Source organism: Ruminiclostridium josui JCM 17888 (assembly GCF_000526495.1).
GTDB classification, from domain to species: Bacteria; Bacillota; Clostridia; order Acetivibrionales; family DSM-1351; genus Ruminiclostridium; species Ruminiclostridium josui.
This window is the reverse complement of sequence record NZ_JAGE01000001.1, coordinates 2,636,030-2,693,700: the sequence shown is the minus strand read 5'-3', so window position 1 is coordinate 2,693,700 and position 57,671 is coordinate 2,636,030. Positions and strand designations below refer to the sequence as shown.

Annotated in this window: 57 protein-coding genes, 1 pseudogene and 1 other annotated feature (2 of these 59 running past the window's edge); of the genes and pseudogenes, 15 read left to right on the top strand and 43 right to left on the bottom strand. The window is 36.3% G+C overall.

Annotation, left to right across the window (positions count from 1 at the left end; genetic code table 11):
* The 6 genes from K412_RS0112385 to trmB all read right to left on the bottom strand — a co-directional run.
* Nucleotides 1-846 carry the 5' portion of an FtsX-like permease family protein gene (locus K412_RS0112385; protein ID WP_024833405.1) on the bottom strand. It extends 1,656 nt beyond the left edge of the window, so 846 of the gene's 2,502 nt are visible here — the first part of the coding sequence; it begins with the start codon at nucleotides 844-846; its stop codon lies off the left edge, out of view.
* Nucleotides 843-1,529: an ABC transporter ATP-binding protein gene (locus tag K412_RS0112380; RefSeq protein WP_024833404.1), complete on the bottom strand. Its 687-nt coding sequence runs from the start codon at nucleotides 1,527-1,529 to the stop codon at nucleotides 843-845. Before K412_RS0112380 ends, K412_RS0112385 begins: the two co-directional genes overlap by 4 nt.
* A gap of 492 nt (nucleotides 1,530-2,021) precedes the next feature.
* Nucleotides 2,022-3,152, bottom strand: a complete 1,131-nt coding sequence (locus K412_RS0112375) for a family 8 glycosyl hydrolase (protein WP_024833403.1) — start codon at nucleotides 3,150-3,152, stop codon at nucleotides 2,022-2,024.
* A gap of 63 nt (nucleotides 3,153-3,215) precedes the next feature.
* The gene (locus tag K412_RS0112370) at nucleotides 3,216-3,908 is read right to left on the bottom strand and encodes a helix-turn-helix domain-containing protein (RefSeq protein ID WP_024833402.1); all 693 of its coding nucleotides are present in this window, start codon (nucleotides 3,906-3,908) and stop codon (nucleotides 3,216-3,218) included.
* A gap of 49 nt (nucleotides 3,909-3,957) precedes the next feature.
* Nucleotides 3,958-4,683, bottom strand: coding sequence for a class I SAM-dependent methyltransferase (locus K412_RS0112365; protein WP_024833401.1), 726 nt, complete (start codon nucleotides 4,681-4,683; stop codon nucleotides 3,958-3,960).
* A 2-nt stretch (nucleotides 4,684-4,685) separates the two neighbouring features.
* Nucleotides 4,686-5,393 (bottom strand): tRNA (guanosine(46)-N7)-methyltransferase TrmB, encoded by a 708-nt coding sequence (gene trmB, locus K412_RS0112360; protein WP_024833400.1) that lies wholly within the window; start codon nucleotides 5,391-5,393, stop codon nucleotides 4,686-4,688.
* Nucleotides 5,394-5,687: 294 nt separating this feature from the next.
* Here trmB and K412_RS0112355 point away from each other — a divergent pair, with 294 nt between their 5' ends.
* Nucleotides 5,688-6,533: an undecaprenyl-diphosphate phosphatase gene (locus K412_RS0112355; RefSeq protein ID WP_024833399.1), complete on the top strand. Its 846-nt coding sequence runs from the start codon at nucleotides 5,688-5,690 to the stop codon at nucleotides 6,531-6,533.
* 352 nt (nucleotides 6,534-6,885) lie between these two features.
* Here the strand turns inward: K412_RS0112355 and K412_RS22520 are convergent, their stop codons facing one another.
* Nucleotides 6,886-7,023, bottom strand: coding sequence for a CPC_1213 family protein (locus K412_RS22520; protein ID WP_173585593.1), 138 nt, complete (start codon nucleotides 7,021-7,023; stop codon nucleotides 6,886-6,888).
* A gap of 210 nt (nucleotides 7,024-7,233) precedes the next feature.
* Between K412_RS22520 and K412_RS0112345 the strand changes: the two genes are divergently transcribed.
* Nucleotides 7,234-7,524 (top strand): ArsR/SmtB family transcription factor, encoded by a 291-nt coding sequence (locus K412_RS0112345; RefSeq protein ID WP_024833398.1) that lies wholly within the window; start codon nucleotides 7,234-7,236, stop codon nucleotides 7,522-7,524.
* Nucleotides 7,525-7,746: 222 nt separating this feature from the next.
* Here K412_RS0112345 and K412_RS20745 read toward each other — a convergent pair whose 3' ends face one another.
* From K412_RS20745 to K412_RS0112250, 19 genes and pseudogenes are all read right to left on the bottom strand, one after another.
* Nucleotides 7,747-8,853, bottom strand: a complete 1,107-nt coding sequence (locus K412_RS20745) for an ATP-binding cassette domain-containing protein (protein WP_024833397.1) — start codon at nucleotides 8,851-8,853, stop codon at nucleotides 7,747-7,749.
* Between the two features lie 152 nt (nucleotides 8,854-9,005).
* Nucleotides 9,006-9,245, bottom strand: a complete 240-nt coding sequence (locus tag K412_RS0112335; RefSeq protein ID WP_024833396.1) for a hypothetical protein — start codon at nucleotides 9,243-9,245, stop codon at nucleotides 9,006-9,008.
* A gap of 70 nt (nucleotides 9,246-9,315) precedes the next feature.
* Nucleotides 9,316-9,819: a methylated-DNA--[protein]-cysteine S-methyltransferase gene (locus K412_RS0112330; protein WP_024833395.1), complete on the bottom strand. Its 504-nt coding sequence runs from the start codon at nucleotides 9,817-9,819 to the stop codon at nucleotides 9,316-9,318.
* 1 nt (nucleotide 9,820) lies between these two features.
* Complete coding sequence (locus K412_RS0112325; RefSeq protein ID WP_024833394.1) at nucleotides 9,821-11,995, bottom strand: beta-glucosidase family protein; 2,175 nt, start codon at nucleotides 11,993-11,995, stop codon at nucleotides 9,821-9,823.
* Between the two features lie 52 nt (nucleotides 11,996-12,047).
* Nucleotides 12,048-13,067: an aldo/keto reductase gene (locus tag K412_RS0112320; protein ID WP_024833393.1), complete on the bottom strand. Its 1,020-nt coding sequence runs from the start codon at nucleotides 13,065-13,067 to the stop codon at nucleotides 12,048-12,050.
* A 44-nt stretch (nucleotides 13,068-13,111) separates the two neighbouring features.
* A complete protein-coding gene (locus K412_RS0112315) occupies nucleotides 13,112-14,665 on the bottom strand; it encodes a response regulator (RefSeq protein ID WP_242835690.1) in 1,554 nt (517 codons plus the stop codon).
* The gene (locus K412_RS0112310) at nucleotides 14,649-16,457 is read right to left on the bottom strand and encodes a sensor histidine kinase (RefSeq protein WP_024833391.1); all 1,809 of its coding nucleotides are present in this window, start codon (nucleotides 16,455-16,457) and stop codon (nucleotides 14,649-14,651) included. The genes K412_RS0112315 and K412_RS0112310 overlap by 17 nt, the downstream gene beginning before the upstream one ends.
* 11 nt (nucleotides 16,458-16,468) lie before the next feature.
* On the bottom strand, nucleotides 16,469-17,767 hold the full coding sequence (locus K412_RS0112305; protein WP_024833390.1) for an extracellular solute-binding protein: 1,299 nt from the start codon (nucleotides 17,765-17,767) through the stop codon (nucleotides 16,469-16,471).
* Between the two features lie 96 nt (nucleotides 17,768-17,863).
* Nucleotides 17,864-18,694, bottom strand: coding sequence for a carbohydrate ABC transporter permease (locus tag K412_RS0112300; RefSeq protein WP_024833389.1), 831 nt, complete (start codon nucleotides 18,692-18,694; stop codon nucleotides 17,864-17,866).
* A 5-nt stretch (nucleotides 18,695-18,699) separates the two neighbouring features.
* Nucleotides 18,700-19,602, bottom strand: a complete 903-nt coding sequence (locus tag K412_RS0112295) for a carbohydrate ABC transporter permease (protein WP_024833388.1) — start codon at nucleotides 19,600-19,602, stop codon at nucleotides 18,700-18,702.
* Nucleotides 19,603-19,762: 160 nt separating this feature from the next.
* A complete protein-coding gene (locus K412_RS0112290; protein ID WP_024833387.1) occupies nucleotides 19,763-21,118 on the bottom strand; it encodes an extracellular solute-binding protein in 1,356 nt (451 codons plus the stop codon).
* A 274-nt stretch (nucleotides 21,119-21,392) separates the two neighbouring features.
* A complete protein-coding gene (nspC, locus tag K412_RS0112285; RefSeq protein WP_024833386.1) occupies nucleotides 21,393-22,541 on the bottom strand; it encodes a carboxynorspermidine decarboxylase in 1,149 nt (382 codons plus the stop codon).
* A 111-nt stretch (nucleotides 22,542-22,652) separates the two neighbouring features.
* Nucleotides 22,653-23,852 (bottom strand): saccharopine dehydrogenase family protein, encoded by a 1,200-nt coding sequence (locus tag K412_RS0112280; protein ID WP_024833385.1) that lies wholly within the window; start codon nucleotides 23,850-23,852, stop codon nucleotides 22,653-22,655.
* Between the two features lie 151 nt (nucleotides 23,853-24,003).
* On the bottom strand, nucleotides 24,004-24,486 hold the full coding sequence (locus tag K412_RS0112275; protein ID WP_024833384.1) for a helix-turn-helix domain-containing protein: 483 nt from the start codon (nucleotides 24,484-24,486) through the stop codon (nucleotides 24,004-24,006).
* 25 nt (nucleotides 24,487-24,511) lie between these two features.
* Entirely contained in the window at nucleotides 24,512-24,796 is a 285-nt protein-coding gene (locus K412_RS20740; RefSeq protein WP_024833383.1) for a hypothetical protein, read from the bottom strand.
* Nucleotides 24,797-24,961: 165 nt separating this feature from the next.
* Nucleotides 24,962-25,540, bottom strand: a complete 579-nt coding sequence (locus K412_RS21375) for a S8 family serine peptidase (protein WP_081741765.1) — start codon at nucleotides 25,538-25,540, stop codon at nucleotides 24,962-24,964.
* 59 nt (nucleotides 25,541-25,599) lie between these two features.
* Nucleotides 25,600-25,740, bottom strand: a pseudogene (locus K412_RS23105) (hypothetical protein); the annotation flags it as partial.
* Between the two features lie 235 nt (nucleotides 25,741-25,975).
* The gene (locus K412_RS0112255; protein WP_024833380.1) at nucleotides 25,976-26,170 is read right to left on the bottom strand and encodes an aspartyl-phosphate phosphatase Spo0E family protein; all 195 of its coding nucleotides are present in this window, start codon (nucleotides 26,168-26,170) and stop codon (nucleotides 25,976-25,978) included.
* Between the two features lie 500 nt (nucleotides 26,171-26,670).
* Nucleotides 26,671-27,645 (bottom strand): Gfo/Idh/MocA family protein, encoded by a 975-nt coding sequence (locus tag K412_RS0112250; protein ID WP_024833379.1) that lies wholly within the window; start codon nucleotides 27,643-27,645, stop codon nucleotides 26,671-26,673.
* Between the two features lie 222 nt (nucleotides 27,646-27,867).
* Here K412_RS0112250 and K412_RS0112245 point away from each other — a divergent pair, with 222 nt between their 5' ends.
* A complete protein-coding gene (locus tag K412_RS0112245) occupies nucleotides 27,868-28,596 on the top strand; it encodes a YetF domain-containing protein (protein ID WP_024833378.1) in 729 nt (242 codons plus the stop codon).
* A gap of 13 nt (nucleotides 28,597-28,609) precedes the next feature.
* The gene (locus K412_RS0112240; protein WP_024833377.1) at nucleotides 28,610-28,975 is read left to right on the top strand and encodes a DUF4363 family protein; all 366 of its coding nucleotides are present in this window, start codon (nucleotides 28,610-28,612) and stop codon (nucleotides 28,973-28,975) included.
* Nucleotides 28,976-29,106: 131 nt separating this feature from the next.
* On the opposite strand, the gene speA is transcribed toward K412_RS0112240, so the two are convergent.
* The 10 genes from speA to K412_RS0112190 form a co-directional block, all read right to left on the bottom strand.
* Nucleotides 29,107-31,026 carry a biosynthetic arginine decarboxylase gene (gene speA, locus K412_RS0112235; RefSeq protein ID WP_024833376.1) on the bottom strand — a complete coding sequence of 640 codons (1,920 nt, stop codon included), beginning with the start codon at nucleotides 31,024-31,026 and terminating at the stop codon, nucleotides 29,107-29,109.
* Nucleotides 31,027-31,316: 290 nt separating this feature from the next.
* A complete protein-coding gene (locus tag K412_RS0112230) occupies nucleotides 31,317-32,546 on the bottom strand; it encodes an MFS transporter (RefSeq protein ID WP_024833375.1) in 1,230 nt (409 codons plus the stop codon).
* 201 nt (nucleotides 32,547-32,747) lie between these two features.
* Nucleotides 32,748-33,977, bottom strand: coding sequence for an MFS transporter (locus tag K412_RS0112225; RefSeq protein WP_024833374.1), 1,230 nt, complete (start codon nucleotides 33,975-33,977; stop codon nucleotides 32,748-32,750).
* Between the two features lie 89 nt (nucleotides 33,978-34,066).
* Nucleotides 34,067-35,119, bottom strand: a complete 1,053-nt coding sequence (locus K412_RS0112220) for an FAD:protein FMN transferase (RefSeq protein WP_024833373.1) — start codon at nucleotides 35,117-35,119, stop codon at nucleotides 34,067-34,069.
* Nucleotides 35,120-35,540: 421 nt separating this feature from the next.
* A complete protein-coding gene (locus K412_RS0112215) occupies nucleotides 35,541-36,620 on the bottom strand; it encodes a hypothetical protein (RefSeq protein WP_024833372.1) in 1,080 nt (359 codons plus the stop codon).
* 35 nt (nucleotides 36,621-36,655) lie between these two features.
* Nucleotides 36,656-37,177: a Gx transporter family protein gene (locus tag K412_RS0112210; protein WP_024833371.1), complete on the bottom strand. Its 522-nt coding sequence runs from the start codon at nucleotides 37,175-37,177 to the stop codon at nucleotides 36,656-36,658.
* 15 nt (nucleotides 37,178-37,192) lie between these two features.
* Nucleotides 37,193-37,588 carry a NusG domain II-containing protein gene (locus tag K412_RS0112205; protein ID WP_024833370.1) on the bottom strand — a complete coding sequence of 132 codons (396 nt, stop codon included), beginning with the start codon at nucleotides 37,586-37,588 and terminating at the stop codon, nucleotides 37,193-37,195.
* A gap of 19 nt (nucleotides 37,589-37,607) precedes the next feature.
* Entirely contained in the window at nucleotides 37,608-38,516 is a 909-nt protein-coding gene (locus K412_RS0112200; RefSeq protein WP_340139727.1) for a UbiA family prenyltransferase, read from the bottom strand.
* A gap of 44 nt (nucleotides 38,517-38,560) precedes the next feature.
* Nucleotides 38,561-40,570 carry an NAD(P)/FAD-dependent oxidoreductase gene (locus K412_RS0112195; RefSeq protein WP_024833368.1) on the bottom strand — a complete coding sequence of 670 codons (2,010 nt, stop codon included), beginning with the start codon at nucleotides 40,568-40,570 and terminating at the stop codon, nucleotides 38,561-38,563.
* A gap of 280 nt (nucleotides 40,571-40,850) precedes the next feature.
* On the bottom strand, nucleotides 40,851-42,131 hold the full coding sequence (locus tag K412_RS0112190; protein ID WP_024833367.1) for a LysM peptidoglycan-binding domain-containing protein: 1,281 nt from the start codon (nucleotides 42,129-42,131) through the stop codon (nucleotides 40,851-40,853).
* Between the two features lie 245 nt (nucleotides 42,132-42,376).
* On the opposite strand from K412_RS0112190, the gene K412_RS0112185 reads away from it, so the two are divergent.
* Together K412_RS0112185 and K412_RS0112175 are read left to right on the top strand one after the other, a co-directional pair.
* Complete coding sequence (locus tag K412_RS0112185; protein WP_024833366.1) at nucleotides 42,377-43,069, top strand: manganese catalase family protein; 693 nt, start codon at nucleotides 42,377-42,379, stop codon at nucleotides 43,067-43,069.
* A 339-nt stretch (nucleotides 43,070-43,408) separates the two neighbouring features.
* Nucleotides 43,409-43,463: a sequence feature (sodium ion sensor (DUF1646 type); this cis-regulatory element may regulate processes involved in with the transportation of sodium ions), on the top strand.
* Between the two features lie 241 nt (nucleotides 43,464-43,704).
* On the top strand, nucleotides 43,705-44,760 hold the full coding sequence (locus K412_RS0112175) for a DUF1646 family protein (RefSeq protein WP_024833365.1): 1,056 nt from the start codon (nucleotides 43,705-43,707) through the stop codon (nucleotides 44,758-44,760).
* Nucleotides 44,761-44,850: 90 nt separating this feature from the next.
* On the opposite strand, the gene K412_RS0112170 is transcribed toward K412_RS0112175, so the two are convergent.
* Nucleotides 44,851-45,045 carry a DUF1858 domain-containing protein gene (locus K412_RS0112170; protein WP_014314487.1) on the bottom strand — a complete coding sequence of 65 codons (195 nt, stop codon included), beginning with the start codon at nucleotides 45,043-45,045 and terminating at the stop codon, nucleotides 44,851-44,853.
* A 39-nt stretch (nucleotides 45,046-45,084) separates the two neighbouring features.
* Nucleotides 45,085-46,074, bottom strand: a complete 990-nt coding sequence (locus K412_RS0112165) for an NADH:flavin oxidoreductase (protein ID WP_024833364.1) — start codon at nucleotides 46,072-46,074, stop codon at nucleotides 45,085-45,087.
* Nucleotides 46,075-46,246: 172 nt separating this feature from the next.
* Between K412_RS0112165 and K412_RS0112160 the strand changes: the two genes are divergently transcribed.
* Entirely contained in the window at nucleotides 46,247-46,546 is a 300-nt protein-coding gene (locus tag K412_RS0112160) for an ArsR/SmtB family transcription factor (protein ID WP_024833363.1), read from the top strand.
* A gap of 102 nt (nucleotides 46,547-46,648) precedes the next feature.
* Here K412_RS0112160 and K412_RS0112155 read toward each other — a convergent pair whose 3' ends face one another.
* Together K412_RS0112155 and K412_RS0112150 are read right to left on the bottom strand one after the other, a co-directional pair.
* Nucleotides 46,649-47,755, bottom strand: coding sequence for a phage tail protein (locus tag K412_RS0112155; RefSeq protein ID WP_024833362.1), 1,107 nt, complete (start codon nucleotides 47,753-47,755; stop codon nucleotides 46,649-46,651).
* Between the two features lie 24 nt (nucleotides 47,756-47,779).
* The gene (locus K412_RS0112150; RefSeq protein ID WP_024833361.1) at nucleotides 47,780-48,382 is read right to left on the bottom strand and encodes a phage tail protein; all 603 of its coding nucleotides are present in this window, start codon (nucleotides 48,380-48,382) and stop codon (nucleotides 47,780-47,782) included.
* A gap of 513 nt (nucleotides 48,383-48,895) precedes the next feature.
* Here K412_RS0112150 and K412_RS0112145 point away from each other — a divergent pair.
* The 7 genes from K412_RS0112145 (at nucleotide 48,896) to K412_RS0112115 (ending at nucleotide 54,225) form a co-directional block, all read left to right on the top strand.
* Nucleotides 48,896-49,234, top strand: a complete 339-nt coding sequence (locus K412_RS0112145) for a hypothetical protein (protein WP_024833360.1) — start codon at nucleotides 48,896-48,898, stop codon at nucleotides 49,232-49,234.
* A 285-nt stretch (nucleotides 49,235-49,519) separates the two neighbouring features.
* A complete protein-coding gene (locus K412_RS0112140; protein ID WP_024833359.1) occupies nucleotides 49,520-50,344 on the top strand; it encodes a hypothetical protein in 825 nt (274 codons plus the stop codon).
* A 268-nt stretch (nucleotides 50,345-50,612) separates the two neighbouring features.
* On the top strand, nucleotides 50,613-50,807 hold the full coding sequence (thiS, locus tag K412_RS0112135; protein WP_024833358.1) for a sulfur carrier protein ThiS: 195 nt from the start codon (nucleotides 50,613-50,615) through the stop codon (nucleotides 50,805-50,807).
* Between the two features lie 2 nt (nucleotides 50,808-50,809).
* Nucleotides 50,810-51,613 (top strand): sulfur carrier protein ThiS adenylyltransferase ThiF, encoded by an 804-nt coding sequence (gene thiF / locus K412_RS0112130; RefSeq protein WP_024833357.1) that lies wholly within the window; start codon nucleotides 50,810-50,812, stop codon nucleotides 51,611-51,613.
* Between the two features lie 30 nt (nucleotides 51,614-51,643).
* Entirely contained in the window at nucleotides 51,644-52,411 is a 768-nt protein-coding gene (locus K412_RS0112125) for a thiazole synthase (protein ID WP_024833356.1), read from the top strand.
* 2 nt (nucleotides 52,412-52,413) lie between these two features.
* Nucleotides 52,414-53,562, top strand: coding sequence for a 2-iminoacetate synthase ThiH (gene thiH, locus K412_RS0112120; RefSeq protein WP_024833355.1), 1,149 nt, complete (start codon nucleotides 52,414-52,416; stop codon nucleotides 53,560-53,562).
* Nucleotides 53,563-53,577: 15 nt separating this feature from the next.
* Nucleotides 53,578-54,225, top strand: a complete 648-nt coding sequence (locus K412_RS0112115; protein ID WP_024833354.1) for a thiamine phosphate synthase — start codon at nucleotides 53,578-53,580, stop codon at nucleotides 54,223-54,225.
* On the opposite strand, the gene K412_RS0112110 is transcribed toward K412_RS0112115, so the two are convergent.
* The 3 genes from K412_RS0112110 to K412_RS0112100 form a co-directional block, all read right to left on the bottom strand.
* Nucleotides 54,154-55,125: a hypothetical protein gene (locus tag K412_RS0112110; protein WP_024833353.1), complete on the bottom strand. Its 972-nt coding sequence runs from the start codon at nucleotides 55,123-55,125 to the stop codon at nucleotides 54,154-54,156. The two genes, K412_RS0112115 and K412_RS0112110, sit on opposite strands and share 72 nt — an antisense overlap.
* Complete coding sequence (locus tag K412_RS0112105) at nucleotides 55,112-55,468, bottom strand: PadR family transcriptional regulator (protein WP_024833352.1); 357 nt, start codon at nucleotides 55,466-55,468, stop codon at nucleotides 55,112-55,114. Before K412_RS0112105 ends, K412_RS0112110 begins: the two co-directional genes overlap by 14 nt.
* A gap of 143 nt (nucleotides 55,469-55,611) precedes the next feature.
* Nucleotides 55,612-56,400 (bottom strand): EFR1 family ferrodoxin, encoded by a 789-nt coding sequence (locus K412_RS0112100; RefSeq protein ID WP_024833351.1) that lies wholly within the window; start codon nucleotides 56,398-56,400, stop codon nucleotides 55,612-55,614.
* Nucleotides 56,401-56,562: 162 nt separating this feature from the next.
* Between K412_RS0112100 and K412_RS0112095 the strand changes: the two genes are divergently transcribed.
* Nucleotides 56,563-57,671, top strand: the 5' portion of a protein-coding gene (locus K412_RS0112095) for a nucleotide sugar dehydrogenase (RefSeq protein ID WP_024833350.1). Its footprint extends 211 nt past the window's final position; 1,109 of the gene's 1,320 nt are visible here — the first part of the coding sequence; it begins with the start codon at nucleotides 56,563-56,565; its stop codon lies beyond the right edge, outside the window.

The following is a 57,671-nucleotide window of genomic DNA, read 5'->3' as shown; positions in this document are numbered from 1 at the left end:
GAAATGCTTGATTCTCTCCATTACTGATATATTAAATGCATTATATATAACTACCACTGTGCAGACAACAACAAATCCTGCAATTATAGCAAATATCTCTTCCATGCCATCGTTTCTGGCTTTGTCCGGTCCTTCTCCCATAAGATATAAAAGTCGTGTGTTTATATCAAGTTTTACATTATTTGCTTTTGCTATTTTTTGTGCATTATCTACTATATTCTTTTCGCTTTTCATATTTGCATAAAAGATATAATCCTTTGAATCGGAGGAAGTCTTGATATCCAGATAGCTTAATGCAGTATTGGTTACATAGTTACTGTCGTATACCCCAACAATAGTATACTCTTTGGCACTTGATGATTTACCGCTTCCTGTCAAAGTACCATTTAATACATTGCTTATCTTTTTGTCCTTTAAAACAGCATTCATTTTTTTGTCTATTAATATTTCAGAACTATTTTTAGGGAGTCGCCCTTCTATTAGCTTAACATTGAATATATCTTTAAATGCTGCAGCGTCATAGCTTTTTATGTCAATTGTCCTCAAAGATTCTGTCAATTTATCATTTTCAAACTTATATGTGCCTTCCTGTCTTATTGCTCCACCATTTTTAAACTCGGCATTGGAATATAAAGTATTGACATTTTCCTTTCCCAAATCGTAGAAGTAAACTTGATAATCACCGTTTGCCTTTGCATTTTTTATTTCACTGGCAATGGCACTGTAGTAAATAGTTCCTATAGCCGTAAACATTGCTATGGCTATAATAATCCCTATAAGAGTAAGTATGGTTCTTCCCCTATGTTTTTTTAAATACCGTGAGGTAAGTACTGAATAGTTTTTCATTGTCTCACCACCTCATCGGAAGAAATTTTACCGTCCACAATACTTATAACCCTGTCCGCCATACTTGCTATATTCATATCATGTGAAATGAGTATAAGAGTCTGATTATATTTTTTTGCGGAGTATTTTAACAATTCCAGAACTTCTCTGGAGTTTTTTGTATCAAGGTTTCCTGTAGGCTCATCAGCTAAAATTATTGATGGTTTGTTTGCAAGTGCCCTACCTATTGAAACTCGCTGCTGCTGCCCTCCTGAAAGTTCTGATGGTAGGTGCTTTCTTCTATCTTTTAAATCAAGTATTTTTAGTAGTTCGTCAATGTATTGCTTATCTTCCTTCCTGTTGTCCAGAAGCAGAGGCATGAGAATATTCTCTTCTGCTGTTAATACTGGGATAAGGTTATATGCTTGAAATACAAAGCCCACTTTTCTTCTTCTTAATATGGATAAATCCTTTTCCCTAAGGCCATAAATATCCTCGTCGTCAATATATACTTTACCCGATGTGGGTTTATCAACTCCTCCGATTAAATGCAGCAATGTACTTTTACCGGAGCCGCTTGGCCCTATAATTGCAACAAACTCACCTTTTCCAACTGAAAAACTAATATTGTCAACTGCAGTTACCTCATTTTGTCCTTTACCATATTTCTTTGTTAAATTTTCAATTCTTAAAACTTCTTTCATTTTATTACCTCCATAAATCCTTAGTATATTTGAACTAATAGTTAATATTTTAAAAGTAATCTGCTGCGATGATTATCTTTCATACACAAGATTATACGGAGTAAAAATTACAATTGCATAAATTTTAAAATTACAAATCTGTAAGGTAAAAATAAAAAAGTGCAGTGGGTTATCGCAAAATCAAAATTGTATTTTGTTAAACCTGTACATAGAGTATAAATTATATCAATGGAAGCTTGGTTAAAGATATTTTCACTAGTTTATCGGCGAAGCAAGGATATTTTACCGGAAAACCTTCACGACGAAGGTTTTAGCGACACAATGAATCATGGATGATGAATGTGAGCGACGGTAAAATATCCTATGACGAGCCGTTAGAAACTATTGCAAATATCTTGGAAGCAATCATTGATATAATTTATACGGCGTACAGGTGTTAAAACAAAAACATTTCTGTTTTGCAAGTACCCCATCTGCACTTTTTTTAATAAACTACATGTATATTCTGTATTCACCCGCCAACATCAGCAAACTGAAAAAATAAAGACAGTTATCGTAATACCTGCGTTCTCCTTTTCTTAATGGGAGTTCCCAGAAATCCTTGACCCACTGCTTTCGGTATTTTCCTTTTGCTGCCAATGAACCAGCTGCATTGGTTGCAATTATTGCAACCGGGTGCATAGCAGGCTCATCAAAGGGTTCTCCTTTAATAGTATAGGCCTTGTATTCGCCCAGTTCGGTATTTTCACTGAAAAATGCCTGTAATTTATCTACTATCTCTCCCAGAGACTCATCCTTGTTAAACCAAGCTGCATCCAATCCTATATTCATAGCTACTCTGTATGCATCTGAATAGAATTCATAATCCCTGAACAACAACTTGGGAGTACCGTCAAAATTTGCATATTCAGGTGCCATTCCAGTATCTTTGTTACATGACAAATGAAGATACTTTCTGCTTTCCTCTGCAGCTTTTTTCCAAAAAGGCCTGTCCTCTTCATATGCCTTTAGTGCAAACAGTTCATAAAAATGAGGTAAATGGTATGACGGGTCTGAATAAGCTGCTTCGGGAACAAATTTTATATAGTAGTTTGATTTGTCCCACATGGCTTTTCCGCCTTTAACAATTTCCGGTTGATGCAAGCAGTGTCTTAAAATTTCTTTTGCCTGAGTACTGTAGTTAAAAGGCGGAATCCCGTCTCCCCATCTGCTGCTGGCAAAGAAAAGCGCCATTGCAAAATACTCTTCACCGTCGGGTGCGGGGCCATCATAATTCTTTGTACCGTCAGGTGCCACTGACCATGCAAAATAGCCCTGATATTTACCTTTGGTATGCTGCATATATGTTTTTGAAAAAAGCCACAGCCTGTCAAATATGTCCTTTCGGTCCATCTGAACAGCCATCATCATACCGTAGCTCATTCCCTCGGTTCGTGCATCGTTATTACCTGTATCCAATATATATCCCATGTCGTTACCCATTTCAAAATAAATCTTCTCCTCCGGGTCAAAAAACATGGTATTGAAAGTTTCATCTATCTTTTTTTTGATTAATTCACTGGAAATACCTATTTCAGAAAATAAATCCGGATATGCTTGTGTATAGTATGCTCCATTTGCCATCATTATGTAATCTCCTGTTTTTTTATATTATAAATTTCTGTATTCTACTTACTAAAACTTTTCTTAAAGAATTACTTCCAGCTTTACCAGTCTAGCAATTACCTTGATTTCCTTGGTACTTACAGTTTCTGTTATAAGGGTTCCTCTATTGTATACCAGAAGAAGCTTGTCCCCCTGAAGTTTTTTTACCTGCCTTACAACTCTTTCACCATTGTATTCAATAAGAAAAAAGCCGTCCTTGTCTATCTGATTTTCAAGAACTCCAAAGGCCCTGTCCCCTTTAAATATTCTGAAACCGGCCATATCAGTGTCTTCTATAATCAAATAGAAAACCTTTTCTTTTGCGTAACCCTCCACCTTGTTTTTTTCGATAGGAAGCAGTTTTTTGTCAATAATCCTGTCCATCTTGTAGCCATAAACCGGTACAGTTTTTAAAATATTTCCGAAAGCATCATCCCATACCTGCTGTACAGGCCCGTCAGAAGCAACCGGTGCCACTTTTTTAACGGAACGTACATTTTCATCCTTTCTAATATCCGGTGCAAACTTATCATCTGAAGCAAAAAGCCCTATAGGCCCAAGTTCAAAGTCAAGTGCCTTCGATATTCTCCCAATCATGTCATCACTAACTATTTTTTTGCCGGATTCAATATCCAGTATATATCTTTCTGAAACTCCCAGTGCTTTTGCAAGCTGCTTTGGAGTCATTCCTTTTTTTAGCCTCACCTTATTTATGTCTTGGCCTATTCTACTCATAAATTACAATCCCTTCCCCATCTAATTACATTACTGTTCTAAAGACATGCTATCTTGCCCAAAGTACTAACATAAATGAGTTGTATTTGTCAAACTCATTTCCGTTAAAATCTGAAAAAAGTTTTACTCTTTTGAACCCTGACTCCGAAACCGCTTCTACTAGTTCGTCCTCCCTAAGGGGATAAAGAGGTATTTCATTTTTATATACTTCTCCGTCAACACTAAGACAAGTATTAAAATATATCCTGTTGCAGTTCTTGTCGTATCTGTAATTTCTCTCAAAAGTAAGTCCCATTTCTTTGTTTTCAATAGTAGGCAGACTCTTTATATCCCTCAGTATTATTCTGTCAAAGTTTATTATCTGCAGCACAAGGTTGCCATCTTTACCCGTCAGCTGTTTTGTAGTCTTTATAAAATCCCTTATCTGCTCCAAGTTTTCAAGATGTACTATGGAGTTTCCAATACAAAAAACCAAATCAAAGCTATCAGAAATCTTATTCCCCAGTTCAAGCATATTTCCCTGCATAAACCTTACTGATTGATTATTTTCTTTTGCTTTAATTTCAAGGCGATTTATCATTTCTTTGTCTAAATCCACAGCTGTTACATTGTAGCCCTGTCTTTCCAGTTCAAGAGAATATCCCCCTGTACCACAGGCTATATCTAGTATGGATTTTGGTGGTTCACCCGCAATTTCCCTAAGGAAATCAATCTGCTCTTTTCCCGTTGGAAAAATGTAATCGTAATATTTAGAAATCTTTTGATAAAATGACATAGTTAATTATCCTCTTTTGCTTTTGTACCATTGCAAGCAGCTTCTGGTAGTTCTATTCTATATTCTGCAATCAAAAATTTAATTGGAATTCCTTCTTCGGAGAACATAATCTCATGCTCAGTTAGAATATTTTCCTCAAAGCCGCTTTCATGTAAATTAAATGTTTTATATTTTATTATAAACCCATTTTCTTCAAAATATTTTACTGAATCTTTAAAAAGACCATCATCATCAGTCTTAAACCATATTTCCGCACCTGACGCCATAAATTTCTTATATTTTATAAGCTGTTTACCGTGTGTCAGTCTTTTTTTCTTGTACGGAGTCTTAGGCCACGGATTGCAGAAGTTAATATATATCTTGTCAATAGAATCTTCAGGTGACAACATATTGTCAATCAACTCAATATTCTGAGACATAAGCCTGATATTCTTTATTTCAATGCCTCTTTCATTATATTCCTTCTCAATCTTTCGTTTTGCAAGTCCTAGAACTTCACTTTTTATATCTACAGCTATATAGTTTATGTTTTGATTATCAGCAGCAAGTTTAGATATAAAGCCTCCCTTGCCGCACCCCAGTTCCAGATGTATCGGATTGTTATTACCAAAAAACTCTCTCCATTTTCCTTTATAACTGGGCGGATCCTTAACATAAAAATCACATGCTGCCAGTTCAGGTCTTGCCCATGGTTTTCTTCTAAGCCTCACAGTATACACTCCCGTTAAATAAAATAAATATATAAAAATATTTTACAGTCCGCACACCACCCTGTCCATAATAATTTATACCCATTATGCCATAAATAAGCTAAATTTTGATATTTCCTATTTCGTTCTCTTTGAAAACATTTCAGACAATGGGGTGTCTAAAATCGTAAAATTAGTGTTATTGCCCGGTATCAAAGTTTTCTTGACTAACTTTGAGTATTTAAGTAACCTATATACAAAAGGTTGTAAGCTGGAAATACATAACTAAAATTAATCTAAAAAAGGTGGTAGGAAATGGATACTTTATTATTTGTGCTTAAATCAATAGTTCTGGGAATTGTTGAAGGCGTTACTGAGTTTCTCCCTATTTCTTCAACAGGGCATTTGATTATTTTTGAAAATATAATGGGATTTAAAAGTGCCAGTCCGAACTATGTTGAAATGTATACATACGTAATTCAGTTAGGTGCCATATTGGCAGTTGTTCTGCTATATTGGAGAAAGATAAAAGATACTCTTATTAATTTCTTTCCTCAAAAGGTTGGGTATGAAAAATCCGGTTTCAAATTCTGGTTTATGATTTTTATAGCCTGTCTCCCTGGGGCAGCTGTAAAACTTCTACTGGATAAGCCTGTTGAAAAATATCTTATGACCCCTGTAACAGTTGCTATTGTACTTATACTTGGCGGTTTGTGGATGATATATGCTGAAAAGAAATTCAGAAAAAACAATCTCGGTAAGCAAAAGCTGAGTGTAACTCCAAAGCAAGCCTTAATAATCGGTGCTTTCCAGTGTCTTGCAATAATTCCGGGTATGTCCCGTTCAGCCTCTACAATTATAGGTGGATGGGTTGCAGGTCTTTCTACTGTCATAGGAGCAGAGTTTTCATTCTTCCTTGCCATTCCGGTAATGTTTGGCTATAGCCTTTTGGAAATAATTAAAATCGGAGGCCTTACTTCACTTCCGGCTGCCGAACTAATCTCCCTTGCAGTTGGGTTTGTAGTAGCATTTATAGTCGCAGTAGCTGTAATAAGTCAGTTTATTTCATATCTGAAAAGAAAGCCTCTCAAATCCTTTGCAATATACAGAATGATTTTCGCAGTTGTAGTATTAATAGCAGGATTTATGGGATTCTTTTAAATATTGACAGATTAAAAGAAGCTGTTACAAAACTACTTCTTACCTTTTAACCTGTACGTGAGTATAAATTGTATCAATGGAAGCTTGGTTAAAGATATTTGCAGATGTTTGTCGGCGAAAGATAGATATTTTACCGGAAAACCTACAGGATGTAGGTTTTAGCGACACAATGAATCATGGACGATGAATGTGCGCGACGGTAAAATATCTTATATTGAGCCGCTAGAAACTCATGCAAATATCTTGGAAGCAATCATTGATATAATTTTATACGGAAGTACTAGTGTTAAAGCAGTAAGTATTTCTGTTTTGCAACAGCATCTTTTTAAAATCTCATACTATCTAATAATCATTACTCCGATGCAGGAGTATCCTTACCGAATTTTGCTCTGGCACTTTCCGCTTGAGGATCATGTTTTATATTTTTTGAGTGGAAAGCACCGTCTTCATTCTGCTTATTGCTTTTCTTATTTTTTTTATTGCTGCTCATAAAATGCGCTCCTTATACCTATTTTTAAAATTATATATAGTTATTTTACCTGTAATATACTTTTATATTCTTATAATTTATTGACAGAAGATAAACTTATATCGTATTATCTCAATGTAATGATATATGAGCATAGCTGCAGTTAAGAGGCTATAAATGGTATATAAGTAAATTCGTGCTAAGAGAATGTTTAAAAAGGAGATTACGATTTTGATAGATTTAAAAATTTATGAAAAGAAAGCTGATAAAATAAAGGCACTGGCTCATCCTCAACGACTGTGCATTGTAAAAGGATTATTAGAAGGGGGTTGTAACGTAACCAAGATACAGGAATGTCTTGGCCTCCCCCAGTCTACGGTATCACAGCATCTTGCGAAGCTCAAGTCGGCAGGTATAATCGATGGAGAGCGAAAAGGGCTTGAAATCTGCTATCATGTAATTGATAAGGAGATTATAGACATTGTAAAAATTCTTCTTAAAGATGAAATTCAAAACAGCTAGCAGCTGAATAAAATACATTTATTAATGTTTTTTGGAAAGGTCGCATAACTTAATTTTTATCTTTTCTAGCCCTACGTAAGTATAAATTGCATCAACGAAAGCAATCATTGATACAATTTATACGGAAGTACAGGTATTAAATCAAAACTTTCTGTTTTGCAACAACCACCGCAACTTCAATAAACTCTGCTCTCTCACTGTACTTGATTTCCAATCCCAAGACTATATTTCTTGTTTTTTGCGTCTGAAATTTATAAAAAACAGTAATAATGAAATCAGTAATACTCCTAAAGTAAATGCTATTGAAGTGTATGAACTGATTTCGCTTCCATTCCAGTCCAGAATCACCCCAAAATCACGGGTGTAACTATCACGTACCGATATAGGAGCATTTTTAAAACACAAATCAAGTGACTCTTGCATAAGTACACGTCTGAAGAGTGAAGCGACATGTCCAAAAGGCAAACATTTTATTACACTTTGAATAGTTTCGGGCAATGCTCCCATAGGTACATAAAGCCCATTTAAAAATCCTATTGTTGTTCCTACTATAAGACTAGCGGATGAATAAGCACTGATTGTTGAAAAGAATGACACCATAAAACCCATTAATGCAGCACTCATCATAGCAGACAGGCAAATCAGTCCAAGACATTTTAAAATCATTCCAATACTGAAGAAATATCCTGTACTAAAATAAATGTACCCTCCATAAACCACAAAAGATATAACACTTATGATAGTTCCCACTATAAAAGACGTTATTACACATGAAATAGGATATATCATCGCTGAAATGGGAGAACTTTTAAAATCCATGATAATTCTGTTATACCGATCATTTACCATTGCTCCTAATGCCCCTAATGTACTTGTCAATGTAGTAATTGACAACAATCCTCCTAAAATCCAGCTATTTATAAGATATGACAGCTTGTCCCCATTAAGCACTCCATTTGTTTGCTGATTTACGGAGTCTACCTGCAACTTCTTTAATGCAGAGCCTCTCAGTCCGTAAAATGAACCCCTTATAGACAGATTCTCTCTTACTGTAAGTAGATTATCTAAAACGCTATTTTGGAATACAATCCCAATATCCTCTCGGATTTTTTTATCATCTTTTCCCAGTTCCCACCCATTAATAACAACACTGCCGGAATTCTTTGTTATTAGTGTAGATAATATATCTATTGTAGTGGATTTACCTGCTCCATTCGTACCTAAAAAAGCAAACAAACTTCCTTTTTCAACCTCAAAAGATATATTCTTTACTGCTTCAACAGCTCCGTAGTTTTTTACCAGATTACTTACTTTGATTATTTTTTCCATGTTTAGTACCTTGACCTTCATATAATTTATAGGGATTTATATCAAAATTAATATTATATATTACGTATGAGTTCTCATTTTGTCTAAGCACAAGTAAAACAAAAAGGGTAAATCCACTCTTATAATGGATTTACCCTTTTCGTTAATATACTTTAATATACTTTTTTTGTATCATCATTTTTATGTGATTTTAATTCATGTTCTGTAAGCTCATCAACATAGGACCTTAAAAGAAATTCTTCTGATATGCAGCTTTGCTTGTAATACCAGTCTTTAACGGTTTTCTCAATTTCTTCATCTGTACCGTCAATTTTATAGGGATATACAGCAAGAAGCTTTCTGGTCTCCTTATCCCTAATCCCAACTTTTTCAGCACCTTCGAATCTTCCCATAATAAGTATCCCCTCTTTTAATATTTAATATTAATTATTAAATAGGTTTACCTAGTTTATGTGATTAAATTCAAATTTTTAATTTTTCTATTTCAAGAAGCTTTTGCTTTATTTCTAAGCCGCCTCTATATCCTGTCAAAGCTCCCTTTGCTCCAACTACACGATGACATGGTATAAATATTGGGATTGGGTTTTTATTGTTAGCCATTCCTACTGCTCGGCATGCCTTTGGGTTTCCTACGGCTTCTGCTATCTGTTTATAGCTTCTTGTCTCCCCATATGGTATTTTATTTAGACAATTCCAAACAGTTTTCATAAAATCTGTTCCTATAGGAGCCAGCGGCAATTCAAAGGCTATCCTTTTACCTTTCAGATATTCACCTAGCTGCTTACCCGCTTCTATCAAAAGTGCTGTTTCTTTAACATAATACCCTGATTGCTGCAGAATCTTCTCTCTCTCTGAAACAGTATCCACATTAAAATCTGTTTCAAAAAATACGTTGGTTATTCTGCTCCCTTCCTCTGCAATGCCTATTGGCCCTATTTGTGTTTCAAAAAAATATATCTTTTTCATTTTATTTCAAATCAAAATCAACTTTAAGTAAATCCTTGCAAGCAGAAGATGCACCTATTAATGCAACATACCCTATATCCTCAACCACCCACTGCTTTGATTCAGGACAATAGTATGCAAGGTCCTCTTTATTTATATCAATTACCGCAGTCTTTTTCTCTCCAGGCTCCAGATGTATTTTGGTAAAACCTTTGAGGTCTTTTATGTGACGTTCAACCTTTGAGTCTTTGTAACCTATATATAATTGCACAACTTCATCTCCGGACATTTTTCCAGTATTAAATACATCAACTGAAACAGAAATTGTGTCACCGTTCTTTGATACTTTTGGATTGTCGTAGCTATAAGTTGTATAACTAAGTCCAAATCCAAAGGGATATGAAACAGGGTACTTATTCTTATCTGCAAGAAAATAACCATGATAATAGTCATATACAATAGAAGTTACGTCAATATCGTAGTAAGGCAATTGTTGCGGAGTTGCAGGTACTGTAACAGGCAGCTTGGCAGAAGGATTTACTTTTCCGAAAAGTATATTTGCCAGTGCAGTTCCGCCTTCCATACCGGGATACCATTGGATAAGAATGGCCTTAGCGAAATTCTTCCATGGTTCAACTATAATAGTACTTCCACCCTGCAATACAACAATTACATTTTTGTTTACCTTTGATACAGTCTCAATAATATCCTCATCTTCGGCATGCAAACCCAGGTATCTCCTGTCGCCTCCCACATCACCGCCGTTTGTAATAAATTCTCCCTCATCAAGAGAGGTTAATCCTGCTACAATTACAACGGCATCTGCATCCTTTGATAATTCTTGAGCCTGATGTGGTATTCTTCCATCTACATACTTTATTTCTATTCCGCTTCCTGCCTCATTTATAATACCCTGAAGCGGTGTTATGACATAAGGAGGAAATACTGCACTGCTTCCCTTTAAATCCCCTGTATTAGGCTCAACTGCCAGCCTTCCGACAACCGTAATTTTCTTAATTTTATCTTTATCAAGGGGAAGTATACCTTCGTTTTTAAGAAGTACAGTTGATTTTTCAGAAACCTCTCGAGCCAACTGGGCATGTTCCTTGCTGCCCATTTTCTCAGGAGAATATTGTGACTTGTCTCCAACAAAGGAGAATCTGATTTTCTGTCTTAATATTCTCTTTACTGCTGCATCTATTTTACTTTCATCTACTTTGCCATCTTTGACAGCTTCAACGAGCCTTTTTCCAAAGAACTGAGTTGCATACATCTCCATGCATTGTCCGCCGTTTGCTGCGTCTACAGTATCTCTAACGCCCCATATAAAGTCGGACATTACAAATCCTTTGAAACCCCATTCTCCATTTAAAATCTGATTCAGTAAGTAATCATGGTGACCACACCACTCGCCTCTAACGCGGTTATATGAACTCATAATTGCTGCCGCGCCCGCATCTACACATTTTTTGAAATGTGGAAGATATATTTCACGTAAAGTTCTTTCATCCATTTCAACGTTGACTTTAAAACGTGCATTTTCCATACTGTTGGCAGCATAGTGCTTTATACATGCCATCATATGCTTTTGAACGCCCTTTGTTAATGCCGCACCCATTTTGCCTAAAAGAACAGTATCTTCACCATATGTTTCCTGAGCACGTCCCCATGCAGGATGCCGAAGGAGGTTTATACATACTCCTGCAAAAAAGTTTGCTCCTCCAGAACGACCTTCTATACCTATTACATTTCCCACACGCTCCTCAAGTTCTGTATCCCAGGTTGAACCACGAGCTATTGATACTGGAAAAGCCGTAGCGTTGTAGCCCATAACAATACCTGTAGGTCCGTCTGTAAATTTAACGGCTGGTATGTTCAATTCCAAGTCTTCACCAGCGTAGTAAGGAATAAAATTATATCTTGGAGGATTTAAAGGAGCATATCGTGCATCATTGTCACATGACATCTGGTAAACTTTTTGCTCCAAAGTCATTTCAGATAAAACATCTTCTGCCAACTTATCAATTTCTTCCTCTGTCATTTCAGGAAGATTTTCAAAACGACCCCATTCTGTATCCAGATGTTTTATTGGGTTTTCCTCTAACTCCTTTTTGATAATACTTTCAAATTCCTTTTTTTCTTCCCTTGAGAGTCGAAAGTATTCATCACAGTGAAAAATTCGAGTGTTAACAGCCATAGTTACATCTCCTTTTTTATAATAATGTTTACTGCGAATGTAATGTTTATTCTTATTTATGTGTAGCATAAAACTCATTATAATCCTGAAGCTGTGCTTTAAGAAGATTTGGAGTATCAATACCATATGGACAGTGATTCTTGCAACTGCCACATTCAATACACTTATTTATAAGTTCCATTTTTTCTTTAAACTCATCACTCAAATACTGCTCATACGGTGCTCTTCGTAAAAGCAGGGATATACGTGCCTGAGTAGGAATCTCAATTTCTGCAGGACAAGGCATACAGTAACCGCAGCCCCTGCAGAAATTTCCTGCTAGTTCTGTGCGGTCTCTCTTTATAACCTCCCATAATTCATCATTCAGAACAGGAGGGTTATTTTCTAATTCAAGAAATTCATCAAGTTCAGTTTCTCTTTGTATGCCCCAAATTGGAACAACATTATCAAACTGTCTTAAAAAAGCAAAAGTGGACGCTGCATTTGTAATTAACCCACCTGACATGGCTTTCATGGCTATTAAACCAACATCCTTTTTTCTGCACAACCCAATAATTTCAAGGTCCATATCTGAGGAAAGAGAATTTAAGGGAAACTGCATTGTATCATACAGACCAGATTCCACTGCCTCTACAGCAGTTTTTATTCTGTGATTTGTAATTCCTGCAAACCTCACTATTCCCTTCTTCTTAGCTTCCATCAAGCCTGCGTATGAACTTTCAGGATCATCCGGGTCAGGCAAGACATCGGGATTATGAAGCTGAAGTATATCAACATAATCTGTTTTCAAATTTCTTAAGCTGGTTTCCAAATGCTCAAGTAATGTCTTCTTGTCAGTTGCAACGCTTTTGGTTGCAATTATTATGTCCTTTCTTATATCAGAAAAAGCATATCCCAGCTTTTCCTCACTATCTGTATACATACGAGCAGTATCATAAAAATTAATACCGCTGTTATAAGCCTTTAAAAGAATTTTTTTTGCGTCATCAAATGAAATTCTCTGTATAGGAAGTGCACCAAAACTACTCCTAGTTACCATTAAATCTGTACGTCCCAATCTTGTTTTCTGCATAGTCAATCTCCATTTATGTGTTATGTATTGTAATGTATAAGGTACTAAATCTCAGGGTTGTTCTGCCTGTCCCTAAACTCTGTAGGGGACATTCCTGTATTCTTTTTAAATGCCAGAGAAAAATAATTTGTGTCATGATAGCCTACCTGTTGCGCTACTTCATAGGTTTTAAGTCTGGAAACAGTCAGTAAGTGTTTTGCTTTTTCAATACGCTTACGAGTAATATATTCGTTGCAGCCCTCTCCCATTTCCTTTTTGAAAAGTCTTGAAAAATAATTTCTTGCTACATGAAACTGTTCTGCCAAGGTAAAAACTGTCAAATCTTCCGTTAGTCTTTGGTTAATAAATACAGTTGCCGCCTCTATTATCTCATGCATTTGCTTCTTATTAGTATACATTAGTTTTACAATAAACATTTCAGTAAATACACAGCAATTTTCCAAATCGTTGGTTTGAAGAGTTGTAATCAATGTTTCCAACCTGCCGTCTGCCGGATTTCCAGTTGTTTTAAGATATTCCCAGTAAAAGGCCGAAGCCAAATCGTAAAACTTCTGTTCTGCTACGGACTTTGTTACTCCCGAAGTTTTGACTTCATTTATGTATTTTTTTAGATATTCCTTTGCTGCTTCAGTATCATGAAAGCTAGCAAGTATCTTTTCTTTCAAAAATAAAAGTTTATCTTTTTTGGTTACATAATCATTTTCAAGCTTATTCTTACCTGTATCCACAGATACTTCTTTACAGCCGCACTTTTCACGTGCATTTCTATAAGAATATTTTATACGGGACATATTGGGAACAACAGGGCCTATTCCAATCCTCATTTCTACATCAAATTCCACATTTATAATTTCCTGCAGTTTTGATATCTGCTCTTCGGCATTTTCAGATTTTTTATCTACATAAAATATAACAACTATATCCCCAGCAGAATTCTGAAAAGTCCAGCCTGAATTTTGTGCATCCACCATATCAATAAAAAAACTTTTTACTGACATCATAAGCAAATTTCTATGTTGATTCCATATACTGTTCTCAGCTATTTCAGGCGTCAGTACAGCAACCTGATATTCACAGTTGTCTGCAAATTTTATACCTTCCGGTACTTCAATGGCATCGGCGTGGTCCACAGCTTTTTCAGTAAGCTTTATAAGTGATTTTTCAAACTCTCTCTGGTTTTCAATCATCCTTTTACGGCTCATAATGCTATTTTCAACTGCAGATTGTATTTCGGACTGAATATGGTCTATTTGCAGCTTAATACATTTAGTAAGGCTACTTTCGTCTACCGGCTTTAGTATAAAATCCTTAACTCCAAGGGAGCAGCTTTTCTGAGCATATTTAAAATCATCATAGCCTGTTAGGACAATTACTTTCAAGTCAGGCAATTTTTCAAGCATAATTTTTGTCATTTCCAGCCCATCCATTTCAGGCATACAAATATCCGTAAGCATTATATCCGGCTTGGTATCCTGTACAATTTTCAGTGCTTCCTTTGCACATGATGCTGTCAAAACTTCGCTTACTCCTAAATTTGACCATGGTATCATATTGTAAAGACCATTGCGGATTATACTTTCGTCATCTACAATCAACACTTTGTACAAATTCCTCACCTACCGTTCTTTGTATTTCACTGCGGAGTCTGACGTTAACGGTTACTCCGCCATACTCATTACTTTCGTAATACAACCCATAAGGGCTACCAAGAAATAATTTTATTCTCTGATGCACGTTCCTGACACCATAACCCACGCTTGGATCATTATCCTCTAAGGTCTGATTCAACTTACTTATTTGCTCTGCTGTCATTCCGATACCATTATCAATGGTTTTAACAATAATATCGTCCCCGTCTCTTTCAGCTGTTATTTTTATAAATCCCTTTGCTTCCCTTCCTCTTAATCCATGATATATAGCATTCTCAACCAATGGCTGCAAAGTCATTTTTGGAATCTTCACATTATAAAATTCCTCAGAAATATCAATATAGCTTTCCATTTTATCCTTATATCGTATTTCCTGTATGGTCATATAATTTTCAACATGCTCTGCTTCATTTTTCAAAGGAATAATAGCCTCTCCCTTACTAAGGCTAATCCTATAGAAACCCGCTAACGCCTTCACCATAGTAGAGATTTCATGATGTCCGCATAATAGTGCCTGCCAATGAATTGACTCTAACGTATTGTAAAGAAAATGAGGATTAATCTGGGACTGTAGAGCCTTAAACTCTATTTCCTTGAGTTGTCTCTGTTCCTCATATATCTTTTTCATTAATTCATCTATATGCTCAACCATTATATTAAATCCCTGTGAAACCTGTTGAAAATCAGGCCCATAAGTAGGCAAACTTATTCTCGTTTCCATATCTCCAGTTGACACCCTAGACATTCTATATATAAGCTCATCAAAGGGTTTAAACAAATGTTTGCTAAATCCGTAAGAGATAAAAATACCAACTATAAGTGTTATTATGACTATTATTAAAATTGCCAAAAGCATAACATTATTATCTCTAAGGAGATAATTGATAGGCAATGTACCTACAACATACCAGTCCCAATCTTTTACGTATTTGTAAACAACTAACTTCCCGTTTATCTCCTGAGAACCATCCTGCTTATGTACTATGTTTTTAAGCCCAGCATCAGCATATATCCTGCTTTTATTTATGTGTGATATTACCTTGCCGTTAGAATCCATAATAAAAGTTTCCAAAGGAAGATTCGTATTTGTATGTGAATAGAATCTAGCAACGACATCCTCTGAAACGGATATTCCCAAAATACCTATAGGCTTTCTTATTCTATATACATCAAATATAGGTCGATAAATTGATAGGGTATATTCCTTATTTATAACAGGGTCTTTCCTAAAACTTGTTCTTATAGGACTGCCGGTTATATTGTTTTTAGAAATATAACCCACTCCCGTTGAAAAGTCCGAATTGTTTCCGGCTTTTGTGGGCCCCAGATACAGTTCCTTTCCGTTGAGAAGTTTGTAAACATATACATATAATATATTTCTTTTTGATCCAAGTATGTTGGACATTAATTTATATACATCGTCAACTTTAGCAGTAAACTCAAAATTGTCTGCATCGGGATTTGAAAGGTATTCTTGAAGACTTTTATCATTTATGATATTATCCGGAGTACTCTCAATATTTTTGAGATAGTCCTCCAGATTCAGTGTGTTCTGTTCCAGTTGTTGCATTGTCATGTTCTTCGCCTGCTCTTTTATAGATCGGCTTGTAATTGTGTATGAGCAAGCTACTACAATCAATACAGTGATGCAAATCGTTATTACAAGAAAATACGTAATCTTTGATCGGAATGTCAAATTTCTTATTGTTTTTTTCAGCGACTGTAATAACCAATTTTTCATATCCTCACCTGTTACTGATTATAGTATTGTTTCGTAATACTCTCCAATTGTTCAGCTGCTCTTTTTGGGTCTTCCCCTCCAAATATACGTCGTGAGAGAAATAAGTGAGCTTCCGACAGCTTTGGAGGAAGGTACTGATCATACCAGAATTGAACATTTGGAGACTGATTTATATAACCCAATATTTCATTAATCAAAGGATCTTTTATGTCCAGCTCCTTGACAGGCGGTATTTTCCCTGCATCTATACGTTTTTTTACAGCAGTATCATCAATTAAGTACTTTATAAGCTCAAAGGCTTTATCAGGATACTCGCACGAACTGGCAACGGAGTAAAAATTGTCCCCCAGTGTTCCGATAGTATTACGGGAATCACCTTTTCCTCCTGAAATTGAAGGGAATGGAAAGACTCCTACCTTATTCACAAATTCAGGCTTTTCATATCTTACATTGCTTATAAACCAACTACCAGCCAATGTCATACATGCTGAATTATTATACAAAAGATTTCTAGAATCTCCAGCATCTTCGTCCATCCAGTTGAAGCCTTGCGGAAAAGCTCCCATATTTACAAGCTGTTGCACCATTTTCCCGGCCTTCACAAATACATCGTTATCGAAGGAACCGTTATTTTTTCTGTTTGCTGCGTTATCAAAAACTGAAGGCCCTCCAAGTCGATCTACAAAATACATGTAGAACATTGACCCTGTCCAGGCAGTCCTGTTTGCAAGGGCAAATGGAATATAGTGATGCTGTTTTAGTTTAATTATTATATCTTTGAGTTCGTCAAAAGTATTTGGTTCGGATAACTTCAAGGCATTAAAAATGTCTTTGTTATAGAATATAAGAGCGATTGACATATTTTCAACAGGAACGCCCCATATTCCTTTCTCATCAGTAACCATTTTTAACGCCTTGTCATTAAACCGTTGACTGTAATTATCAGTCTTCATATATTTTTCGAGATTAACTACTCCACCAATACTTATGTACTGCTTTAAAATGCCTCCGGACCAGGTGGGAAAAACATCCGGCATTTGATTAGTTGCTACACAAACAGATAGCCTGTTCTTGTACAAGTCGTTTGGAATAAGTTCGTGTACTACTTCAAAGCTACTGTTATCCTTTTCAAATCTGTAAACAGAATCTGCAATTACCTGATTTACAGATGAATCTCCCTGTATGGTATACAAAGTCAATTGCTTTTTTAAAGGCTTTGGATTAACCATCACGTTATCTCCACCATAAAAACATCCGGAAATAATTAGTACGGTCATCAGTATAATAATGGCTTTTAATATTTTTTTCATATTATACCTCATAAGTTAATATATAGCCTTATTATATACCATTTGGAGTTTTCTGTCTGTAGAAAACTACTGAGATTTTAACTTGTATTATTAACTTTATCCTTTAACTGCTCCAGCCATCATTCCTTTTATGAGTTTTTCCTGACCAATAGCAAAAGCAAGAATCATTGGCAATGCACACAATGTCAAAACAGCCATAATCATAGGTATGTTAGCATTATACTGGCCCTGGAATTCCCATATTGAAAGAGGAAGTGTACGGCTTCCTTTTGATTGTGTAAGTACAAGTGCAAAGCTGAACTCGTTCCACATGTTTACACTGTTATATATAGCAAGAGTTGCAAGTCCTGGTTTTGAAAGTGGAGCTATAATACTGAAGAATGTGCGATACTTACCGCATCCGTCAATTTCAGCGGATTCTTCAAGTTCTTTTGGAATCTCTGCCATAAATCCTGTAAGGATAAACACCGATATAGGTAGATTAAAAGCGGTATATGGGCCTATGAGTGCAAATATAGTATCGTATAGGTTCAATTTTTGTGTAAGTTGGAATACAGGTATCAAGGTTACATGTATTGGTACGGCCATTGCAGCAACTATTATTCCGAAAAGAGGCTTGTTTAGTTTAAATTTGAATCTTGAAAAAGGATATGAAGCAAACAGTGATGTAAATAGTATTAATATTAATGATACTCCAACTACAAACAAGCTATTTAATAAGTATTTGTAAAAATCACTCTCAATAACCTTTTTGAAATTCTCTAAGTACAGACCTTTCGGCATTGCGAAAACCCCTGCAGTGAATATCTCAAACTGCTCTTTAAAGGCTGATGCCACCATAAAGTAGAAAGGAGCACCCGCAATTACAAGCCATATCAATGCCAGTAAGGCAACGAATATTTTTCCGACTTTAAATTTCTTTTTCATGCGCATCAGGCCTCCTCTTTCCCGTTTATGACTCTTAGCGTTACCAAGGAAATAACGGTAATTATTATAAACATTCCGGATGCAACTGCAGCACCGTATCCCATTTTACCTATGGTAAATGCGTTCTTATACATGTACGTTGCCATAAGCTCTGTAGCACCGTCAGGACCGCCTTGTGTCATAACGTAAATCAAATCAAAATATTTGAGAGAACCTACGAGTGACAATATCGCTGCACTTTTAATAGTTCCCTTCATGGATGGTAAAGCAACCTTCCAAAAATATTGGCCATAGGATGCGCCATCAATAATTGATGCTTCATATATTTCAACCGGCAACGAACTTAATGCTGCCAGAAAGTAAACCATGTAAAAAGGTACAAATTGCCAGCATACAACTGCTATAACACCAAAAATAGCTCTGCGCGGGTCTCCCAGCACATCAATCATTCCCTCTCCGCCTAACATAGTGTCAACTGCACTAATTAGTCCAAACTGAGGGTCATATGTATACTTGAATAAGAATCCAATTGCTACTGATGACATTAGCATTGGAAGAAAATATATCATTTTTAAGAAATTAAGTTTCTTTCCTCCTGTGTCAAGAAGAAAAGCAATAGCCATTGCTATTGGGAGCTGGATTGCAATGGACAAAACCACTATAATCATATTATTCAAAAAAGCTTTGAAAAAGATTTTATCTCCCATTAATGTCTTCCAGTTTTCCAAGCCCAAAAAAGTTTTTCCGGAAGTTATGCCGTTCCATTCATGCAGGCTCAGCCAAAATGAATCTATTATAGGATATATAATAAAAATAAGAATAAAAAAGAATACGGGCAGAAGAAATACTGTTGTTGCTATAAACGTACTCTTTTTTCTGTATTCTGATAATGAGCGGGTAGCTTGCATTATATCTTCCCCTTCCTGAATTGCATTAATTTTAGAGAAATAAGGATTATATATCTTTTTTTCTTACGTTAAGTCTATGCCGTATAAATTGATTGGGTACCTGTAAGTTAAAGTACCCAATCATTTTATACTCTTAATTTACTTTACGTCATTCTAATACTTAATTTTTCTCTGCTAACTCCTTAGCCTTTGCTTCCATTTCTTTGTCAACTTGTTCAGGAGTCTTTGATAATCCAAACAGAGCCTGTGTAGTACTCTTGTGGAGATCACTCAATTCAGGTGAGAGGTATTGGTCATACCACAACTGAACAGAAGGAGCTTTTTGAACTGCATCCAAAACATTCTGGAGAAGAGGATCGCTAACCTTTACACCCTTTACAGGAGGAACTCTTCCTGCTTCGATACGTTTTTGAATTGCTGTATCATCTATCATATACTGTATAGCCTTGAATGCACCTTCAGGGTCTTTACATGTCTTTGCAATGTGATAGAAATTATCTCCAACTGTACCAACAACTGCATCTGGTTCACCCTTACCGCCTTCAACAGCTGGGAATGGGAATGAGCCTACTTTTGACATAAAGTCTTTATTTTCACCTGCAGCTGTTGAAAGGAACCATGAACCCATAAGTGTCATAGCTGCTTTTTCAGTGTACAGAAGTGTACGAGATTGTCCGGAATCTTCATCAAGACCGTTGAAGCCTTTATTGAAGTAATCTTTCTTAACCCATTCTTGCAGTATAGTTCCTGCTTGCTTAAATGATTCATCTTCAAATGAGCCAGTACGTGCTGCTGCATTCTTGAATGCATCTGCTCCACCGATACGGTTAGCAAGGTACATATAGTACATTGAACCTGTCCATTGAGTCTTGTTTGCCAATGAGAATGGGATTATACCGTTCTTCTTCAAAGTATCACATACAGCTTCGAGTTCTTTTATAGTTTTTGGAACTTGAAGGTTGTATTTTGCAAATAAGTCTTTGTTGTAGAAGAACATTGCAACTGAAGTGTTTTCTACAGGAACACCCCATATTTTATCTTTGTATGTAGCCTGGTTAATACCTGCATCCATGAAACGGTCCTTATAATTGTCTTTTTCCATGAATGGTGTTAAATCCACAATCTTGTCTGCATCAACATATTCATTCATTGGGCCTCCTGTCCAGCTAAAGAATATATCAGGTGCAGTATTTGAACTTAATGCAATTTTCAGTTTTGTTTTGTATGCATCATTCTGCATAGCCTCAACATCTACTGAATACTTTGGATTATCCTTAGTGAACCTGTCAATATCCGCCTTAATGTTGGATGTCATAGGCTCAGTTGTCTGAATATGCCACAGAGTCAATTTTACAGGATCGCCTGATGCTACAGAACTTGTTGTAGCCGCTGATGAACTTGCTGCTGACGTAGAGGATGATGATTCGGATTGGTTCCCTGAACCACAAGCCGCAATCGATACTGTCATAGCTAGTGCTAAAGCGGCAGAAAGGGTTTTTCCAATAACTTTTTTCATATTTTTGCCTCCTTTATTATTATATTCTAATTTTAACACGATAAAAAAAGCATTTTAATTTAGAAAACTTACTTCTTCATATAAAATTGTGACATTTATATAATTTTGTTACAGTAAGTTAGAAGTATTGCATAATCGAAGGGAAAACATACGAAAAATAATCTATGTCGATATCAAAAAATACGGGAAGTGTTCCCTGGTTTATTACTACCTGGAACACGTTCCCGTATGAACTGATTAACAAGATATGAAATTATATCAAACATCATATATTCTAAGACAATCTTCCTTCAAAATCCTCATAGCCGAACTGCTTTATTATTCTTATTCCTTCCTTCTCACTATAGAGTGCAATGGCCGGAAGGTTTACTCCGTTGAAGGTATTATTCTTAACCATTGTATAATGTGCCATATCACAGAAAATAAGTCTGTCACCAGGCTTCAGATTTTCCTTAAAGGAGTAGTCTCCTATAATATCCCCTGCCAGACAGGTATGTCCTCCAAGTCTGTAGGTTACAGGGTTTTCATCAGGCTTTCCTGCACCAATTATATTTGGTCTGTATGGCATTTCCAATACATCAGGCATATGGCAGGCTGCTGATGTATCCAATATTGCAATATTCATTCCGTTTTCTACTGTATCAAGTACTTTTGCTACAAGATAGCCAGTATTTAATGCAACTGCTTCGCCGGGTTCCAGATATACGTCAACTCCGTACTTATCCTGAAAGTATTTAATTGAACGCACAAGTGTTTCTATGTCATAATCAGGTCTGGTTATATGGTGGCCTCCCCCAAAATTCAACCATTTCATATCCTTTATATAGCGTCCGAATTTTTCATCAACTACTTTAATTGTTCTCTCTAGTGTATCTGAATTTTGCTCACACATTGTATGGAAATGGAGTCCTTCAATACCTTCCAGTTCTTCAGGTTTGAAGTTGGAAAGAGTCACTCCCAATCTTGAGAATTTATAGCAGGGGTCATATATTGGATGCTCCAATTCAGAATACTCTGGATTTATACGAATTCCGCAGCCAATTTTTTTAGTTGATGCTTTAACCTTGTCCTTATATTTAATCCATTGGTGAAATGAATTGAATACTATATGGTCACAGTATTTCATTATTTCATCAAACTCTTCTTCTATATATGCAGGAGCGTAGATATGAACTTCTTTTCCCATTTTCTCATAGCCCAGTCTTGCCTCAAACAAAGAACTTGAGGTAACCCCTGCCAAATATTTTCCAATCAGAGGATATACTGAATGCATTGAAAAACCCTTTTGTGCCAGAAGTATTTTGCAGCCTGTACGTTTTTGAACTGAATCCAAAATTTCAAGATTTTTTACAAGAAGACGCTCATCAACTATATAACATGGCGTCGGTAAGCTTTTTATATCAATATCTAAGTTATTAATCAATTTATTTTAGCCTCCATGAGCCCAATTTATTTAAAAAAGTTAATCAGCCGCCACCAGCCCTAACTATATCCGTAGTTTTGACATTTGGCAGCGGCCCCTTAAAGTACCTTATTAATCTATAAGTTCTGGTGCAAAGCTCTCTTTCCAAGGAAGTCCGCACCTGTTCAGTTCTTCCATAAAGGGATCAGGATCAAATTCCTCTATATTGAAAACACCCGGTCCTTTCCAAATTCCCTTGAGTAGCATCATTGCACCTATCATTGCAGGAACTCCTGTTGTATAGGAAATTGCCTGTGAACCTACTTCCGCATAACATTCTTCATGCACACATACGTTATAAACATAATAGGTTCTTGGCTTTCCGTCTTTAATACCTTGTATAATACATCCGATATTTGTTTTTCCTTTAGTTCTTGGTCCAAGTGAAGCCGGGTCTGGAAGTACAGCTTTCAGGAACTGCAGAGGAATAATCTTTTGGCCTTCAAAATCAATTGGTTCTATGGATGTCATACCTACATTTTCAAGTACCCTTAAATGTGTAAGGTATTTCTCGGAAAAAGTCATCCAGAACCTAATTCTTTTTACACCCTTTATATTGATTGCCAAAGACTCAATCTCCTCGTGGTGTAATAAATAGATATCCTTTGGTCCAATTTCCGGAAGATTGTAAACCCTTTTTAATTCAAGGGGTTCTGTTTCAACCCAATGACCATTTTCCCAATAACTTCCCTTTGCAGTTATTTCACGTATGTTTATTTCAGGATTAAAATTTGTAGCAAAGGGATATCCGTGGTCTCCAGCATTTGCATCCACTATATCTATATAATGTATCTCATCAAAATAATGTTTCTGAGCATATGCACAGAAAACGCTTGTTACACCTGGGTCAAATCCACTTCCCAAAAGTGCGGTTATTCCTGCCTTTTCAAATTTGTCCCTGTAAGCCCATTGCCATTTATATTCAAACTTTGGTATCTCAGGCGGCTCATAGTTTGCAGTATCAAGGTAATCCACACCTGTTGCAAGACACGCATCCATTATAGTCAAATCCTGATATGGAAGTGCTACATTTATAACAATGTCCGGCCTGAATTTATTGATAAGGTCGATTAGCATATCAGTATTATCAGCATCTACCTGTGCTGTTTGAATTTTAGTTTTGCTACCTGCCAATTTATTTTTTATAGCCTCACATTTTTCCAAAGTTCTGCTGGCTATACATATTTCTTCAAATACATCGGGATTCTGACAGCATTTATGGATAACAACGTTTGCTACACCGCCCGCACCAATTATCAAAGCCTTTCCCATATCATCAATACCTCCTGATTACATATATCTTAATTACTTCACGGTGATTATACAGAAAATAATACCAAAAATCAATATAATTTATACGCATATGAATATATTATGTGATTATCATTAATTTTCTATCCTTTATATGACAATTTCAAATAATCTAAACATCTATCTGATCTAGCGTAATGATATTTTCCTTAAATGCTTTAATAACAGCCTCAATGGTACAACTGGCATTGAGCTTGCGGAATATATTCTTTTTATGAAACTTTATGGTATCAATACAGCGGTTCATTTCTAATGCAATAGCCTTGTCAGGTTTTCCTCCTGCCATAAGTAACAGAATCGACATTTCTTTCTGACTTAACCTTATTTTCTGATTTTTGCATATTGTATTTTCTTTTTTGATTTGTTTGTAGACACTGCATATATGAGAGCAAAGAAGCTCCGTCAATGCAAACAGCTCTTTTGAAATGGGTTTGTTTTCATTGGCAAGAACAAGATAGGCAGTGGTATTCTCATGAAGAAACATGGGCTTGCAGAAAAGGTAAGTCTTATTAAGAAATGAACAGTAGTGGTGCTTAGGAATTGAGTATACTGGTTTGTTCAGGTTTATTGACATAGCTACGGAATTTGTGCCCATGCTTTCCTCTAAAAATGATATTCCTTCAGTAAGAAACGGAAAACTTGCTTTCCCACAATGGTTTATTTTTTTTTAGTATAGTTCCATGAGAATCTGTCAGTATAAAAATGGACTCTACCGGAAGCATGCCTTTAAATATGTTTGTACAATCTTCAAATACTGAAATCAGCAATGAGTTTCTGACCAGAAGTTTTTCCTTGTCTTTTTGATTCAGAGACAAAACAGGAAATAAAATATTATTGGGAAGTCCTATTTTCATGCACTTTTTCCATGAACTAAGAACTTCATTTATGTATTGGAGATGTTTCACCCAACCCCCTCCTTTTAACCCGGATGTGACTATTATTAAACGTACAGGCATTTTTATGTATTCAATATGCATCCCCTCCCAATCAGATGAAGTTCTAAAGTATAAAAAGCAAACTTCTCGCATTTGGGTGACTACCCTATACATAGGATAAGCAGCTGCGTGCATTTAAAAATGCACACAACTTCTATTGCTCTCATGTAGCATGTTTTGAACTTCCTGAGGATTTGTAGTTTCAATGTCAGGCAATCCAGCAGCTTCGACTTTTTCCTCCTGAATTGACATTGAAGCAGTTAATAACTGGTTCTCATTGTTTTCCATATTTTTTATGTTTTCCATACTTTTAATAATTCCTTTCATTTTATTATATTTGAAATCATTTTTAGGAATCTTGTTTTGACTTTCAATTACTTGATTCAACAGCTCCAAGGCACTTGCAATATTCAACTTTCCGGCTAACATTTTTTTGCAATCACCACTCTGGACATCCTCACACCGGCTAGCTGTTTTGAGAAGAATTTCTTTTATCATATATGGGTCCAGGGCAACGCCTTTTTTTTCAGCTATGCTTAGCATGAGTCCGATTACTCCGGTAACAATGGGTGTGGAAAAGCTTGTGCCAGTTTTATTGCCTGTTCCGCCCCCAGGCAACGCACCAGGTATATCTTCTCCAGGTGCAAGGATACCCTGTCGTCCATACGCTGCTCCCCAATTACTTGATGGAAGCGGATTACCATTTTTATCCATTGCGCAACAGCCAGAACTGACTGCATGGAGGCGGGTATATGAATGCAATCACATCCATCATTTCCGGCGGCTGCAACCAATAGTACTCCTTTATCCCGGCAAAGTCTAACTGCCTGTTCCAAGTATTCTTCTGCGTCCTCAGTCTGGGTAAGCTGACCTCCACTTATATTAATTATGATATGAAAATATAGTTGTACCATTTCATACCCATAATCTGGTAGTATTGCAATTATTACTCATAAACTACTCGAAAAGAGAGGAAGTGGAATAAAAGGCAAAGCTAATACCCCATTTATAACGACAGATTATTTTAAACACAAATAGAAATAACTGGTATAAAAAATACAATAGTTTTTTTATAAACAAAACGGAACTTGCTAATAGAAAAATCTATTCATACAAGTTCCGTTTATTTACATGCTATTTGTTATTATATCAGGCAACTTCATTACTCTCTGTTTTGGGTTCCGACTTCTCCAGCCTCATATATGCTACTATTAATTCATCAAGTTTTTTACTCAAATCTAAAACTTCCAGACTCATGCCTCCATTTTCAAGGCAATCTTCCATCTCTAGATTCAGTTTTTCTCTCAATGTCTCCATCTCGTTATATAATTGTCGTATATCCAATTAATATATCTCCCCCTTAATATAACAGAGAACAATCCGTTTTGATGTGATTGTTTTACTGTGCTGCCGGAGTCATTGTTGGCTCTGTCGGTATAGTTGTCAGTTCCACAGATGTAATTGTCGGCTCTGCCGATACAATTGGAGTAGGATTTTCAATCTCAACTACTTGTGAATCACTATTCCATTTGCAAATAATTCCATATTCTCAACAATAAATTTAATTGGTACAACAGTTCTTCTGTCTACTTAACATGTAGGTGCATCACTCATTGTCTTTACCCCATTTACATACATCTTATTATGGGCTAATTGAAGAACTATTTAAGTACTATCTTTTGTAATAACAACCTTTCTTTCATTATTGGCTCTTACATATTCTCCCGGAGTACTACTGTCATTAGAGAGGACATCCGGCATCGCTGATGTCATAAAGAATTGTAAAAGCCATTTATTCAAATAACATTTTTTAGTTTTATTGATAATATATTCCTCATCGTATTTTATAAGTTTTCTTCAATTCCCCACTGCTTTATCAGCTTATCAAATACATCGGCACAATTTGCAGTATCTTCAAGAGGAATTATATCACTTTCAAGCTTGCCTTTATTAAATAAATTATTAAAATGCCTTATTTGATAAACAAAACCTTCCTGGCAATCATCTTCAAAAGATTCAATCAGATTATTGTTATTGTCATAAAGCTCACATTTCTTTGAACTGAAAAACTCATATACTACAATTCTTCCATTCGTCCCGTAAATTCCTGCATCTCTGTTCACGTGAGCCCGCGTTCCACAGCTTAACATGGCCAGTGCACCCGATTTAAAGCTCATATTTATTACTGCAAAATCATCTACACCTGTTTCTGCTAATGTTGCAAATCCACTGACCTTTTCCGGCTTTTCTCCAAGAATTCCTGTGGTAAATTCTATAACATATACCCCGGTATCATATAAGCTGCCGCCTGCCAGTTTGGGATTAAACAGTCTGTGTTTAGGATCGTAAGGTGCGTTGAAACAGAATTTTGCATCTATCAACTTAACATCGCCAATTCTACCTGAAGCTACCCATTCTTTTGCTTTTTGAAAGGAAGGCAGACAGCGAGTCCACATGGCTTCCATTAAAAGCACTCTATTTTTTCTTGCAAGAGCAATCAGCTCTTCCGTATCTTTTTTATTTGTAGTAAGAGGTTTTTCACATAAAACTGCCTTACCGTTTTCAAGACACATTTTAACTAAATCATAATGAAAATTGTGCGTAAGTGCGACGTATACGACATTTACTTCCTTATCATGTATTAGTTCAGTGTAACTGTCATATATTTTTGATGCATTGAATTTTTTCGAAAAAGCTTCTGCTCTTTCTCTGCTGCCGGAAGCTACAGCCAACAGTTCAGTATCCGAAACGGCATTTAATGCTCCGGCAAATACCTGAGCTATACCACCTAACCCTATAATACCATATTTAACATTCATTTGGAACCTCCACATGTAAATTCAGTGGTATAATGTAATATTATACCACCATATTTAATTGTAAAACAATAGTTATTAAAATACTTTTCTAAATCATCTTTCTATAATCAGTTACATTCCATTATGAATCCAACTCCGCCACACTTATTATTCTCCTTTAACTGCATAAAAAATATTTACAACAGAATAATAACTTATTATCGGTTATCGGGAGGAATTGAATTGAATGAAGGACTGGTAGTGTGTGTCAGATCTATTATTAGCTTTTTTTCTCTTCTGATATTTACCAGAATATTAGGCAAGGAGCAGTTAAGCCAACTAACATTTTTTGATTATATATTGGGAATAACAATTGGCTCCATTGCGGCAACATTATCAACAGACCTTTCCAGCCGTTCATGGCCTCATTGGATAGGATTACTGGTATGGGCAGCTTTGGGGTTCTTGTTAGAATATATAACTTTGAAATGGAGATATATAGCCAAATATTTAGAAGATGAGCCTACTATAGTAATTATGAATGGCAAAATAATGGAGAAAACTTTGAAAAAAATGAGGTTCAGGGTTTCAGATATTACTGAGTTACTTAGAAACAAGGATATATTTGATTTGAATGAGGTTGATTTTGCAATAATTGAGCCAAATGGTCGGTTATCTGTTCTTAAAAAGCCCGAATTTCAGAACCTTACACCAAAAGACATGAATATTCAGAAAAAACAAACAGGCATAAGCAGTGAACTGATTTATGACGGAATATTAATAGAAGAAAATCTAAAGCAACTGGGTAAGGATAAAACCTGGCTTCTAAATGAGCTAAAAAAGCAGGGAATTTCAAATATTTCGGATGTTTTTATTGCAACCCTTGACCCATCTGGTTCTCTTTATATTGATTTGTACCATGACCACATGACTAAAATCACTGACATTGGTGATTATAAAGGACCATATTAACGGAGTGAATCAAATGAGAAAATTTCTGGTTATAACCATTCCTATAATTACACTGATTTTATTTATTTTTGTAATGGAAAGCGATATTTTTTTAAAAAGATCCCTTGGAAAGAATGACAGTATATCTGAATCAATAAATGCCGTTATTAATGACATCCAAATGGATGATTGGGATAAAGCCGTCCAAGATACTAATCATTTATCTGAAGTATGGAAGAAAATTGTCAGAATGGTTCAGTTCAGCTCAGAACGTGATGAAATTAATGCATTCAGTATTAATCTGGCACGACTACGCGGTTCAATACTTGCAAAAGACAAAGCGGGAGCCTTTACAGAACTCTATGAAGCATATGAACACTGGGAGGATCTTGGGAAGTAGGGGTTTTTGTGTTAAAAAATGGTCTGCTATAATTTTTTCTGGTACAAATAAAAAGGTTCAGGCATTTTAAGACTTTTAATCCCATTTGCCTCAAACCTTTTTACAGTTCAATCTTACGTTATACCACTTTTTTATCTTTCGTAATAGGTGTATCCTCTCAGCCCATTGTCATATGCACGCATTATTTCAGGTCTTTCACTTGCACTTATTAATCCTTCATGAATTGCCTGCTCAGCTTTTTCACGGAAGCTTACCAGCATGTCTTTTGGATCAAATTCTACATATGAAAGAACATCCGAAACACTATCACCATGAATCTCTTTAACAAGGTCATAGGTACCGTCACCGTTTATCTTTACGCTAACAATATTTGTATCTCCAAATAAATTGTGAAGGTCCCCAAGTGTCTCCTGATATGCACCCACCAAAAAAACTCCAAGGTAATAATCTTGGTCACTTTTAAACTCGTGCAACGGCAGTGTACTCCTTACATCGTGTAAATCGATAAAATGATCTATTTTTCCGTCACAGTCGCAAGTTATATCTGCTATTACTGCATTTCTTTTTGGCAATTCAAGCAATCTGTGCAAAGGCATTATGGGGAAAAGCTGATCTATAGCCCAGCTGTCAGGTATTGACTGAAATAGCGAAAAATTACAATAATAAATATCAGCAATTGCACTTTCTATATCCTCCAAGTCAGGGGGAGCATTTTTCAACTTTTGCTTTTCCTTTGCTATCTGGTTTATGGTATTCCAAAATATTCTTTCGGAAAATGCACGCTCACGGAGGCTAATACGTCCATGCTTGAACATGTCACGAATTTCATCTCTGTAGTATAGGGCATCGTTATAGCACTCCTGAATATTTTTAAGGGTTATATTCTTATTTACATCAAATAGGTTTTTTATCTGCTCTGACGTATTTTCGTCAAGCTTGTCCGGTATATCATGTTCTTCAAATTTTTCAGTATCCAGTACATTGAATATAAGCACTGAATGATATGCAACTGTTGTACGCCCTGATTCTGTAACAATTACAGGGTGAGGTACGTCACTTGAATCAAGAGTAGTCATAACAGCCTCTACAATATCCATGCAGTATTCCTCAACGGAGTAGTTTCGGCTGTTAGTGTAATTTGTATTTGAACCGTCATAGTCTACTGCCAATCCACCACCCAAATCAAGGTATCCCATTGGCGCACCTTCTTTTACGAGCTCAGCATAAACACGAGCTGCTTCCAGAACTGCCGAACGAATATCCCTGATATTCGGTATCTGTGAGCCCAAATGATAGTGCAATAATTTAAGAGATTCAAGCATTCCCTCTGCTTTCAAAGTATCAACCATAGAAATTACTTGGGACATATTCAAGCCGAATATACTTCTGTCCCCACCGGATTCAGTCCAGTGTCCCCCAGCTTTTGCCGAGAGCTTTATGCGTATACCAATATTAGGTTTTACTCCCAATGCTCTTGAACGTTCAAGAACAATATCCAGTTCCCCGGGTATTTCTATTACAAAAAAGCACTTAAAGCCCATTTTTACTGCATAAAGGCCCAAATCTATAAATTCTTCATCTTTGTAACCATTACATATAAGACAGGCTTCTTTATCTTTCATTACTGAAAGTGCTGCAACAAGTTCAGCCTTACTACCCACTTCAAGTCCGTGGTGATATCTCTGTCCGAACCTTGTTACTTCCTCTACTACCTGCTGCTGCTGATTTACCTTTATAGGGTAAACACCGCGGTACTCACCTTTATAGTTAAGCTTGTGCATTGCTTCACTAAATGAATTATTTAAAAATGAAATCTGTGAGTCCAGCAAATTTTCAAAACGCAAAAGTACAGGCATGTCCAATCCACGTTCCCGAACCCCCGATATTATATCCATCAAGCTTACAGCCGCAGGGCCGTTATCTTTATAAGGATTCACCAACACCTCTCCATTGTCAGATATAGAAAAATAGCCGGCTCCCCAGTTTTTAATTCCATAAAGTTCTTCGGACTTTTCTTTTGTCCATCTGCCTAAAAGCTCTGCTTTATTCATGGCCCTCTTCCTTTCCATATAACAATTTGTTCTCTACCTAACTAACGGATTATTCTTGAAAATTTCAAGGTACTTCACAAAGGTAAGAGTCAAAAATTTTTTTCTAAAAGCAGACAATACCATATTTAAAGGAGTATTGTCAATATAATACGTTATACTTGTAAATATTCCTAACCAATCTTAAACTATACACGCTGAAGCAAAAAACACTCAACATTCCCAAACATATTGGAAATCTGCAGATACAATTGTACAAGACTTAAGAAAAATTAAAATTGTTATAATTAGCGTTATTGTTTTACAAAGAGCTTTGCTCCTTTCAATAACATAATTATAGGAATCATTAATATGACTATAGCTGCACCGCAAGAAACAAACCCCATTCTGGCGCTAAATGCTTCTGTCATTGCTCCTGCAAATAAATTTCCGATTGGTGTTGACCCTGCAAAAACCAAGGTGTAAACACTCATTACTCTTCCCCTGTATTCATTATCAGTATTAAGCTGTAATGCAGAGTTGGAACTTGAGCTAAACATAACAAAGAAAAAACCTGTCACAGCAAGAGCCAGACCTGTAAGTATGAATTTATCCGTAAATGCAATTAAAATCAGCAGTAAACCAACCACAAACGGAACTACACGAAGTATAAACCTTTTGGGGCCTGACCTGCTCAAAGATGCAACGTAAACAGCACCAAACAGTGAACCAGCCCCCATAAAAGACATAAGATACCCGAATCCTGCTTCTCCCATATGAAGAATCTTTGACGTAAATACAGGTACCAGAACGCTAAAGTTGGGGGCAAATGTACCGACTATAGTCATGATTATTATTGTAGAGAAAAGAATTTCACTTTTTAATATATATTTAAGTCCTTCTCCAATATTTTGTAATATAGTTTTACCCTTTTCAACTGCCTCATTTTCTATCTTTAATGGCTTTATAAAAAACAGGCTTATTAGCACAGCTCCAAAGCTAACTGCATTTGCAAAGAAGCAAAAAGCTACGCCTGAGTATTCCATTAAAATACCTGCTATAGCAGGCCCAATAATTCTTGAAATGTTAAAAACAGTGGAATTCAGGGCAATTGCGTTCATCAGGTCTTCTTTTCCAACCAATTCAATTACAAAAGATTGCCTTGCAGGCATATCCAACGTATTTGCCATTCCAAGGGCTGTAGCCATTACTATCAAATGCCAATACCTTATTTCCCCTGTAGAGGCTAAAATTGCAAGAACGAGTGTTATTAACATTGATGCTGATTGAGTAATTATAAGAATTATCTTCTTAGAAAATCTATCAATTATAACACCAGCAAACAAGGAAAACAGCAGAACAGGTAAAAATTGAAGTGCCCCTACCAACCCCAGCAAAAAAGGAGAATCCGTCAGTTTATATGCAAGTAGAGGCTGAGCTATATTCTGCATCCATGTTCCAATTTGTGAAACACACATTCCGAACCAATAATACCTAAAATTTATATGCCTCAATGATATAAACGGGTTGTTTAAATTTACCAATTAACCGCCTTCTTTCCAGTTCACTGTTAAATATTATACAATCAAACAGCTACAATCTTCAACTATTTATATGTTCTCTTTATCACTCAATGTAACATGAATTAGGAAAGGGTAATATGAAAAATTTATATTTAAATAACCTTATATTTTAGGGGCTTGTAAGTAAACATTAACTTACAAGCCCCTACCAAATTGCTTTATTTAAATCTGTGTACTTGGCTTTCCCGCTTCTACAAGAATCTTGTTTAAATATAGTGCAATCCCAATAATCACAATAAGCAGCCCCGTAACTCTCAGCAGCCATTCTATTCTTATATAATCTGCCATAGGGCCAAACACAAGCATACCTATAGGCATCGTTGAGCTGGTTATCATGGACAGTACTCCAAATACCCTTCCCATATATTCCTCTTCAACCTTTTCCTGTAGCAATACAGTCGATGGAATATTAAAAATCGGCAACGAAACGCCTATAATACCCATAAATACAAGATATATCCAGAAGACTGGTACTATTCCAAGGACAAAGGTACAGATACCCGTTACCAGTGTAGATATCGCCATGGTGTAGGCTCTATTTTTAAAGCCGCCCCATGATGTCATTACAATCCCTCCTAGGGTCATACCTGCAGAAAATACAATTTCTATTGCTGTAAGCCTCCACACATCGTTTCCAAAAGTCCTTGTTACCTGAAGGGGTGTCAAGAATGATGCCGGTGCTGCTAAAAATAAAAACAATGCTACAAATACAAAAAACGTTCTCAAATATCTGTGGTTTTTTGTGTATATTAGCCCTTCATGAAAATCTTTAAAGTAACCTTTGGATTGATTATTAACAGCTTTAGAATGTACAGGAACATGCACAAACAGCAGAAGAACCATAATCCCAATAACTGCTGTAATTACATCTATGAAGAAAATTAAAGTTATTGTTGTAACACTCATTAATGCACCACTTATCATTGGTGATGCAAGCATAACCAATGCTTGTATGCTGCCGTTTATTCCATTTACTTTTGTGAGGTTTTCCTGAGGCACAATTTGAGGTATATAAGCACCTACCGTAGGTGTCTGAACTGCAGTTCCCAGTGCCCTTATTGCAAGTACTGCAAAAAGCATCCACATACTGTCGTATCCGGTCATAAATAAAATTGCCATAATAAGCGTGGCCAGTGCTATTATACTATCAGATACCATTATAAGTACTTTGCGGTTATATCTGTCTGCCCATACACCAGCAAAGGGTGAAAGGAAAAACGTAGGTACAAAACCACATATAATGGAAATGGTCATCATTACACCAGACTGTGTACTCATGGTTATATACCATATAATGGCATATTGAACCAAAGATGAGCCCAATAAAGATATGGTCTGACTTGTCAGAAACAATATTATATTCTTCTTCCAATTATTGCTTTGATTGCTCATAGGGGGTCAGGCCTCCTTTTTATATTAAGTTATTATGCATTATTGCACACTAACTTATTATAACTAAAAGGTGGAACTTATGCGATATCCTATTTATTTAAATATTTACTAAAATCATTGCTGTACTTTATTTTACCGTCTTTCGCAACCCACAGAGCCTCCGTATCAGGCAAAGAATCAATCAATTTCTTCCCCTGTTCAAAAGGCATATTGAAAATGGCAGTAGATAATACATCAGCCATGCCTGAATTATGGGTAACTATAGTAACTGCTGAAAAATGCTCAGATGGAAATAGTGTAATGGGGTCTATAATATGATGATATCTTTTACCGTTTACGGTATAGTATCTCTCATAATCTCCGCTTGAAACAACTGATTTATCTTCTACGTAAATTAGTTTTAAAGTTGAGTTCTCGCTTTTGGAGTCAGGATTTTGAATTCCCAGATTCCACAGCTGGTTGTCAACGCCCTTGGTTCCAATTGAACGTATATTTCCGCCTACGCTTATAAGCCCTGATTTAAAGCCTTTTTCCTCTGCAATGCGGCTAACCTGCTCTGTTGCGTATCCTTTCCCAACAGCTCCCACATCCAGACTCATTTCAGGGTCTTCCAGAAAAACTGTAGAGTTTTTTTCATCTATTTTAACTTTATTTATATCCGTGTGTTGTGATGCTTTCTTTAATATATCTATTGGAGGTATTTTAGCATTCTCTTCGTCTTCCAAACCTTCCGTACGGTAATTATGCCATACTTTTAAAACAGCACCGAATGCAATGTTCACTTTACTGTCAGTTTTTTTATACCATTCCTTTGAAAAAAGCAGCAGGTCTATTATCCTTTTGTCTACCTTTACAGGCTTTTTTCCTGCATTGTCGTTAATAGTCTTAATATTGTTTTTTCCGGGATAATCATGGTATATATCATATAATTCATGATATTCTTTTAGGTTATCATATATGAGCTGAGAATACTCTGTGAATTCTTCTTTGGTTTCAGTATAGGCAACAATTTTTGTTACGGTATCAAACAACACAAGAAATTCTGCCTCATATCTGGTTTTCTTTTTATCTCCGCATGCTGCAAGATTTATGGAAAATGTCAGTATAATTATTATGGCTATTAGTTTTTTTAACTTTTTCATTTTATATTAGCCTCCGTAAGCCATCCGGCGCTTTTTTTATTACAAAAATTATGCTTAAACGGGGCTGTTACAAACACAAAGTTTTTCTGTTTACCACCATACTCCCGTATAACATTATATCAATGATTGCTTACAAGATATTTGCAAGAGTTTCTAGAGGCTCATCTTAGGATATTTTGCCGTCGCTCACATTCATCATCCTTGATTCATTGTTCGCTAAAACCTACATCGTGTAAGTTTTACGGTAAAATATCTGCGTTCGCCTACAAACAATTGCAAATATCTTTAACCAAGCTTCCATTGATACAATTTATACTCTCGTACAAGTTAAGAAAAAACTCTTTTTGTGACAACCCCGATTTAAGCAGTAATTTACTTTACTTTTATATTATTTGTGGATAGTTCGTTTTAATTCAATCAATTATTTAGCATTAGCAGCTGCCTTAGCTATAACAGCCTGATAATCGCCAATGTGGATTGTTACAGAGCTTGTTAATTCAGCCTGTGATGGTACTCCTTCTTCATTTACAGCAATACCTTTAATTTCATCAACTGTTTTTCCTGTAACATATTTTGCAAGAGCTTCAGTTTGCTCAAACCATTCTTTTTTGATTTTTGAAGCCTTAGCAAGACCATAATCAGCACCAAGTTCTATTTTAGTCTTTAAAGGAGCTTTCAAATCTGAAGTAATTTTTCCATCCTTTGAGAAGTTTACGTTTGACTGTGAAGCATCAATAACACAACTTGTTACTTTACCGTTTACATCAAAAGTTGTAGCTGTGTAGTTTGAGTAAGCCTGTGCTACTCCGTCTTTTTCGCCTGCATCAGTTGACTTGCTTATGCTTGTAGTAACACCAAGGCCAAGCTTGTCTCCAGCTTTTGCACCAAGATCTTTGGCATTGTTAACAGCCTTTTCAATTGCGGCAGTGAAGTCTGCAATGTGTATTGAAACTGAAGCGGAAAGTTCTTTATCTGATGGAACACCTTCTTCATTTACAGCTATTCCCTTTATTTCAGCAACTGTTTTGCCTACAACATAGTTTGCAAAAGCGTCTGCCTGTTCATTCCATTCTTTTCCTATTTTGGATGCTTTATTCATACCATAATCAGTTTTCAATTCCTGCTTTGACTTGAATTCTTTTTTCAAATCAGTAGTAATTTTACCTGCTGCTGAAAAATTAATCTTTGTTTGTGCTGCATCAATTGCACACTTAACTATTTTTCCATCTTTATCCACTGTAACTGCAACAACAGTTGAATCAACCTGTGCAACACCGTCTTCTTTTCCTGCATCTGTGGATTTTGCTATTGAAGAAATAACAGCAAGTCCTGTTTTAACTGCATCTCCATTTGCTTCACTGCTTACAGCTGCAGTTGAACTGCTTGCGGAAGTAGATGTAGCGGAATTTGTTGAATTACTTGTTTCGGATGATGAGCCACAGCCAGCAAGCAGTGATATTGCCAGAACAGAACTCATTACTAGCGAAATAATTTTTTTCATAAGTAGTCCTCCTATATAATTGTATATGTTTTTATTTAAACCAGCTTTTTAAGAGCCGGCAAAATAAACCTAAGTAAGGTAGACGTTGCTATCCCTGCGATTACTCCTGCAACTAAAAGCACAGGCAGATAAACCCAAAGATACATGTTTGTATATAGAATTGATATTATAATAAACTGACCCACATTATGAGATACTGAGCCAAATATACTTAGAATCAGATAAGAAACTCTATCCTTAAAAACAAATACCAGCAGTGCCATTATAAATATGGACAAAACTCCTCCGCCAAAACTAAGTAAGCCAGCTATGGGGCCTCTTGTAGACAATACAAACAGTGCCTTTAAAATAGCAATTGTAAAAGCTTGTCTTTTGTATAGAAAGAATAATGCAAACATAACAGCAATGTTTGATAGTCCCAGCTTTATACCGGGAATTCCCGCGGATATGGGCGGAAATGAATTCTCAACTACAGAAAGTACCAAGGCAACAGCAAAAAGTAGTGCAGTAAGAACCAGTTGTTTAGTTTTTGTCATACTGTTCCTTGAATTGTTCATTAGCAATTGACCTTTCTATTTTCCTATTATCATATCTATATCATCATCACTGCGGTTGTTATTTTTGGGTACTATTTTAAGAAAAACCTCATTGGGAAGGCATGCAGCAGTCTGCCCCACTTTGTCAAGCCACCCTGTCTTTATGCAAATCTTATCTGGGCAGTCCGAATCTTCAAAGCGTATCCTGCCATCGGCTGTAAGATGAAATACTACATGGTCACTCTGGGGTATACTGAAGGTTTTATCCTTGCCCTTATCCAAATCAATGGTTTCAATTAGTTGAGATTTATAATATATTTCTGCTTTTGCTGTTTTTTTTGAAAAGGAGTTGTTATACACAGCCCACAAGACTCCTCCGGATATTAGAATTATTAATATTACTAAGATGTCGGACTTTTTAGCAAATTTCATATTAACTCCTTTATTACCCTTAGAATGACAATCCTCCTATAAAAATCATCAATGATAGAGCACCCATTATAAGTACATAATTTTTTATGGAAACAATAAAGGTTTTTGCTTTATCCTGTACCTTGAAAAACTGGTTGATGTTTTTCTGTACCGGATATACAGTTGCTAGTGAAAGTAGGCATACCCAGGGTAACTTGCCTAGCACAACCATGAGTATGATATCCAGATACCCCAAATAATATAACCCAGCAAACAGATAAACTGATTTTCTTTTACCCAAATAGTAGGGCAGTGTAAATCTCTTTACCGTAATATCCCTTTCAAGGTCACATATATTATTTGCCAGCATTATATTTGCTGTAGTACATACTGGTGGTACTGAAAGCAGCACTACTGTAAATAAAGGCATAATGTTTAATTGCAGATTTATAGCTGTAAAGTTCAAGCTTAGTTTCAAAAGAGTATCCTCAGGAAGGTTAATATACAGAAGTATAAAAGGTATAAGCAAACCATAAAATAAGCCTGAAAAAATCTCTCCCAAAGGCTGCCTTGATATTGGTATAGGCCCGAAAGTATACAGAATACCACACATGAAGCAAACAGCGCCTATAAGCAGTACTACCACATCGCTGAGATACGCAAGATATAACCCCAGTGCAGTACTTATACCCAGCATGACAAATATTATAGCCAGAGCAATTTTTCTTTTAAATCCAAGTGACTGATGATTGGTCTTTGAATCTATATAGTTATTTATTGCAGTAGTAGTCATATCAAATATGAACATTGATGCAAAAAATATCAACGTAAGCCGCCAGTCAACAGGACTTCCTATATAGAATAAATAAGCCATTGTAATAAGAAATGCAAATGTACTGGTTATCTTAGTCTTTATTTCAACATAGTTCAAGAATCTGCCAATCACCATGTCACCCCCTTATTAGCAGATAATGTTTTTAAACATACTTAACATTAATCGTTATATATATACCATTTTTTTACGATAGGCAGCTTTTTCCACTGTCTTTTCAAAAACGGCATTACATAATAATCAAGTCCGAAGGTTCTTCCAGCACCAATTAATACGGCAATTCCAGCAAAAATCATCCAGAAGGTTCCTAAATACAAGCCTGTTGTACACACAAACATAAACTGCAATATAAGTGATACTGCTGAAGCCGGTGTGGTGAACAAGCCACCTATCAACGCAAGACCTATTAAGATTTCAGCTATTACTATTGAAATCTGCATAAACATTTGAATAGAATCATTTGCAAGTATAACTTTATTAACAAAAGTATTCATTAAAGGTATATCAAGTCTAAATGCAAAATCACTCAATGCAGACTCTGCAAGTTCCTTACCGCTAACAAATATAATACGAAACAGGCTTAAGAAATCGAAGTTAATTATTGTAGTTCCTATCTTACTAATTCCTTCTGTTACTGCTTCTCCGCCTCCTGCGACTGTCGCCGAGGAAACTGCTTCTGCAACTGCCTTTGCTGATTCACCAGTTGCACCACTTGTCCCTTCTACCGCACCCTTTAAAATACTGTCATACCATCCATTAGCTCCTCCAAAGAATGCTTTCAAATGAGGCTTATCAAACCACCCCTCAACAATCTTCATAACACCTTCAAAGAGCCAAACTGCTCCAAGCCATATTCTGAGAGCCACAAGCAAAAAGCTTGGAGTTCTGTTAGAGAAATGTCCCCCAACAAAGCTTCTGCAATTTCTTATAGTAAAGAATTCATGTTTTACATAGCTGAATATTTTGTTCCAGCCAAGTACCTGTATAAAATAAATAATATTTATAAAATGTTTTGCAAACATTGCAAGAAAGGACGGTAAATTGAACATAAAATTCGGAAATCCAACTCTTGCTACACCATACCTTCCACCTATACATACCATCATTCCATGGAAGGAAGGCTTGTAAACTGTCATTTCGCCTTTACCTGTTATTGCACTGTAAATGTTCTTTGCTGCAACTGCTGCACTTTGCTCACAGTTCTCTACCATCTGGGGAACAGGTCTTTCCTCTCCTTCAGCTGTATAGAGCATATTGTCTCCAACTACGTATACATGGTCGTTATCAAGTGAACGCAGGTATGAGTCAAGCTTTATACGACCTCTTGCAGCAGATTGAAGAGTTTTTGCAGCCTCGTTTGTAATATCTGAGCTTTCTATACCCGCCGCCCATATAACTGTTCCAGCAGCATGTCTTGTAACCTTGTCCCCATTTTTTGTTTCAATAAAGTCCTCTCCGACTCCTACAACGCCATTATTAAGCATCATGGTAACGCCCATTTTCTTCAAGCGGTTTTCTACCTTATTTGAAAGCTTTTCAGGCAAGTTTGGAACTGTACGTGTTAATACGTCAACGTTGTATATACTTACGTCTTTTCTGTCTATTTCATATTTTTCACATAGGATAGGAACATATTCTGCAAGTTCTCCTACCATTTCAACTCCTGTAAAGCCTGCTCCTACCACATGAAAAGTCAGAAGTCTCTTTTTCTTTTCAGGATTCGTTTCTGTAGCAGCCTTTCTGAAGCAGCTATGAATATGTTCTCTTAAGTTAACAGCATCATCGAATGACCAAAGTTTATGGGAAAATTCTTCAGCACCGGGTACACCAAAATATGTCGGTTTTGAACCTGCTGCCAGTACAAGATATTCATATTCATATGTGCCGCAGTTTCCGGTAACTTTATTATTTTCAAAATCAATGGATTCTACGGTATCCAGTACGACATTAACCTTTCTTCCTGCAAATACCTTACTCAAACTGATTTTGATACTATCTTCATCAACACGATTTGCAGCTACCTCGTGCAGCTCGGTGAGCATTGTATGAAATGGATTTTTATCAATTATAGTAATGGTAACATCATCATTTTTCTTAAATTTCTTAGCCAGTTTCTTAGCAGTAAGTATTCCCGCATAGCCTGCTCCAATAATAAGTATTTTGCTTTTCAATTGGCTCCCCCTCTTTGCTTACTAAATTTTCCTTATTTGTTCTACATATTTCTACATATTTCTACATTATTTTATCAAATTGATTAAGAATAATCAATCAAATTGTTAAATAGTAAACACACCAAATGTTTACATAAGATATATCCCAACAGCCCGTTGACATATGACGTAAATTAATCTACAAATAAAGCGACTGCAGCCACACAATCCGCATAAATATGCGTATTGTGTGGCTGCAGTCGCTATGTTCATAAGTAGCAGCAGAAAGACTATAAATATATTAGAGTAACTTTCTTATATTAAAAATAGAGCTTAAAACCAACCAATTCTGTGGGAAGTAGCGGTTTATTGTCCAGTAACTTACTCCACCTAGTCTGTATTCATGAGCAAGAGTCAGTCTGGCAAATATACTTCTGGCATCTTCAAACCATACTACATGCTGCTTTCCGTCATCTGCATAGTAATAGAAGAAAGGTGCCTGAGATACTTCATCAAACTGGATTTCAGCCCCTTCTCTTCTGGCAAGGTCCACTGCGCCTACGTTAGTAACAGTTCTTGCAGCAGTTCCCGGAGTATATGGTAATGTCCAGTCATAACCGTAATTCGACATTCCCATGAATATCTTTCTTCTTGGTATAACTGTTACAGCATAATCAAGAACACGTTTTACCCCGGTTATAGGAGATACTGCCATTGGTGCACTATATGTGAATCCCCACTCGTAAGTCATAAGTATAACATGGTCAACCAATGCTCCGTGAACAGGATAATCATGAGCCTCATACAATTTTCCCTGCTGAGTAGCTGATATCTTAGGAGCTAGTGCCGTAGTAATGGTATAACCAAGAGGTCTAAGAGTTCTTACCACCCGTCTCAGGAAGTTATTGTAACTCTCTCTGTCATATGGATATATATACTCAAAATCAATATCCAAACCAAAATAATTCTTCTGTCTTAAAATTCTGGTAACGTTATTAATAAGATTTGTCTGTGCTGTCTCGTTTGTAAGTATTGAATGTGCAATATCGCTGTCAAAACCTCCACCTTCTTTTATGTTTGTTATAACCATAAGCGGGGCTACTCTAGCAGCTCTTGCAGCCTCAATAAGCGGTTCATCGGGTATGGACTTAAGATTTCCGTCAAGACTTACCTGATAACTAAAAATACTAAGGTAAGTCAGATTGGGCAAAGTTTTTCTTAATACATTCATATCAATATTAGGAAAAGCATAGCCGTTAACTTCCATAGGCCCGTAATCATAGGTTACCGGAGGTATTGTAATAACCATTCCAGGCTGTATTTGTGATGAGACAGAAATCTGAGGATTGGCTGCCAGCAATTCATTAATACTTATTTTATAGGACCTTGCTATTGAATAAACTGATTCACCAGGTGCTACAACATGTCGTCTGGTTCCCTCCAATATAACCAAAGTTTGTCCTATAACCAGCTGTCCCGGGTTGGTCAGTTCATTATCAGATATTATTTTTTGCGGTGAAACCCTGTATTGCTGCGCAATTGAATATATACTTTCACCTGGTTTAACAACATGAATTCTCAAAGCAAATCACTCACTTATATATATTTATAAATCCAATATATGTGAGTTTAATTTGATTGGTTACTGTAACTTCTCACCATATCGTCCTTTTTAACTCCACCTTTTTTCAATCATATCATCATCGTTTATTAATTAAACTATCTTTACCCACGAAAACAATTAATATTATATAAAATAATTGAAGAATATTTTATATAATACTACAAATTCTAATACCAAATAATTAAAAAAAAGGAGATAACATTATGTTTAAACATGATAAAGCACTTTTACAAGATGTTCAGGTAGATGGCCCAAATCCTAACTATGCTGCAATGCTCCAGGAACAGTTGGGGGGCCCTCAGGGTGAACTCAAAGCCGCTTTGCAATATCTTTCACAGAGTTTCAGAATAAAGGATCCAGAGATAAAGGACTTGTTTCTGGATATCGCCGCAGAAGAATTGGGCCATATGGAAATGGTTGCACAAACAATAAATTTACTAAACGGCCATGTTCTTGATGCTAAAAATGCTACTGTTGGTAACATAGAAGCCCATGTTTTAACTGGACTTACACCAATGCTAAGCAATGCTTCAGGACAGTTGTGGACAGCTGCTTATGTCAACGAAACAGGAGACCTTCCTGCTGATATTCTATCAAACATTGCAGCAGAGCAACGTGCCAAGGTAGTTTATGAATATCTCTACAGACAGATAACAGATAAAGGTGTAAGACGTACCATAGATTTTCTTTTAAACCGTGAGGAAGCTCATAACACTATGTTCAGAGAAGCCTTTAACAAAATTCAGGATACAGGCTCGCTTAAAGATTGGGGAATCACAAAGGATTCAAAACTTTACTTTAACCTTTCAACTCCGGGCAATCAGTTCTTTAATGCCGATAACCCACAGCCTGCAAGTTTTCAAAATCCTAATTCACAGCAGCCGCAGCAACATTAATAACAAGAGGTGCACGGATTTTATATTATTCCAGCACCTCTTGTTTATTTCTTTATAAATTTTCTTAGCATTTTAGTCAACGTACTTCAGCAAATCATGCAGCTCATGTTCGACTAATTAGTCGACCTGCTAAAATGCACCTATATCAGTTCATATCCTCAAAATGCTTACTTTACACCGTTAAATATATCAATGGCTTTCTGGTTTTTTAAGTAAAAACCTGACATTTATTAGTTTATTTTCTATAAATCCTCTTGTTTCTATTCCTCAGCTCCATAAAAATATTGTGCAATCTTTTTCACCATGTTATAATAACCATAAGTTTATAAAGTTCTTTTCGGTTGAACGGATAACTTCCGTTTTCAAGAGTTTTAGGCTTCTGGGGTGGGAAGCTCGTATGCTTACGAGTTTTTCGCCTTTTTTGCGTTCTCATTTTGAAAAATACAATTCTCGTAGCATAAATTACTTCCGGATATTTGAAAGTTTCCCAGTTATGTTTTGTGTAAAGGAGGTGTCTCTAATGAATAATATAAAAAAGCATCTTATAATGGTAATTTGCTATGTCGTGGTAGCAATTGGAGTCGTACTAGTTTTAGCTAATTTTATGAAATAAAAAGAATTTTGGGAGGATTTGAATGATTATCGGACTTTTGATTGTACTAGCATTAATATTAATACTACCCTTTGTATTTAAGCCCATAGAACATAATCTGGAGTACTTTTTGCTTGTTATGGGAATTGCAGCAACATTAATTTCAGGTACACTCTCTAGTGGTCTACTGCTTCACATATTTGAAAACTATCTACTTTATTTTATAACTGGTGCTGTACTGGTAGCCGGATTTATTTTCAGGATTTCAGTAGGCAAAATCAAGAAATTTGTAGGATATGCCACAGAGCGTTTACCTATAGGTATTTTTGTTTTTTTGCTAATAATAGTTTTAGGCCTAATTTCCAGTCTAATTACAGCTATAATTGCCGCTTTGATACTTGTCGAGATAGTGCACGTACTACCATTCAAGCACAGCCAGAAGGTAAAGCTAACCGTAATATCCTGTTTTGCAATTGGTTTGGGTTCAGCCCTTACTCCTATCGGAGAGCCTCTTGCGACTATAGTAGTTTCCTCTTTAAAAGCTGATTTTACTTATCTTTTCAGGAACATAGGCATATATGTTATTCCTGGGGTCCTTGTTATGGCGACACTTGGAGCTGTGGCTGCAAAAATGATGCATAAAGCAAATCTAAGGGAAATTGAAGGAGAAAACAGCTGGAAGGATGAAAATGAAGGAATATTGGAATTGGAAAGTAAAAAAGCAGTGTTTGTTCGTGCCATAAAAATATTCTTATTTATAATCGCATTAGAACTGTTGGGTTCCGGATTTAAGCCTCTTATAAACACATATGTCATTCACTTGCCCAGTATGTTATTATACTGGATAAATATATCTTCTGCTGTACTGGACAATGCAACACTTGCAGCTGCCGAAGTAAGCCCAGCCATGAGTACTAAACAGATTCAGGCGATTCTCATGGGACTGCTGCTAAGCGGCGGAATGCTTATTCCTGGAAATATTCCCAATATTATATCCGCAGGGAAACTTAGTATTAAGAGTCGAGAATGGGCAAAAATCGGGCTTCCATTGGGGTTGGTTCTGCTTATTATTTATTTCGTAATAATATTCTTTATATAGTAAGATAAAAAAATAAGCGTAATAACCGAAAGTAATTTTTATACTTAGGTAATTATGCTTATTTTTATCTTCTGCTACTCTTATTTAAGCTTATTCTTTTATTGCCTCGTTAAGCTCTTTTATTAATTCATCTACATTTATACCGTGAGCCATGGCACCCTGTTCTATGTTTTCAAATCTTGCTGCCATACATCCAAAACAGTGCATTCCGTGGTTCATCAATATTTCTGCAGTTTTAGGATATTTCTCAACTATATCAGTTATTGACCAGTCCTTAGTTATCATATTATCACCTCCTTACAGAATTAATTTATTAGTCTCAATTTATATACCCATCGCACGGGCAGCCCAATCAGAATCACTCAAAATTGCTCTACCTACTCCTATCAAATCAGCTTTTCCGTCGGCCAAAAGCTTTTCTGCCGACTCTGCCTCAGTGATTCCTCCTGTAAGTATGACAGGAATGGAAACCTGTTCCTTGATTGCTTTTGTCAAAGGCCAGAAGTAACCTTCCTCATTTGCATCTGGCTTAACATATCCGCAGAAGCCCCCTGAAATATCTAAAGCCGCCACCCCTACCTTTTGAAATTCACGAGCTGCTATAATGCTGTCCTCTATTGTGGTGCCACCCTCCATATAATCGGATGCCCCAAGTCTCAGTAAAACTGTAAAGTCCTCTCCTACTGCTTTTTTTACAGCATCTATTACCTGCAGGTGTATTTTTATTCTGTTTAAAACATTTCCGCCATATTCATCGGAACGCTTATTACTTATTGGTGAGAAAAACTGATTCAGAAGGTATCCGTGAGCTGAATGTATCTCAACACCGTCAAATCCTGCTTCTTTAACCCTTTTAGCAGCACTTGCAAATGAACTGATTATACCATTTATTCCTTCTATGGCAAGCTCTTTGGGAACAACATTGGGATTTCTCGGATGTGATACTGCAGAAGGACCTACAGGACTTAATCCTGTTATTTTGTCAGAAGTTGCACTTCCTGCATGATTAATCTGCATTATAGCCTTTGAGCCATTTTTGTGGATTACATCCGATAATTTTTTTAGATTTTCTATTACACTGTCATCAGCTATGGACAACTGATTACTACTAGCCTTGCCTTCCTTGCTTATATAACTGTGTTCAATAATAACAAGACCTATATGGCCTCCCTTTGACTTTTCATCGTAATATTCAATAATTTTACGGCTAGCTTTTCCGTCATCTTCAGACTTTGCAGTAGCCATGGGCGGCATAACCAATCTGTTGCTTAATTTCAGATTTCCAGCACTTAAGGGTTCACTCAGCAATTTCACAATACTTACCTCCCTACATAAATTAGCAAACTGTAAAAGATACTTATTATTATATTCTAAAATTTAAAGTTTACTAATGTTAAATAGTTCAAATATAATTGAACTATTTAAATATATCACAGCCTGTGGTATAATTCAATAGTATATTAGAATAATACAGGAGGTCAGAAACTTGCGGGAACTATTTCATCCTACGGCAGAACAAATGTGTTTATCTACTGTTTTAAATGCCCTTGGTGACCCTATCCGGCTTCAGATTATTAAAAATCTTGCCAACCAGAAGGAAACCACATGTGCATGCTGCAATATAGAACTTACCAAATCTGCCCTTTCCCATCACTTTAAGGTTTTAAGGGAATCCGGCATAATAAATGTGCGAATTGAGGGTAAACAAAGGTTTATGTCCTTAAGGTATGATGAATTAAACGCAAGATTTCCGGGGTTATTGGAGTCTGTAATAAGAAGTATTTAATTTCTATAAAAAAGCATGAATCGGTAATTTTACCAATCCATGCTTTTTCTATGTATATTAATATATCACACGAGGACTATTCTTAACTTGAATTTATCAAGTTTATACATTGCTGGTTTTTATAATATAATCCAAGCAAATATTTACTGGACGTGTCTCAGAATCACCGCCAATGATACTATGTTTATGATTTCCTTGTTTACCGGTTACTTGACCTGATGGGAAATTAGCAACTTGGTGGCCTGCACAATAATTTTCTATATATTTATCCTTCGGCAGATTAGGAGCACTATGAGTATGTTTTCCGTCTGTTGATAACGTAAATTTTTCAGTTTTTGGAAGAGCAGTTAAGCAATCCTCTATTTGTCCTATTCTTGTTGCTCCATGCACACCGGGTGTGTCTGATGTATTTGAATTTACACCTCTTACAAATAAACCTCTAAGATCCGGTACACTAAACTTCTTTTCATCTCCTCCGTATATATTACATATATTTTCATAAAGTTCAGGATATTTACTAACATCATAAGAACCGCCTATACATGGCAGCCAGCCATTGGCAATAAGGTTATCTTTCTGATTTATGGCATCTCCTGCAAAGGATACTATGGAACCTGCCGGCAATAGCATCGCTTCATCGTAATCACTAGAAGTAAATTTTATAATCCAATGCATATACAGGTTTGCAGGTCTGGTTTCACTGTCACCGCCGCTTATGATAGTATGTGTATGTAGTCCAGCTTTACCTGATTCAGATGTCTTGCTCGGGAAGTTGGCTCCTTCATTATCGGTTATGGCAGCTGCAGCATTCCAGTAGTCTGTAGGCAGATGATCCACTGAGTGACTATGCTCACCGCTATCGCTTGTTATAAAATCATTCTTTGGCTTGGCTGTTGCATAATCCTGAACAGAGCCTGTATTATCTCCTGTCACTCCTCCTGACCTTGCCGCTTTACGCTGCTTTGCATCAGGGTCAAATCCCCTTCCATGGTCGGTTGCACGTACAAATCTTCCACGAAGGTCAGGTATATAGAAGTTAGGAATACCATCTCCTCCATATTTTGTTCCTATTACATTAAACAGTTCTAAATAGTTTTTTTTATCTAACATTCTTCCATCACAAGGAAGCCAACCAGAAGATTTTAACTGATCTTCTTTTAATGGTCCAGCAAAAGGTATAACAATACCTACGGGAAATTTTAATGGCATATTTCTTCCTCCTATTTTTTAGAATTATTTGCTATCTTTACTGTATTTAATTAAGAAATACAGATTCATATTTCTTGGACGTGTTTCAGGGTCTCCTCCAGCAACAATAGTATGTGAGTGAGCACCGGATTCGCCTGTTATGGTATCGCTACCAGCCTTTTTTCCACCGTCTCTGCCTATACTTCCAGCATATGCTTTGTGAGAACCATCAGGCAAGTGAGGCAAATAGTGTGTGTGTTCACCTTCTTCATTAGTAGTAAAACTAACTTTAGGAAGTCCTGTTGCAAAATCCTGATATGAACCTACATTATTGCCTATATTCCCTCCGGCTTTAGCAAATGTCCTTTGAGCTGCATCAGGATCCATCAACTTTCCTGACTCATTAACAGCATCTCCGTTAACTCCTCGTATAAATTTGCTTTGCATATCAGGCAGATAAAAGTAAGTATTATCGCCTCCGTGTGCTTTTCCGATAGCCTCAAAAAGATCCGGATATTCAGCAATTTTTAATTTACTTCCGTCACAGATAAGCCACCCCATTCTATACAATCTGTTAACCATTTCAGATTTAATTTCTCCTGCAAATGATATAACACTTCCTACAGGCATTCTTTCCGTAGCTGGCATAAGCAAAAATTCCTCCTTTTCCTTTTTTTGAAATCAAATTTAAATTTTGGTTTATTCTATACACAATGATAAGTCATAATTAATGACATGTCAATATATAGAATTAAATTTTTAATTAGAAACAATACTGTAATTATCTAGTTTACAAATTTTATTGTTATGTTTTACTTGTTTGTATATGACTTATTTTCATGACACTTTCTATACCATTTCGACTATAAAATTGGATATATAAAAGGTAGTGAAGTTAAAACCTTTTAACAGGATAAGCGTACGTAAATTGCAAAAATATGTCCTTCCAGAGAATGTTAATTCATGGTTGAACCTTGAGATTTTGAACGTTGTTACACGAGCCTTATTTTAGGGTAGCTAAAATATTGTATGTAAATATTTGCAAATATGGTATTTAATGATAAAATCTGAGGTGGATTAATGAAAAGATGATTTCCCCATTTTTGCGTATGGATTGGGTAATCAGTTTTTATTAGTATAAAATAATGGAGGTTAAAAATCATGAAAAAAATATGTATAACCATAATTACTATTGCATTAGTTTTATCATTATGCATAGGTGTATCTGCCAGTTCGAGTGACGATTCTATTGAAAATCAACAAGCGAATCCTATTGGTCCCCAAATAGTGACTCCACAAGCAGTGAATCCTGTCTACTATTATGAAGCTTCAATAAATTCCTCAAAAATTACTGGAAGCACTAAAAGACTTGTAAAGTATCTAACTTATTGGGCAAAATCAAATAATTATACATATGGTGAAACTGAAACCACAACCTTAGGATGGTCTGGTAGTCTCTCATATACTGCTAAAAGTAAGGTGACAACGGAACTTGGATAAATTGTAGTTATTCACAGTCATATAGTGTAGCAACATCCATACCTGCTGATCCATCAAGATATAGTAAATTAGCTCTATATGGTAAATATAAAAACGGTAACGTCAGCGTACATATAACAAAATACCATTACCTATTAGGACCATTACCTGTTCTTAAAATTATCGATTATGAATGGGATGAGACTGGATCGTTCTCTGATCCTATTGATCAATATTTAGAGGTCGTTTATCAGTAAGTTGTGATGTAAGAAACATTTTATATAAAACAAAGGAGAAGGAAACAAGATGTTTTCGGAAAAAAAATCACACATAATGTCTATTATTATGGTAATTACAGTCTTAGTAATTATAGTTTTATCGTTAAATTATTCTTCTAAGAAAGAACTAGGAAAACCATATTTTATACAGTTTAATTCTTATGTCGCTAGTCAAATAAATACTTACTATACTTTAGATTTTGTATTTTTTATTGATAAAAATAAAGAAAACATTATTACATCTAATAATATAGAGCGTGTTGAGTTTAGCGACATAAATAATGCACAAATAGAAAAATATGAGTTTAAAAATGGTAGCGTTGCTAAAAAATATAAAATTATTACATTATCAATTACAACTAAGTTCACTAAAGCAGAAAAAGATACATTAAAGAAATTAAACATTATTTTTAAGAATGGAGAAGTGAAAAGATACCCTGTCGGAAACTGGATATTTGATGTCTCAAATGGGTTATTTAAAGATACTGATATAAATATTGGTAATGGGTACAGAGTAATGACAGGTAAATTGGATAAATACTTTTTATCGCTTAATAATATTTCTGATAAAGCTATAAGGCTAGAAAAACTGATAATTAACCTTGATGGCATAAAGTATGATTTTATTCCAACAACAGTGAATGCATATAAATCTTTTTATAAAGAAATAGATTTATATGTAAAAAGTAATATATGCAATGATAATTTATTCTTTTTTATCCGTCCAAGAATAGAGTATTCTAAGGAAGGTGTTATATATTCATATTTTCCATATGGAGTTAATTTTGGTTTGCTTAATATTAATGATTCAATAATAGATCTTGAGGTAGGAAAAGCGATTAATGCAGAATGATATACTTTTGCTATAAACGTTTTCCTGTACGCCTAAGAGATGTCTTACAAGTGGTAACTTAAACATACGCTATGGATACATTTTCTCCATTATTTTTTGCTAATTGTCACACATGTATTGTAATCCTACAAACTTAATTGACTAATTAATATGTATATAATATAATATATATAACTGAATAAAGAAGCACAAAATGGGGTACACCACCGCGGGTGTAAATTTCATTTTGTGCTTTTTTTTCGGAATTTTTTAGAAAGGAAGTAATAAAATGAAGGTAAACGGCAAGTATACAGAATTAACAGTTAAACAAAGCCTGCAGGACTTTTTGCTTTCTCAAAACCATGATATTTCAAGGATTGCAGTAGAACTAAACGGCGAAATTGTTCCTAAAGCAACCTACTCCCAAGTAATGCTTGATAATGGAGATACGCTTGAAATTGTCAGGTTTGTAGGGGGAGGCTAATAATGATTATTACTCTGAATGGGAAAAAAAAGGATATTAAATTCAGAACAGCTTTTGAGGTACGCCGTGAGTTTGGCAAGGAAACTGACATAGTTATTTTAAACGGGTTCCAGATAGACAAGGATTGTGAGCTTTCTGAGAACGACACCCTCTCTGTCATTCCCAAGGGCTGTATGCCTGAAAAAGATGAGCTGGAAAGCATGATGATGTCAAGGCATACTCCAAATGTTCATAATAAGTTGAAGGAAGGTCGGGTTGCCATTGCAGGACTTGGGGGACTGGGCTCAAACATAGCTATCATGCTTGCAAGAATCGGCGTTGGTAACCTGCTTCTGGTGGATTTCGATGTGGTGGAGCCAAGCAATCTCAACAGACAAAGCTATTACATAAACCATTTGGGTATGGAAAAGACTGCTGCTCTTAAAATGCAGCTCCAACAAATCAACCCATTCATAACCATTGAAACAAGGACGGTACGCGTAACAGAAGATAATGTATGTGAGCTATTCAAAGGCTATGATATTGTTTGTGAAGCTTTTGACAAACCGGAAGCTAAGTCCATGCTGGTCAATACTGTTCTGGAAAGGCTTCCGGGCATTAAGATTGTGGCTGCCTCAGGAATGGCAGGATATGAAAGCTCAAATATTATTAAAACCGTTCGGCGAATGAAGAATTTTTACCTATGCGGGGACTTTGAAAACGGAGCAGGTATTGGTCAAGGTCTGATGGCACCACGTGTACAGATTTGTGCCGGACATCAGGCCAACATGATTCTGAGGCTGCTCCTTGGAATTGAAGATGTATAAACAATTCACATATGGAGGTAAGTATTTTTTATGAATGATAAGTTAGTTATAGGGGGACATGAATTTGAATCAAGATTTATACTTGGTTCAGGAAAATTCTCTTTAGATATGACCAAGTCAGTTATTGAAAATGGTGGTGTAGAAATGGCAACTCTCGCTCTACGTCGTGCAAACGTTGGTGGCGAAGAAAATATTCTAGACTATATGCCAGAAGGCATAACTTTGCTTCCCAACACCTCAGGAGCCAGAAATGCAAATGAAGCTGTAAGAATAGCGCGTCTTGCAAGAGAACTCGGGTGTGGTGATTTTGTAAAAGTTGAAGTAGTCAACGACTCAAAGTACCTTATGCCGGACAATTATGAAACCATTAAGGCAACTGAGATTCTGGCAAATGAAGGCTTTATTGTAATGCCATACATGTACCCTGACCTTATTGCCGCCAGAGCTATGGCAGAAGCCGGGGCCGCAGCCATTATGCCTCTTGCCGCTCCTATAGGAAGCAACAAGGGCCTGAGCACAAAGGATTTTATTCAAATACTAGTAGACGAGATTAATTTGCCCATTATTGTTGATGCGGGAATAGGCCGTCCATCTCAGGCATGTGAAGCAATGGAAATGGGCGTGGCTGCAATTATGTGCAATACTGCGGTTGCAACAGCAGGTGATGTGGCCTTAATGGCAAAAGCCTTTCGCCTTGCAATAGAAGCAGGACGTGCAGCTTACCTTTCAGGTCTTGGAAGAGTATTAAACTACAAAGCGGAAGCATCCAGTCCTTTAACGGGTTTTTTGGAGGATTAGTTATGGAAAATACAAATCACATGGAATATCAAAAAGGCATGGAAGTCATTGATTCCAATATAATGAATCAGGTTCTCAAGCTTACAAGTGAATACAATTATCGACGTTACTCCGCCAGAGACGTTGAAAATGCTTTGATGAAATCCCGGCTATCCATAGATGATTATGGAGCTGTGCTTTCTCCTGCTGCTGCACCATTTCTCGAAGATATGGCACGTAAAGCAGTAATGGAGACAAGAAAGCATTTTGGTAATTCCGTTAGCTTGTTCACACCTCTGTACATAGCCAACTACTGTGAAAATCATTGTGTTTACTGTGGCTTTAACTGTCATAATAAAATTCGCCGAGGAAAGCTTAATCATCAGGAGTTGGAGGAAGAACTAAAAGAAATTGCGTCAACAGGGCTTAGAGAAATATTGATTTTAACAGGAGAAGCTCGTAATGCTTCAGGAGTCCAATATATTGGGGATGCCGTAAAGCTTGCTTCTCAATATTTTTCTACTGTAGGACTTGAAATATATCCTCTCAATTCAGATGAATATGCATATTTACATGAATGCGGAGCGGATTTTGTATGTGTCTATCAGGAAACATACAATACCGACAAGTACCAAGAGGTTCATCCAAGCGGCTCAAAGAGAATTTTTCCATACAGGTTCAACGCTCAGGAACGTGCATTACTTGGAGGTATGAGAGGCGTTGCTTTTGGTGCTTTACTCGGACTGGATGATTTCCGTAAAGATGCATTTGCAACAGGTCTTCATGCGTACTTTATTCAGCAAAAATACCCTCATGCAGAGATTTCATTTTCTGTTCCACGGCTAAGACCATTTATAAATAATGAAAAGAACTATCCTAATGACGTACATGAAACACAGCTTTTGCAGGTTATGCTTGCCTATAGGCTTTTCATGCCTTTTGCAGGAATTACTATTTCTACCAGAGAAAGGGCAGGTTTTCGTGACAATGTAGTGGGCCTGGTAGCCACCAAGATTTCGGCAGGGGTAAGTGTAGGCGTGGGAGGCCACAAAAATGACGAAAAAGGCGATGAACAATTTGAAATAAACGATAGTAGAAGTGTAGATGAAATTCATGAAATGATTATATCAAGAGGATTGCAACCTGTTTATTCAGATTACATCAGAATATAAAAGGAGAAAAACTAAATGCTTATTTATGTAACAAATCGTAATTTGTGCAAAGATGATTTTCTCAAGAGAGTAGCATGTTTGGCCTCCGGCAAGCCCCATGCCATAATATTGAGGGAAAAGGATTTAAGTACCGAAGCTTATCAAGCTCTGGCGGAAAAAGTTAAAGATATATGTGACTCCGCCGGAGTTCAGCTTATTATAAGCAAATATATTACAGTGGCAAAAAACTTGAGAATCTCCTCGGTACAGGTGTCCATGGGGGATTTTATAAAATACAGAAGTGTGCTTAAGTCCTTTTCACAAGTGTGGGTTTCGGTACATTCAGTTAAAGAGGCACAGGAGGCATGCAATTCAGGTGCTTCCGCTTTGATAGGAGGGCATATTTATGAGACAGACTGCAAAAAAGGAGTTTCTCCAAGGGGATTGGATTTTCTAAGTGAGGTTTGCAATTCTGTCTCCATTCCCGTTTTTGGTATTGGTGGTATTACACAGGACAGAGTAAAAGAGGTAATTATGGCAGGCGCAAAAGGTGTTTGTATAATGAGTCAAGCAATGACCTGCCCATCCCCCTCCCTTCTTACGTCACGAATATTATCTTTTACACTTGAAGACTCCAGCCATACTGTCACAAATTGCTATTACAATAAAACCAGCGGCAAATAACCACAAAAATTTTTGCCAAAGTAATGTTACTTGTGACAGAGTCATGTTTGTAAGTCCTTCTAATATCGTTAGAAATTCACTATTAACCATTTGCCTATCCCTTACCATAAACAACATGAGAATACATATGGCAATGTTGCAACCTGCATTTGCGGCAGCCAAAGGTATGCTCCAATATGGATATATAGTCTTCCATACAAGAATACCAAGACATATAAGTCCCAACAATACTATCCCTATTATATATGTATTCAATCGGTCAGCATTGAGCATGGGGACAAAGGGACTTCCATTCAGCGAAACACCGATAATGCTCGGTCTAAAGACTAATACTACTGTAACTATAATTGTAAAAAGTATTTCTACAATTGTAGATGCTCTTGATATTTTCTTTTTGCCATAATCTTTTATATCCGGCAATTCTTCCACAGTCCATTTTTTCTTTGCAAATGGGCTATGTCCCTCTTGTACCCCGCTTCTTTCCAGAATTATAAATATCAGAGTAACCCAGAAGGCTCCCTGCATTGCCCCATCCAAAACAGCGGATATAACGTCTTTTATAAGGTTAGTCAGGCTTTCTCCATTACCAGGCTCCAATAACCAAGTCAATAGTGCTACACCTCCCATAGCCAGTGCAGCAATTCCGGTTATAAGCTTTAGCAGAGTTATATACCTGTTATAAAGTCCGGGACCTATCAGGTATCTTTTTTCGGGGTTGTATTCAACTGCAAGTTTTGCGGGATTACCCAATTCCTCAAGGACTTTCTTTATATGCTCTTCTGATGCATCCTCTGGCAGCATATCCTGAATATTAGAGCGAAGCTCCTCACTTACATCCTCACGGATATTTTCAGGAAGACTCTGTGTAACTGCGTATATATAGCGGTCAATTATCTCCATGATTCCTTTCCTCCTCCAATAAATTCTCCAGTTTATCTGACAGTGTTCTCCACTCCTCTTTTAGACACTGAAATACTCTTTTTCCCTCTTCACTAATTACATAGAATTTTCTTGGTCTTGCTTCGCTTGTATCCCAATTGCTCACCAAAAGGTGCTGTTTCTCCAGCCTGCGCAATAGCGGGTAAAGGGTTCCTGCATCAATAGGATTATTCTTTTCCTCCAGCTTTTGTACAAGTGAATACCCATATTCAGGACTAAATAGTTGGCTAAGTACCGACAATATCAAAGTTCCTCTCTTTAGCTCTACAATCAGTGAACTTAGTATGTCATCTGTAGATTCCATTTTATCACCTCAATTAAGATTATACTGTACGTCATACATTATTGTCAATTTATCATTATTAAGTAATTTAAATTAAAATGATTTAATACACAAAAAAACTCCCAAAGGTTAATTGGTTAACCCCTGGGAGCTATGAACTTCATTTACATCTTTGACATTTCACTGACATCTATGTTGGGATTGGTATACCTTCCTTTTTTCTCAGTACCTTTACCAAATTGTATTGCCTTTGTAGGGCAAAAATGTATACATGCCAGGCACTGGGTACAATCCTTCCCCCACTTTGGCCTTTTGTCTACCTTAATACTTTTACAGGTACATACCTTTTCACAGATACCGCATCCATTGCACTTATCATTTGCATAAAAGCTATCGGTTTTAAGGGCATATTTGTTAAACATAGGAGTTACTAGGCCTGTAAACAGCCCGGGCAGTGGACCCTTTATTACATTGTACATACCTGGCTTTTTTGCAAAAACAAGTTCGGATATTTTTTTAGTAATGTTTTCTGCTTCAGCAAGCTTTTTTTCTTCCCTATCTTTTGAATCTACATCGCCCATAACTATATAGTTGTTTGGCATTATAACAGAAAATCCGGCTGAAAGGTTTATATTTGCTGTATTGAGAGCCTTTTCCATAACCTTTACGGTGTTCCCCACATTACCTGCACAGGTAGCAACACAAAAGGTATAGTTGTTGTTATAGTTTTTTAATTTAAGTCTGTGTATAAAGTCAAGAACCATTTTGGGAGGTGCCCATGCATATACAGGAAATGCAAATCCGATTATTTCACCATCCTCAAGGTCATATTCAAAGAATTCTGCCCCGCTATTTTCAGCAGAAGCTATGGATACTAATTTTAAGTCATTTTGCTCTGCAATACTTTTTGCAATATAAAGAGAGTTTCCCGTACCCGAAAACCAAAATATCATTTCATCACCCTTTCAAGGAATTTACTATGTTTATTATATCTATATTTCAGAGAATATGTAACATACCTTAAATCCCCAACATACTATATTGTTAACTGATATTCTATATCGTACCATATTTATTCCATTAATATATACTTGTTAGATTAAGGATGATTTATCATGAGTTTATACGAAAATATATTAAGTCGAAAAGAAAAAATAGCGGTGATAGGCCTCGGTTATGTTGGATTACCTCTTGCTATCGCCTTTTCAAAAAGAGCCTCTGTGTTAGGTTACGACATAAATAGTGAAAAAATTGATTTGTATAAAAATGGCATAGATGTAACTAAGGAAGTAGGAGACAATGTATTAAAAAATTCTACCGTGGAATTTACGTCAGATGAAGCACGGCTTAAAGAAGCAGGATTTTTGATTATCTCAGTACCTACACCTGTAAAATCAGACCATACCCCAAATCTGAATCCTGTAGAATTGGCAAGCCGAATTGTGGGCAGAAACCTTCACAAAGGGGCAATTGTTGTATATGAGTCTACTGTCTATCCCGGCGTTACTGAAGAAATCTGCGTACCTATACTGGAAAAGGAATCGGGCATGAAATGCGGAGAAGACTTTAAGGTAGGCTATTCTCCAGAAAGAATAAATCCCGGTGATAAGCAGCACAGACTTGAAAATATTATAAAAGTTGTATCAGGTATTGATGACGATGCACTTGATACAATAGCAAAAGTCTATGCAATGGTCATAAAAGCAGGAGTATATCCTGCTGACTCAATTAAAGTCGCAGAGGCAGCAAAAGTTATAGAAAACTCCCAGCGTGATATTAATATTGCATTTATGAACGAAATATCAATGGTTTTTAATAAAATGAATATTAATACAAAGTCGGTACTTGAAGCAGCTGGGACAAAGTGGAATTTTCTAATGTTTACCCCTGGATTGGTTGGAGGACACTGTATCGGTGTTGATCCCTATTATTTTACCTATAGGGCGGAGCAATTGGGTTATCATTCTCAAATTATTCTTTCAGGCAGAAGAATTAACGATATTATGGGAAAATACATTGTTGAAAATCTTTTAAAAAACATGATTGCAGCTGATTTATCAGTTAAAAATTCCAAAGTTGCAATACTTGGCTTTACTTTTAAAGAAAATTGTCCTGACACCCGCAATACAAGGGTTATAGACATTGTGAAAAGCCTCCGTGAATATGGTATTGTACCCGTTGTTTCTGATTCGGAAGCAGATGCTTTAGAAGCAAAGCGGGAATA

Bases quoted from the DNA above. Each gene is read 5' to 3' on its own strand.
- K412_RS0112215 (WP_024833372.1), bottom strand. From the start codon at position 36,620: ATGAAAAAAATTATTTCGCTAGTAATGAGTTCTGTTCTGGCAATATCA.
- K412_RS22520 (WP_173585593.1), bottom strand. From the start codon at position 7,023: ATGAGCAGCAATAAAAAAAATAAGAAAAGCAATAAGCAGAATGAAGAC.
- K412_RS0112325 (WP_024833394.1), bottom strand. From the start codon at position 11,995: ATGGCTGTTAACACTCGAATTTTTCACTGTGATGAATACTTTCGACTC.
- K412_RS0112330 (WP_024833395.1), bottom strand. From the start codon at position 9,819: ATGAAAAAGATATATTTTTTTGAAACACAAATAGGGCCAATAGGCATT.
- K412_RS0112320 (WP_024833393.1), bottom strand. From the start codon at position 13,067: ATGCAGAAAACAAGATTGGGACGTACAGATTTAATGGTAACTAGGAGT.
- K412_RS0112365 (WP_024833401.1), bottom strand. From the start codon at position 4,683: ATGTCATTTTATCAAAAGATTTCTAAATATTACGATTACATTTTTCCA.
- K412_RS0112175 (WP_024833365.1), top strand. From the start codon at position 43,705: ATGATTATCGGACTTTTGATTGTACTAGCATTAATATTAATACTACCC.
- K412_RS0112100 (WP_024833351.1), bottom strand. From the start codon at position 56,400: ATGATATTTTGGTTTTCGGGTACGGGAAACTCTCTTTATATTGCAAAA.
- speA (WP_024833376.1), bottom strand. From the start codon at position 31,026: ATGAATAAAGCAGAGCTTTTAGGCAGATGGACAAAAGAAAAGTCCGAA.
- K412_RS0112115 (WP_024833354.1), top strand. From the start codon at position 53,578: ATGCTTATTTATGTAACAAATCGTAATTTGTGCAAAGATGATTTTCTC.
- K412_RS0112295 (WP_024833388.1), bottom strand. From the start codon at position 19,602: ATGCAAGCTACCCGCTCATTATCAGAATACAGAAAAAAGAGTACGTTT.
- K412_RS0112150 (WP_024833361.1), bottom strand. From the start codon at position 48,382: ATGCCAGCTACGGAAAGAATGCCTGTAGGAAGTGTTATATCATTTGCA.
- K412_RS0112225 (WP_024833374.1), bottom strand. From the start codon at position 33,977: ATGAGCAATCAAAGCAATAATTGGAAGAAGAATATAATATTGTTTCTG.
- K412_RS0112185 (WP_024833366.1), top strand. From the start codon at position 42,377: ATGTTTAAACATGATAAAGCACTTTTACAAGATGTTCAGGTAGATGGC.
- K412_RS0112200 (WP_340139727.1), bottom strand. From the start codon at position 38,516: ATGGTGATTGGCAGATTCTTGAACTATGTTGAAATAAAGACTAAGATA.
- K412_RS0112375 (WP_024833403.1), bottom strand. From the start codon at position 3,152: ATGGCAAATGGAGCATACTATACACAAGCATATCCGGATTTATTTTCT.
- K412_RS0112280 (WP_024833385.1), bottom strand. From the start codon at position 23,852: ATGGGAAAGGCTTTGATAATTGGTGCGGGCGGTGTAGCAAACGTTGTT.
- K412_RS0112380 (WP_024833404.1), bottom strand. From the start codon at position 1,529: ATGAAAGAAGTTTTAAGAATTGAAAATTTAACAAAGAAATATGGTAAA.
- K412_RS0112170 (WP_014314487.1), bottom strand. From the start codon at position 45,045: ATGATAACTAAGGACTGGTCAATAACTGATATAGTTGAGAAATATCCT.
- K412_RS0112370 (WP_024833402.1), bottom strand. From the start codon at position 3,908: ATGAGTAGAATAGGCCAAGACATAAATAAGGTGAGGCTAAAAAAAGGA.
- K412_RS0112310 (WP_024833391.1), bottom strand. From the start codon at position 16,457: ATGAAAAATTGGTTATTACAGTCGCTGAAAAAAACAATAAGAAATTTG.
- K412_RS0112335 (WP_024833396.1), bottom strand. From the start codon at position 9,245: ATGGGAAGATTCGAAGGTGCTGAAAAAGTTGGGATTAGGGATAAGGAG.
- K412_RS0112305 (WP_024833390.1), bottom strand. From the start codon at position 17,767: ATGAAAAAAATATTAAAAGCCATTATTATACTGATGACCGTACTAATT.
- K412_RS0112275 (WP_024833384.1), bottom strand. From the start codon at position 24,486: ATGGGCACAAATTCCGTAGCTATGTCAATAAACCTGAACAAACCAGTA.
- K412_RS0112220 (WP_024833373.1), bottom strand. From the start codon at position 35,119: ATGAAAAAGTTAAAAAAACTAATAGCCATAATAATTATACTGACATTT.
- thiS (WP_024833358.1), top strand. From the start codon at position 50,613: ATGAAGGTAAACGGCAAGTATACAGAATTAACAGTTAAACAAAGCCTG.
- K412_RS0112140 (WP_024833359.1), top strand. From the start codon at position 49,520: ATGTTTTCGGAAAAAAAATCACACATAATGTCTATTATTATGGTAATT.
- K412_RS0112125 (WP_024833356.1), top strand. From the start codon at position 51,644: ATGAATGATAAGTTAGTTATAGGGGGACATGAATTTGAATCAAGATTT.
- K412_RS0112355 (WP_024833399.1), top strand. From the start codon at position 5,688: ATGGATACTTTATTATTTGTGCTTAAATCAATAGTTCTGGGAATTGTT.
- thiF (WP_024833357.1), top strand. From the start codon at position 50,810: ATGATTATTACTCTGAATGGGAAAAAAAAGGATATTAAATTCAGAACA.
- K412_RS0112110 (WP_024833353.1), bottom strand. From the start codon at position 55,125: ATGGAGATAATTGACCGCTATATATACGCAGTTACACAGAGTCTTCCT.
- K412_RS0112105 (WP_024833352.1), bottom strand. From the start codon at position 55,468: ATGGAATCTACAGATGACATACTAAGTTCACTGATTGTAGAGCTAAAG.
- K412_RS0112300 (WP_024833389.1), bottom strand. From the start codon at position 18,694: ATGAAAAAGAAATTTAAAGTCGGAAAAATATTCGTTGCCTTACTGGCA.
- K412_RS0112155 (WP_024833362.1), bottom strand. From the start codon at position 47,755: ATGCCATTAAAATTTCCCGTAGGTATTGTTATACCTTTTGCTGGACCA.
- K412_RS0112240 (WP_024833377.1), top strand. From the start codon at position 28,610: ATGAGAAAATTTCTGGTTATAACCATTCCTATAATTACACTGATTTTA.
- thiH (WP_024833355.1), top strand. From the start codon at position 52,414: ATGGAAAATACAAATCACATGGAATATCAAAAAGGCATGGAAGTCATT.
- K412_RS0112210 (WP_024833371.1), bottom strand. From the start codon at position 37,177: ATGAACAATTCAAGGAACAGTATGACAAAAACTAAACAACTGGTTCTT.
- K412_RS0112250 (WP_024833379.1), bottom strand. From the start codon at position 27,645: ATGAATGTTAAATATGGTATTATAGGGTTAGGTGGTATAGCTCAGGTA.
- K412_RS0112205 (WP_024833370.1), bottom strand. From the start codon at position 37,588: ATGAAATTTGCTAAAAAGTCCGACATCTTAGTAATATTAATAATTCTA.
- K412_RS0112145 (WP_024833360.1), top strand. From the start codon at position 48,896: ATGAAAAAAATATGTATAACCATAATTACTATTGCATTAGTTTTATCA.
- K412_RS21375 (WP_081741765.1), bottom strand. From the start codon at position 25,540: ATGGATAAAAATGGTAATCCGCTTCCATCAAGTAATTGGGGAGCAGCG.
- K412_RS0112290 (WP_024833387.1), bottom strand. From the start codon at position 21,118: ATGAAAAAAGTTATTGGAAAAACCCTTTCTGCCGCTTTAGCACTAGCT.
- K412_RS20745 (WP_024833397.1), bottom strand. From the start codon at position 8,853: ATGGAAAAAATAATCAAAGTAAGTAATCTGGTAAAAAACTACGGAGCT.